Origin of the sequence: Altererythrobacter sp. MTPC7, from assembly GCF_042851395.1 — a bacterium.
Lineage (GTDB): Bacteria > Pseudomonadota > Alphaproteobacteria > Sphingomonadales > Sphingomonadaceae > CAJXSN01.
On record NZ_BTGS01000010.1, the window covers coordinates 1 to 55,896 of the forward strand.

Annotated in this window: 53 protein-coding genes and 1 pseudogene (1 of these 54 only partly in view); 22 read left to right on the forward strand and 32 right to left on the reverse strand. The window is 63.8% G+C overall.

Features of this window, described 5'->3' with window-relative positions; genetic code table 11:
* On the reverse strand, positions 1-682 hold a 682-nt coding region (locus tag ACGHJ7_RS09915; RefSeq protein WP_390476925.1), incomplete at its 3' end, for a PAS domain-containing protein.
* Between the two features lie 218 nt (positions 683-900).
* On the opposite strand from ACGHJ7_RS09915, the gene ACGHJ7_RS09920 reads away from it, so the two are divergent.
* Genes ACGHJ7_RS09920 through ACGHJ7_RS09930 form a run of 3 tightly spaced genes read left to right on the forward strand, consistent with a single transcriptional unit; the run spans position 901 to position 2,992 of the window.
* A complete protein-coding gene (locus ACGHJ7_RS09920) occupies positions 901-1,527 on the forward strand; it encodes an acyl-homoserine-lactone synthase (RefSeq protein ID WP_088712522.1) in 627 nt (208 codons plus the stop codon).
* Positions 1,524-2,390, forward strand: coding sequence for a phytanoyl-CoA dioxygenase family protein (locus ACGHJ7_RS09925; protein WP_088712523.1), 867 nt, complete (start codon positions 1,524-1,526; stop codon positions 2,388-2,390). Before ACGHJ7_RS09920 ends, ACGHJ7_RS09925 begins: the two co-directional genes overlap by 4 nt.
* Positions 2,387-2,992, forward strand: coding sequence for a GntR family transcriptional regulator (locus ACGHJ7_RS09930; protein WP_082134998.1), 606 nt, complete (start codon positions 2,387-2,389; stop codon positions 2,990-2,992). The genes ACGHJ7_RS09925 and ACGHJ7_RS09930 overlap by 4 nt, the downstream gene beginning before the upstream one ends.
* A 14-nt stretch (positions 2,993-3,006) precedes the next feature.
* On the opposite strand, the gene ACGHJ7_RS09935 is transcribed toward ACGHJ7_RS09930, so the two are convergent.
* The 3 genes from ACGHJ7_RS09935 to ACGHJ7_RS09945 all read right to left on the reverse strand — a co-directional run bounded on the left by ACGHJ7_RS09935 (position 3,007) and on the right by ACGHJ7_RS09945 (position 6,076).
* On the reverse strand, positions 3,007-4,221 hold the full coding sequence (locus ACGHJ7_RS09935) for a site-specific integrase (protein ID WP_183309189.1): 1,215 nt from the start codon (positions 4,219-4,221) through the stop codon (positions 3,007-3,009).
* 127 nt (positions 4,222-4,348) lie between these two features.
* A complete protein-coding gene (locus ACGHJ7_RS09940; protein WP_390476930.1) occupies positions 4,349-5,050 on the reverse strand; it encodes a tRNA (guanine(46)-N(7))-methyltransferase TrmB in 702 nt (233 codons plus the stop codon).
* A gap of 60 nt (positions 5,051-5,110) precedes the next feature.
* On the reverse strand, positions 5,111-6,076 hold the full coding sequence (locus tag ACGHJ7_RS09945) for an SLC13 family permease (protein ID WP_390476933.1): 966 nt from the start codon (positions 6,074-6,076) through the stop codon (positions 5,111-5,113).
* A gap of 25 nt (positions 6,077-6,101) precedes the next feature.
* On the opposite strand from ACGHJ7_RS09945, the gene ACGHJ7_RS09950 reads away from it, so the two are divergent.
* The gene (locus ACGHJ7_RS09950; RefSeq protein WP_390476936.1) at positions 6,102-6,320 is read left to right on the forward strand and encodes a hypothetical protein; all 219 of its coding nucleotides are present in this window, start codon (positions 6,102-6,104) and stop codon (positions 6,318-6,320) included.
* A 12-nt stretch (positions 6,321-6,332) separates the two neighbouring features.
* Here the strand turns inward: ACGHJ7_RS09950 and ACGHJ7_RS09955 are convergent.
* From ACGHJ7_RS09955 to ACGHJ7_RS09975, 5 genes and pseudogenes are all read right to left on the reverse strand, one after another.
* A pseudogene (locus ACGHJ7_RS09955) lies at positions 6,333-6,959 on the reverse strand (SLC13 family permease); the annotation flags it as partial.
* Between the two features lie 108 nt (positions 6,960-7,067).
* Complete coding sequence (gene ctrA / locus ACGHJ7_RS09960; protein WP_390476939.1) at positions 7,068-7,763, reverse strand: response regulator transcription factor CtrA; 696 nt, start codon at positions 7,761-7,763, stop codon at positions 7,068-7,070.
* A gap of 198 nt (positions 7,764-7,961) precedes the next feature.
* Positions 7,962-9,464 (reverse strand): RNA polymerase factor sigma-54, encoded by a 1,503-nt coding sequence (gene rpoN, locus ACGHJ7_RS09965; protein ID WP_390476941.1) that lies wholly within the window; start codon positions 9,462-9,464, stop codon positions 7,962-7,964.
* Between the two features lie 26 nt (positions 9,465-9,490).
* Positions 9,491-10,288 carry an LPS export ABC transporter ATP-binding protein gene (lptB, locus tag ACGHJ7_RS09970; RefSeq protein WP_390476944.1) on the reverse strand — a complete coding sequence of 266 codons (798 nt, stop codon included), beginning with the start codon at positions 10,286-10,288 and terminating at the stop codon, positions 9,491-9,493.
* Positions 10,275-10,472, reverse strand: coding sequence for a hypothetical protein (locus tag ACGHJ7_RS09975; protein WP_390476947.1), 198 nt, complete (start codon positions 10,470-10,472; stop codon positions 10,275-10,277). Before ACGHJ7_RS09975 ends, lptB begins: the two co-directional genes overlap by 14 nt.
* 25 nt (positions 10,473-10,497) lie before the next feature.
* Here ACGHJ7_RS09975 and ACGHJ7_RS09980 point away from each other — a divergent pair, with 25 nt between their 5' ends.
* Positions 10,498-10,746 (forward strand): hypothetical protein, encoded by a 249-nt coding sequence (locus ACGHJ7_RS09980; protein WP_390476949.1) that lies wholly within the window; start codon positions 10,498-10,500, stop codon positions 10,744-10,746.
* Positions 10,747-10,804: 58 nt separating this feature from the next.
* Positions 10,805-12,289 carry a mechanosensitive ion channel domain-containing protein gene (locus ACGHJ7_RS09985; RefSeq protein WP_390476951.1) on the forward strand — a complete coding sequence of 495 codons (1,485 nt, stop codon included), beginning with the start codon at positions 10,805-10,807 and terminating at the stop codon, positions 12,287-12,289.
* Positions 12,290-12,322: 33 nt separating this feature from the next.
* Here ACGHJ7_RS09985 and ppa read toward each other — a convergent pair whose 3' ends face one another.
* Complete coding sequence (ppa, locus tag ACGHJ7_RS09990; protein ID WP_390476954.1) at positions 12,323-12,856, reverse strand: inorganic diphosphatase; 534 nt, start codon at positions 12,854-12,856, stop codon at positions 12,323-12,325.
* Positions 12,857-12,988: 132 nt separating this feature from the next.
* Here ppa and hisS point away from each other — a divergent pair, with 132 nt between their 5' ends.
* From hisS to metK, 6 genes are all read left to right on the forward strand, one after another.
* Positions 12,989-14,224, forward strand: coding sequence for a histidine--tRNA ligase (gene hisS / locus ACGHJ7_RS09995; protein WP_390476957.1), 1,236 nt, complete (start codon positions 12,989-12,991; stop codon positions 14,222-14,224).
* A 2-nt stretch (positions 14,225-14,226) separates the two neighbouring features.
* Positions 14,227-15,294, forward strand: coding sequence for a peptide chain release factor 1 (gene prfA, locus ACGHJ7_RS10000; RefSeq protein WP_390476960.1), 1,068 nt, complete (start codon positions 14,227-14,229; stop codon positions 15,292-15,294).
* A 19-nt stretch (positions 15,295-15,313) separates the two neighbouring features.
* A complete protein-coding gene (gene prmC / locus ACGHJ7_RS10005; RefSeq protein WP_390476963.1) occupies positions 15,314-16,165 on the forward strand; it encodes a peptide chain release factor N(5)-glutamine methyltransferase in 852 nt (283 codons plus the stop codon).
* 201 nt (positions 16,166-16,366) lie between these two features.
* Positions 16,367-16,978 (forward strand): DUF4167 domain-containing protein, encoded by a 612-nt coding sequence (locus ACGHJ7_RS10010; RefSeq protein WP_390476966.1) that lies wholly within the window; start codon positions 16,367-16,369, stop codon positions 16,976-16,978.
* 4 nt (positions 16,979-16,982) lie between these two features.
* Positions 16,983-18,608 (forward strand): apolipoprotein N-acyltransferase, encoded by a 1,626-nt coding sequence (lnt, locus tag ACGHJ7_RS10015; protein WP_390476969.1) that lies wholly within the window; start codon positions 16,983-16,985, stop codon positions 18,606-18,608.
* Between the two features lie 48 nt (positions 18,609-18,656).
* Positions 18,657-19,889, forward strand: a complete 1,233-nt coding sequence (gene metK / locus ACGHJ7_RS10020) for a methionine adenosyltransferase (RefSeq protein ID WP_390476971.1) — start codon at positions 18,657-18,659, stop codon at positions 19,887-19,889.
* A gap of 54 nt (positions 19,890-19,943) precedes the next feature.
* Here metK and ACGHJ7_RS10025 read toward each other — a convergent pair whose 3' ends face one another.
* The 6 genes from ACGHJ7_RS10025 to ACGHJ7_RS10050 form a co-directional block, all read right to left on the reverse strand.
* On the reverse strand, positions 19,944-20,351 hold the full coding sequence (locus ACGHJ7_RS10025; protein WP_390476974.1) for a hypothetical protein: 408 nt from the start codon (positions 20,349-20,351) through the stop codon (positions 19,944-19,946).
* Between the two features lie 84 nt (positions 20,352-20,435).
* Positions 20,436-20,984, reverse strand: a complete 549-nt coding sequence (locus ACGHJ7_RS10030) for a GbsR/MarR family transcriptional regulator (RefSeq protein WP_390476976.1) — start codon at positions 20,982-20,984, stop codon at positions 20,436-20,438.
* Between the two features lie 78 nt (positions 20,985-21,062).
* Positions 21,063-22,199 (reverse strand): CaiB/BaiF CoA transferase family protein, encoded by a 1,137-nt coding sequence (locus ACGHJ7_RS10035; RefSeq protein ID WP_390476978.1) that lies wholly within the window; start codon positions 22,197-22,199, stop codon positions 21,063-21,065.
* A gap of 85 nt (positions 22,200-22,284) precedes the next feature.
* A complete protein-coding gene (locus ACGHJ7_RS10040) occupies positions 22,285-22,950 on the reverse strand; it encodes a CoA transferase subunit B (protein ID WP_390476980.1) in 666 nt (221 codons plus the stop codon).
* Positions 22,951-22,963: 13 nt separating this feature from the next.
* Positions 22,964-23,947, reverse strand: coding sequence for a hypothetical protein (locus ACGHJ7_RS10045; protein WP_390476983.1), 984 nt, complete (start codon positions 23,945-23,947; stop codon positions 22,964-22,966).
* A 12-nt stretch (positions 23,948-23,959) separates the two neighbouring features.
* Positions 23,960-24,679, reverse strand: a complete 720-nt coding sequence (locus ACGHJ7_RS10050; protein WP_390476986.1) for a CoA transferase subunit A — start codon at positions 24,677-24,679, stop codon at positions 23,960-23,962.
* 367 nt (positions 24,680-25,046) lie between these two features.
* On the opposite strand from ACGHJ7_RS10050, the gene ACGHJ7_RS10055 reads away from it, so the two are divergent.
* Positions 25,047-27,374: a CDC48 family AAA ATPase gene (locus ACGHJ7_RS10055; RefSeq protein WP_390476988.1), complete on the forward strand. Its 2,328-nt coding sequence runs from the start codon at positions 25,047-25,049 to the stop codon at positions 27,372-27,374.
* Between the two features lie 34 nt (positions 27,375-27,408).
* Here ACGHJ7_RS10055 and ACGHJ7_RS10060 read toward each other — a convergent pair whose 3' ends face one another.
* Together ACGHJ7_RS10060 and polA are read right to left on the reverse strand one after the other, a co-directional pair.
* A complete protein-coding gene (locus ACGHJ7_RS10060; RefSeq protein WP_390476991.1) occupies positions 27,409-28,497 on the reverse strand; it encodes a mechanosensitive ion channel family protein in 1,089 nt (362 codons plus the stop codon).
* Positions 28,498-28,552: 55 nt separating this feature from the next.
* Positions 28,553-31,408, reverse strand: a complete 2,856-nt coding sequence (polA, locus tag ACGHJ7_RS10065) for a DNA polymerase I (RefSeq protein ID WP_390476994.1) — start codon at positions 31,406-31,408, stop codon at positions 28,553-28,555.
* Positions 31,409-31,815: 407 nt separating this feature from the next.
* Here polA and ACGHJ7_RS10070 point away from each other — a divergent pair, with 407 nt between their 5' ends.
* Entirely contained in the window at positions 31,816-31,995 is a 180-nt protein-coding gene (locus ACGHJ7_RS10070; protein ID WP_390476996.1) for a hypothetical protein, read from the forward strand.
* Between the two features lie 109 nt (positions 31,996-32,104).
* On the opposite strand, the gene ACGHJ7_RS10075 is transcribed toward ACGHJ7_RS10070, so the two are convergent.
* A complete protein-coding gene (locus ACGHJ7_RS10075; protein ID WP_390476999.1) occupies positions 32,105-33,118 on the reverse strand; it encodes a serine hydrolase in 1,014 nt (337 codons plus the stop codon).
* Between the two features lie 164 nt (positions 33,119-33,282).
* Positions 33,283-33,693: a host attachment protein gene (locus ACGHJ7_RS10080; protein WP_390477002.1), complete on the reverse strand. Its 411-nt coding sequence runs from the start codon at positions 33,691-33,693 to the stop codon at positions 33,283-33,285.
* Positions 33,694-33,766: 73 nt separating this feature from the next.
* Here ACGHJ7_RS10080 and ACGHJ7_RS10085 point away from each other — a divergent pair, with 73 nt between their 5' ends.
* From ACGHJ7_RS10085 to ACGHJ7_RS10095, 3 genes are all read left to right on the forward strand, one after another.
* Positions 33,767-35,131 carry a phosphotransferase gene (locus ACGHJ7_RS10085; RefSeq protein WP_390477005.1) on the forward strand — a complete coding sequence of 455 codons (1,365 nt, stop codon included), beginning with the start codon at positions 33,767-33,769 and terminating at the stop codon, positions 35,129-35,131.
* Between the two features lie 4 nt (positions 35,132-35,135).
* Positions 35,136-36,428 carry an acyl-CoA dehydrogenase family protein gene (locus tag ACGHJ7_RS10090; protein WP_390477008.1) on the forward strand — a complete coding sequence of 431 codons (1,293 nt, stop codon included), beginning with the start codon at positions 35,136-35,138 and terminating at the stop codon, positions 36,426-36,428.
* Between the two features lie 90 nt (positions 36,429-36,518).
* Complete coding sequence (locus tag ACGHJ7_RS10095) at positions 36,519-38,783, forward strand: DUF305 domain-containing protein (RefSeq protein WP_390477011.1); 2,265 nt, start codon at positions 36,519-36,521, stop codon at positions 38,781-38,783.
* A 1-nt stretch (position 38,784) separates the two neighbouring features.
* On the opposite strand, the gene ACGHJ7_RS10100 is transcribed toward ACGHJ7_RS10095, so the two are convergent.
* A complete protein-coding gene (locus ACGHJ7_RS10100; protein ID WP_390477014.1) occupies positions 38,785-39,948 on the reverse strand; it encodes a copper resistance protein B in 1,164 nt (387 codons plus the stop codon).
* Positions 39,945-41,729, reverse strand: coding sequence for a copper resistance system multicopper oxidase (locus tag ACGHJ7_RS10105; protein ID WP_390477016.1), 1,785 nt, complete (start codon positions 41,727-41,729; stop codon positions 39,945-39,947). Before ACGHJ7_RS10105 ends, ACGHJ7_RS10100 begins: the two co-directional genes overlap by 4 nt.
* Before the next feature lie 107 nt (positions 41,730-41,836).
* On the opposite strand from ACGHJ7_RS10105, the gene ACGHJ7_RS10110 reads away from it, so the two are divergent.
* Positions 41,837-42,400, forward strand: coding sequence for a DUF305 domain-containing protein (locus ACGHJ7_RS10110; protein ID WP_390477018.1), 564 nt, complete (start codon positions 41,837-41,839; stop codon positions 42,398-42,400).
* Positions 42,401-42,496: 96 nt separating this feature from the next.
* Here ACGHJ7_RS10110 and groL read toward each other — a convergent pair whose 3' ends face one another.
* The 3 genes from groL to ACGHJ7_RS10125 all read right to left on the reverse strand — a co-directional run bounded on the left by groL (position 42,497) and on the right by ACGHJ7_RS10125 (position 46,051).
* Positions 42,497-44,149, reverse strand: coding sequence for a chaperonin GroEL (gene groL / locus ACGHJ7_RS10115; RefSeq protein WP_390477021.1), 1,653 nt, complete (start codon positions 44,147-44,149; stop codon positions 42,497-42,499).
* Between the two features lie 55 nt (positions 44,150-44,204).
* The gene (groES, locus tag ACGHJ7_RS10120) at positions 44,205-44,492 is read right to left on the reverse strand and encodes a co-chaperone GroES (protein ID WP_390477024.1); all 288 of its coding nucleotides are present in this window, start codon (positions 44,490-44,492) and stop codon (positions 44,205-44,207) included.
* Between the two features lie 149 nt (positions 44,493-44,641).
* Positions 44,642-46,051, reverse strand: coding sequence for an MATE family efflux transporter (locus ACGHJ7_RS10125; RefSeq protein WP_390477172.1), 1,410 nt, complete (start codon positions 46,049-46,051; stop codon positions 44,642-44,644).
* Between the two features lie 238 nt (positions 46,052-46,289).
* Between ACGHJ7_RS10125 and ACGHJ7_RS10130 the strand changes: the two genes are divergently transcribed.
* A complete protein-coding gene (locus ACGHJ7_RS10130; protein ID WP_390477027.1) occupies positions 46,290-46,838 on the forward strand; it encodes an acyloxyacyl hydrolase in 549 nt (182 codons plus the stop codon).
* Positions 46,839-46,922: 84 nt separating this feature from the next.
* Here ACGHJ7_RS10130 and rplL read toward each other — a convergent pair whose 3' ends face one another.
* The 7 genes from rplL to ACGHJ7_RS10165 form a co-directional block, all read right to left on the reverse strand.
* Complete coding sequence (gene rplL, locus ACGHJ7_RS10135; RefSeq protein WP_390477030.1) at positions 46,923-47,300, reverse strand: 50S ribosomal protein L7/L12; 378 nt, start codon at positions 47,298-47,300, stop codon at positions 46,923-46,925.
* 83 nt (positions 47,301-47,383) lie between these two features.
* A complete protein-coding gene (gene rplJ, locus ACGHJ7_RS10140; protein WP_390477033.1) occupies positions 47,384-47,899 on the reverse strand; it encodes a 50S ribosomal protein L10 in 516 nt (171 codons plus the stop codon).
* Between the two features lie 318 nt (positions 47,900-48,217).
* On the reverse strand, positions 48,218-48,499 hold the full coding sequence (locus ACGHJ7_RS10145; RefSeq protein ID WP_390477036.1) for a hypothetical protein: 282 nt from the start codon (positions 48,497-48,499) through the stop codon (positions 48,218-48,220).
* Between the two features lie 150 nt (positions 48,500-48,649).
* A complete protein-coding gene (locus tag ACGHJ7_RS10150) occupies positions 48,650-48,937 on the reverse strand; it encodes a hypothetical protein (protein ID WP_390477038.1) in 288 nt (95 codons plus the stop codon).
* 71 nt (positions 48,938-49,008) lie between these two features.
* Entirely contained in the window at positions 49,009-49,731 is a 723-nt protein-coding gene (locus ACGHJ7_RS10155) for a hypothetical protein (protein WP_390477040.1), read from the reverse strand.
* Positions 49,728-49,955, reverse strand: coding sequence for a helix-turn-helix domain-containing protein (locus ACGHJ7_RS10160; RefSeq protein WP_390477043.1), 228 nt, complete (start codon positions 49,953-49,955; stop codon positions 49,728-49,730). Before ACGHJ7_RS10160 ends, ACGHJ7_RS10155 begins: the two co-directional genes overlap by 4 nt.
* Positions 49,955-50,458 (reverse strand): DUF2975 domain-containing protein, encoded by a 504-nt coding sequence (locus tag ACGHJ7_RS10165; RefSeq protein ID WP_390477045.1) that lies wholly within the window; start codon positions 50,456-50,458, stop codon positions 49,955-49,957. The genes ACGHJ7_RS10160 and ACGHJ7_RS10165 overlap by 1 nt, the downstream gene beginning before the upstream one ends.
* 376 nt (positions 50,459-50,834) lie before the next feature.
* On the opposite strand from ACGHJ7_RS10165, the gene rpoB reads away from it, so the two are divergent.
* The 3 genes in view from rpoB to rpoC are tightly spaced (at most 26 nt apart) and all read left to right on the forward strand, a layout consistent with a single transcriptional unit that may run on beyond the window.
* Complete coding sequence (rpoB, locus tag ACGHJ7_RS10170; RefSeq protein ID WP_390477047.1) at positions 50,835-55,019, forward strand: DNA-directed RNA polymerase subunit beta; 4,185 nt, start codon at positions 50,835-50,837, stop codon at positions 55,017-55,019.
* 11 nt (positions 55,020-55,030) lie between these two features.
* Positions 55,031-55,237 carry a hypothetical protein gene (locus tag ACGHJ7_RS10175; protein WP_390477050.1) on the forward strand — a complete coding sequence of 69 codons (207 nt, stop codon included), beginning with the start codon at positions 55,031-55,033 and terminating at the stop codon, positions 55,235-55,237.
* Positions 55,238-55,263: 26 nt separating this feature from the next.
* Positions 55,264-55,896, forward strand: partial view of a DNA-directed RNA polymerase subunit beta' gene (gene rpoC / locus ACGHJ7_RS10180; protein ID WP_390477052.1) — the start only. It continues 3,783 nt past the right edge of the window; only the first 633 of its 4,416 coding nucleotides appear in the window; its start codon is at positions 55,264-55,266; the stop codon falls past the right edge of the window.

Sequence of the window (55,896 nt, forward strand, 5' to 3'; positions counted from 1 at the left end):
TGGCGAGGGTCACTTCCTTGCCCTCGGGCTGGGACTTTTCGCTGTGCGGCCGGACGAATTCGTGCGCGCGCCCCAGCGCGGAAATCCGGCCTAGCAAATCGCGCGACGCTTCACCGAACGCTTCATTTGCGCGCGCTGTCAGGCTGATCAAACCGGAAACAATCGCGAAGATGTTCTTGATGCGATGGCTGAGCTCCTGGCTCAGGATGTCGTTTTGGAGAGCGGTGCGCTTCTGCTCGTCGATATCCGTGCAAGTGCCGATCCAGCGCTGGATCTCACCCTGCTCGTTCAGGATCGGCAGCGCACGACCGATCATCCAGCGATAATCACCGCTGTGATGCCGCAGGCGATATTCAACCTCGTACGGTTCGCCGGTAGCGAGGCTGTGGTTCCATTTCTTCCATGCGTCGGCCTGGTCATCCTCATGGAACATCCCGGCCCATCCTTCGCCGTCGGTTGATCCGACAGGGACACCCGTGAATTCATACCAGCGCGCATTGTAATAATCGTGGGAGCCGTCGGGAAGAGTCGACCAAACCATCTGCGGCATGGTGTCGGCGAGCGCATGGAAAGCAGCTCCGGCGGATTGCAGCGCATGCTCTGTAGCCAGGGGCAAGACATCCGGCGCCGAGGAGGATTCGCGGCTGCCAAGCTGGAAATTCGTGATGACTTTTGCATTCATAGCCAGCTTGTGACCTTCTCGGGATGAACAGAATCGGACCGATAGGATACCTGTCGTATCTTGTTGATTTTCAAACGCTGAAGCTCATCGCACAGGTGGGGCGGTCAGTAAACTCGCCCTGTAGAGCGCCAGATGTGGCCCTCCCCAATTCTTGGTATGTCGCTGCCTATCCGGATTTGATGAGATGCGAGCAGTCATCAAGTTCACAGGTAATCTTCATGCAGCAAAGCAGCGGTATAAGTGGTGCAAGCCTGGTCGATCCGGCACTTCGCGCCATGTTCGAGGCGCGCAAGCGCGTGTTCGTGGATCTTCTTGGGTGGGACGTTCCGGTGCTCGACGAGACCTTTGAAATCGACCAGTTCGATACGCCCTCGGCCGCCTATCTCGTCCTCACCGGCGAAAATTGCGAGCATCGTGCATCGGCCCGGCTCCTGCGTTCTGATGGACCTCATATCTTGCGCGATCTCTTTCCACAGCTGTGCACCGGACCGGTTCCGCAGGATGAGACATTTCGCGAGATTACCCGTTTCTGTATCGATCCCACGTTGCCGCGCGCTGATCGCCGGGGTGTCCGCAACCAGCTTGTCTCCGCACTCGCCGATTTTGCGCTATCGGAAGGGATCTCTGGTTATTCGGCGGTCGCCCCGGTGCCCTGGTTCCGGCAGATCGCTCAGTTCGGCTGGCGCTGCCAGCAGCTGGGGCCGAACCTTTTCATCGATAGACAGGAGCTTGTCGCTCTTCGCATCGACATCGACCAGGATACACGCGCGCAACTCGCCAACGCAGGGATCTACTGCCGCAATCCTCAGCCGGAAGCCTATGGTGGTATGGAGCTGGCAGCATGACTGCGCCGAGCGAGGCGTATTGGCTCGATCAGCTGCAAGAGGATGGCTATTGCATCATTCCGCAGCTTGTCGCCGAGCAACAGATCGCCGCACTCGATGCCGACCTGGAAGCTGCGTTTGCGCAGGCGCCACTCGGCAAGGGAGACTTCTATGGGCATCGGACCAAACGGTTTGGAAGCCTCCTTCGCCGCTCGCAGGTCGCGGGCGATCTGGTCCTGCAGCCGCTAGTCCTATCGCTCGCCCGCGCAATTCTCGGCAGCGCCTGCGACCGGATACAGCTCAATGTCGCCCAGGCGATCGCGATCCATCCCGGCGAGATAGAACAGTTTCCGCATTGCGATCAGGATATGTGGGCAGGCCGCAAGGGCGATCACGAATATCTTCTCAACGTCATCTGGCCGCTGACCGAATTTACTCGCCTCAATGGCGCGACACGCATCTACCCCGGGACGCACAGGAAGCCTGTCGACAATCTCGAAAGTCTCGACGATCCCATAGTCGCAGTTTGCAAGCCCGGCGATGCCATCTGCTTTCTTGGCTCCACCGTCCATGGAGCGGGGCCAAACCAGACCGAGGATGTCCGCCGCGGTGTCGTAATCGGCTACAGTCTCGGCTGGCTCAAACCCTACGAGAATCTCTGGCTGGCCTATCCGCCAGCAGTAGCAAAAGAGTTCTCGCCCGAACTCGCCGAACTGGCCGGTTATGTGCAGCACCGCCCGAACCTGGGTAATTTCGAAGGGCAATGCCCGTCGGTTCTGCTGCGTGACGAGGTGCCCGAATTCCCGCAGGCAACCGATAGTCTGCGCCCCGACCAGAAAGAAGCGGTTCGTGAGTTCGCCGAGACGCGCCGCAGCGGGCGATGAGTCCCGCTCACGTCCTCGAGCCTACGTATAGGCGGCTTAAAAATGCATTGCTGGAAGGGCGCTTCCGGGCCGGTGCGAAGCTCGAGGCGATGCGACTGGCTGACGATTTCGGAGTAAGCATGACGCCGGTAAGAGACAGCCTGAACCAGCTTGTCGGCGAAGGGCTGGTCGACCTCACGCCCGGCGAAGGATTTCGCGTACCGCTGCTTACCGAACAGGCCTTGCGCGACATCCTGCAAGTCAACGCGCTGCTTTTGGAGCACACTTCCGACACCGACCGCAAATCACTGGAAATCGACGAAGGATCCAACGTCACTCAGGGTGCTTATGCCGACCGATTGGCGCATGTCTTCAGAGACATCGCGGCAAACTCAGGCAATCGGTTTCGCGTACATTTGGTCGAACGCATTAGCGACAGACTCCACCCGATACGTGAACTCGAGCCGGAGATTTGGCCTGGGGCGTCGCATGCCCTTGAGCAAATTGAGCGAACAGCTCAGCAGGGTTTCGATGGCTCAACCCGGGCGGTACGCGCATATCATCAACACATCGAGGCTCTGGTACCCGCTTTGGTCGGACGTTTGAACCAGCAGACCGCCTAGCCCTCGCCAATGAGTTAGGTGGTCTCTCCACTCTCGGACAGAACCGTCGCGAGGTGATCATTCCAGGCATCGAGTGCCTGGCGCTTCTCGTCCTTCCAATCGTGGCGCTGGTAGATGCCGGCGACTCCGGCACGAGATCCGCCGACGTGGTTGAGAACGGCTTCGGTGACTTCAAACCGAACGCCAAGCCGCTGAAAGTTCGTAGCGAGGGTTCGTCGTAGATCATGAAGGCGCCAGGCGTCGAGCGGCTCTTCGCGACGTTCCTCGATCAGGCTGTCGAGCTTCACCTTCCCCTTGGCGTATCCCGTAAAGCCCGCCCCACTAGCTGTCGCAAAGACGCGGCCTTTGCGTGGCCACTTCTCGCCGCGAGCCTCCCGGTCGAGCTCGGCGATTGCAAGATCGTTGAGCGGAATGGAGTTTGGTTCTCCGTTCTTGGTCCGAGATCCGGGCAGGGTCCACAATCTTTCGCTGCGACTGAGCTCCTGCCATTGCATCCCGGAGACTTCTTCACGGCGCTGTCCGGTCACGATCAGAAGTCTGACAATTGGACCAAAGCATCGATGACATTCCGGTGCCGCGTCCCAGATATGGCGGAGTTCGCCATCCTTGAGCCAGCGCTCTCGTGGCTTGACCGGAGGCGGCGTTTCCATGCCCTCCATCGGACTGCGATCGATATCTCCGCGACTCACGGCCCAGCGAAACAGGCGGCGCATAACGGCAAAGACATTTCGCCGGTTTGCCACCTGCTTGGGCGGCATCTGATCGAGAACCGATACGACGTCGATCTTCGTAATCGCTGGCAGCGCCTTCATTCCGAATGTGGGCTTGAGGTAGAGGCGAATGGATCGTTCCACGAGGCGACGCCATCCCTCGCGTTTGCAGGAGCGGGTGAAGAGGTCAGCGTAATTCGAGAAGGCGAGGTCGACAGCTTCCCGTCGGCGCTGCTTTTCCGCATCAACCGGATCAATGCCCTGCGCAACAATCACCAACAATCGCTCAGCCTCCAAGCGTGCAGTAGTCGGTGTCCAGGGCGATCCATGTGATCCGATCGTGAAACGACGGGTCTTCGCTTCTCGTCCGCCCATTCGGAACTGGATTATGTAACTGATTGATCCAGCAGCTGTAATCTTGACGCCAAAGCCCTTAAGATCGGTGTCCCAAAGATAGTTTTCCTTTGGTCCAACCGGGAGCGAATCGACCGTGCGCTTGCTGATTTTTCCTGTTGCCATGCGATACCTCGTGGCCTTTTTCTGGCAATCACCGGGTAATCACGCAAGCGGAAAAAGGGGCGAATTGGAGGCAATCCTGGCGTAGATGTTTTTGGCCAAGTCGTTGTTTTTACAACATCAGCGTAGTCTAGCGTCGCCTGAATCGAAAGTACCAGACCTCGTGCCCCATCTGTGTGCGGGCCTTGTTCTCGTAACGGGTTTCGCACCAGCCGGAGGGGCGATTCTCGAAGTTGGACCGGTCCTGCGCGACCCATTCGAACTGGTCGGTGAATCGCCGCATGACCATCAGCGCGTGGCGGACATAGACCGGGTGATCCGTGCCGAAACGGAACTCCCCGCCCGGCTTCAGCTTGTCGGCAATCATCTGCACCGGGCCGTCATTCATCATCCGGCGCTTGGCATGGCGCGCCTTGGGCCACGGGTCCGGATGGAGGAGGTAGGCCATGGTCAGCGCGCCATCGGGAATACGTTCCAGCACCTGCAGCGCATCGCCGTGATGCAGCCTGATATTGGCGAGCTTCTCCTGTTCGATATGACCCAGCGCCTGCGCCACCCCGTTGAGATAGGGTTCCGCGCCGATGAGGCCGTGATTGGGCAGCAGGTCGGCGCGGTAGGCAAGGTGCTCCCCGCCGCCGAAGCCGATCTCGAAATGCAGGGGGCAATCCTCGCCAAACAGCCCTTGTGCGGTCACAGGTCCTTCCTCCGGCACGGAAAGGCGCGGCAGCAGGGTGTCGACCAGCTGCTGCTGGTGCTTGCGCAGGGGCTTGCCCTGGCTACGGCCATAAAGACGGTTGAGCGTCGTGGGATCGCCGGACTTGTGCGCTGTCATGGCGCGCGCGTTAGCGTCTGGGACGGGCGCGGTCCAGCGGTGCGCGGCGTGACGGCCTGCTCAGACGAACGTCGCCCAGATGGCAAGCGAGACCGCCAGGCCGACCCCGATATTCATCGGGATGCCGATCTTGACGAAATCGGTGAAGCGGTAATTCGCCGCGCCGTAGACCAGCGTATTGGTCTGGTACCCGATCGGCGTTACGAAGCTGGCACTGGCCCCGAACATGACCGCGACGATCAGCGGGCGGGCATCGATCCCCGCCGCGTCTGCCAGCCCGATGGCGATGGGGGTCATGATGACGGCGATGGCATTGTTCGTGATCGCCTCCGTCATCACGCTGGTGACGCCGTAGACGATCAAGATGAGCAGCAGCGGCGAATTGGCCATCATGAACGGCTGGATGGAGGCCACGATAAGCTCGATCGTCCCGGCATTTTCCAGCCCCTTGCCAAAGGCCAGCATGGCGAAGATCAGGACCAGCGTATTGCCGTCGAGGCTGCCCCAGGCATCGCCCGGCTCGATACACCGCGTCAGCAGCACCAGCGCGACGCCGCAGATGGCCAGCGCCTCTATCGGCAGGCCGAACAGCGCTGCGCCCAGCACCACGGCTGCCAGGCTGGCAATGGCGATGGGCGCCTTGTTCCGGCGGAAGGAACGGGCGGTGCTTTCCGCCACGTCGGTCAATTGCATGTTGCCCTGCAGCGCCTGCGCCGCGTCCTGTCCCGCCGCGATCAGCAGCCGGTCGCCGGCGCGCACGCGAACTTCCGCGAGGACCGGTCCCGCAAGGTGGCGCGGGCGCGAAAGGCCAAGCACGCGGACCTGCAGACGCGAAAGCAGCGGGATTTCCGCAAGTCTCTGGCCGACCACCGGGTGCGAGCCGGAAACCACCGCCTCGATCACGCGCAGGTCGGCGGGCCTGTCCGGCATGGCCGTTGCCACTCCGCCGCCCACGCCCACCAGCCCGGTACGGAAATCGGGCGCCTCGGCGAGCGAGGCAATTTCCTCGGGACTTGCCGCGACCACCAATTGGTCCCCCGCTTGCAGGACGATGTCTTCCAGGTCCCCGGCGCTGAAGTTCGGATCCGCGCTGGATCGCCTGTATCTTCAGTCCCGGACGCCGCGCGACATTGGTATCGCCCAGCCGCCTGCCGCCATAGCGACTGTCTGGATTGAGGATGAGGTGGGTGAGGTAAAGGTCGCTCTCGCGCTCCTCGTCCTCCATCCGCGGGCCGCGGTCGGGCAACAGGAACGGCCCGAGGATCATTAGCACGGCCAGACCCGCCAGCGCCCCGACCAGGCCGACCGTCGTAATCTCGAAAATGCCGAACGGGGCCTGCCCGCGTTCCTGCGCGACCCCGTCGACCAGCAGGTTCGTCGACGTGCCGATCAGCGTCATCGTGCCGCCCAGGATGCAGATATAGGACAGCGGGATCAGCAGCCGCGTCGCACCCGTCTTCAGGACGCCGGCAAGACGCTTGACCACCGGGATCATCACGATGACCACCGGAGTGTTGTTCATGAAGGCGGATGCGGCGAGGGTGCCCAGTCCGATCTCGCCGATGGCGCGGCGCGGGGATTGTGTCGTGCGGTGGACGACCCAGCCCGATACCGCCTCCAGCGCCCCTGTCCGCAGCAGCGCGCCCGACAGGATGAACATGGCCGCAATGGTAATCGGGGCGGAGTTGGAGAACGTGCCCAGCATATCCTTGGGCGACAGGTACCCCAGCACCAGCATCGCGGCACCTGCAACGATTGCGACGACCACGGGCGGACGGCGTTCCATGGCAAATGCGACGAAGGTCAGGAGCAGCAGGCCGAGGCCGATCTGGGCCGCGTAATCGGTAAGCAACGACATGGGTAACGCAGCCGCTATTGTTGACGCGCACAAATCGCAAAAGCGCACCATCTTGCCAAGCGGAATCGCGTGGCGATCTCTTCAGGTGCACCGTGCCCGAACGCAGAAAACCCGGGACGTTTCCGCCCCGGGTCTTCTGTAGATACGAAACCGGAAGACTTACGCCGCTTCGGCAGCCTCGTCCGGATCGCGCAGCACGTAGCCGCGGCCCCAGACCGTCTCGATGTAATTCTCGCCGCCGCAGGCGTGGGACAGCTTCTTGCGTAGCTTGCAGATGAAGACGTCGATGATCTTGAGTTCCGGTTCGTCCATCCCGCCATACAGGTGGTTGAGGAACATTTCCTTCGTCAGGGTCGTGCCCTTGCGCAAGCTGAGCAGTTCGAGCATCGCGTATTCCTTGCCCGTCAGATGGACACGGGCGCCATCGACCTCGACTGTCTTGGCGTCGAGGTTCACGGCCAGCTTGCCCGTGCGGATGACCGACTGGCTGTGGCCCTTGGAGCGGCGCACCACGGCGTGGATGCGGGCGACCAGTTCTTCGCGGTGGAACGGCTTGGTCACGTAATCGTCGGCGCCGAAACCGAAGCTGCGGATCTTGGAATCCATCTCGGCAATGCCGGACAGGATCAGGACCGGCGTCTGCACCTTGGCGACGCGCAGTTTCTTGAGCACGTCGTATCCGTGCATGTCGGGCAGGTTCAGGTCCAGCAGGATGATATCGTAATCATACAGCTTGCCCAGATCGAGGCCCTCTTCGCCCAGATCGGTCGAGTAGACGTTGAAGCCCTCGGTCGTCAGCATCAGCTCGATGGCCTTTGCCGTTGTCGGCTCGTCTTCGATCAACAATACGCGCATCGGGTAGTCCCCCTTGCCCCAGTAAACGTTTCGTTCGTGCCCCGTAAGGCCGCTAACCCCTCGTTCAGAGGTGTTGCCATGGATTAACCACAAAAGGTCTGAACGGAAAAGGTTAATATGGCGTAAACCCGCATGTCTGCGCGAGTCGCGGGGGCACGAAGCGCCGTTAACGACCGGGTTAACCCGCTCTTGCAATAGTCAGAGTCCGGCGAGTTTCTTGGCCCGTCGGCGCTGGACACTGGACCCGATGCCCATCGCTTCGCGGTATTTCGCAACCGTGCGCCGTGCGATGTCAAACCCTTCCGCCTTCAGCAGCTCGACCAGCTTGTCATCGGACAGGATTTTCTTCGGCTCCTCGGCATCGGTCAGCGCCTTGATGCGTGCCTTGACCGCCTGGCTCGACGCGCCTTCGCCCTCTGCGCCCAGCCGGCCGACGCCGCTGGAGAAGAAATATTTGAGCTCGAATGTCCCGCGTTCGGTCGAAATATACTTGTTGCTGGTCACGCGGCTGACCGTGCTTTCGTGCATCTCGATCTCCTCGGCCACTTCCCGCAGGGTGAGCGGCTTAAGCTTCGAGACGCCTTCACGGAAAAAACCGGCCTGTTGTTTCACGATCTCCGCCGACACGGCCAGGATCGTCTTCTGCCGCTGGTCCAGAGCATTGATCAGCCAGCGTGCATCGGCCAGCTTTTCCTTGAGCCACGACTTGCTCGCCCTGTCGGTGCATCCGTCCTGCAATTCCAGGGCATAGTCCCGGTTCACCACCAGCCGGGGCAGGGTGTCCGGGTTGAGCGCGATCTTCCACTCGCCCGCAGGGCTGCGCGACAGCAGGATATCGGGCACCACGGCCGACGCCTCAATGGAACCGAAGGCGAGGCCCGGCTTGGGATCGTATTGCCTCAGCTCGGCCAGCATGTCGGCGAAATCCTCGTCATCGACGTCGCACATCCGTTTCAGCCGGGCGAGATCGCCCTTCGCCACTAGGTCCAGATTGTCGATCAGACGCTGCATGCACGGATCGTAGCGGTCTGCCTCCCTTGCCTGCAGGGCCAGGCATTCGGACAGGCTGCGCGCGCCCACGCCCGTGGGATCGAGCGACTGGACCACGAACAGGGCGTCCTCCACATCGTCCAGCGTCGTGCCCAGCTCGCGCGCCACGGGCCGCAGGTCTGCCGGCAGGTAGCCGGCATCGTCGACCATGGCGATCAGGTGGCGCGCGATGAACTCCTCGCGTGCATTGGCGGCAATGCTGCCGACCTGTTCGAGCAGGTGGTCCGTCAGCGAAAGCTGGCCGCTGGTGCGTTCCTCGAAGGAGCCGGCGTCCTCCGGCGCTGCGGCCGCGCCGCCGCTACCCCATTCGCCGTCGCCCGTATCGCGGTCGCGGTCGATCGCGCTCACGCTGATGTCCAGCGCCTCGTCCCCGGTTCCGCTGTCGCTGCCCCTGTCGCTGCCCCTGTCGCTGACGGTATCGTCGGCGCTTCTTTCCGCGGCCGGGCCGCCGGTCGCTTCCGCATCGCCGTCCCCCTCCTGCTCGCGGCGGACTTCGCCTGCCTCCAGCAGCGGGTTTTCTTCCAGAGCTTCGGAGACGAATGTCTCGATCTCGAGGTTGGACGCTGCCAGCAGGCGGATGGCCTGCTGCAATTGCGGCGTCATCACCAGCGACTGCGATTGCCGCAGATCCAGCCTGGGACCGAGTGCCATGACCTAAACCCCGCCGCGCAGCATCGTCAGAGCGTGAAGTTTTCGCCCAGGTACAGGCGCTTCACATTCTCGTCCGCTACCAGTTCCTGCGGCGTGCCGGCGAACAGGACCTGCCCGCCATAGATGATGCAGGCGCGGTCGACGATTTCCAGGGTTTCGCGCACATTGTGGTCGGTGATCAGCACCCCGATGCCGCGCGTCTTTAGATCGGCGACGAGATCGCGGATATCGCTGATCGAAAGCGGGTCGATCCCGGCGAAGGGTTCGTCGAGCAGCATGATCGACGGCTTCGCCGCCAAAGCGCGGGCAATCTCGCAGCGCCGCCTTTCACCGCCCGACAAGGCCATTGCCGGGGAACCGCGCAGGCGCTGCAGGCCGAATTCGTCGAGCAAACGCTCCAGCTCGGCCCGGCGCGTGGCCTTGTCCGGTTCGTTGAGCTCCAGAACAGAATTGATGTTCTGTTCCACGGTCATGCCGCGAAAGATGCTGGTTTCCTGCGGCAGGTAGCCAAGGCCCAGGATCGCGCGCCGGTACATGGGTAAGGCGGTCACGTCCTCGCCGTCCATCAGGATGCGCCCGGCATCGGGCTTCACCAAACCCATGATGGAATAGAAACAGGTCGTCTTGCCCGCGCCGTTGGGGCCGAGCAGGCCGAGCACCTCGCCCTTGCCCACGGTCAGCGAGATGTCGGTCAGGATCGCGCGCTTGTCATAGCTCTTGGCGATCGAGACGACTTCCAGCCCGCCCTGCGGGATAGGCGGCGCAGCGCCCGCCTCCAGCGCCTGTTCGTCCTGCACGGTCTCGTCGTGATCAAGCATGTCCATGGCCACTGTCTAGCATCGCCTGCCCGGCGCAAAACCCCCATTGGTCGATTTCTGGCAGGCTTTGTGCATGAGGCGTGTGAAGATTGGGTTGTCGAAACCGCGGCATATTCGCGATCCGCGCAAGAATCTTGCGAATTTCGAGGCAGGCTTGATTGCCCGTACCGACTTTGGGATATGTGTTCATCGGAGAGACATAAGGAGAGAGTCGAATGGCAAAAGCTATCGACGACAGGCGTCGCAACGTTTCCGGCTACGATCAGGCGCATGGCGCACTGCGCGACTGGCGCAAATCGATGAGCGACAATGTCGCCTATGCGTTGCTGGTCTATACCGCGCTGCAGATTTTCGTGAGCGTCGCCGCGATGAAGGAAGGCACGTCCTCGATCCTGCCTTGTCCGGCCAATTCCGGCGGGACCAGCTTTTCCTGTGGGTCGTCGCCATCGGGCTGCCGTTCCTGATTACCGGTCTGGCGAAGGCGTTTTTCGCGCTGGTCTGACGACGCCTGACGCTGGCGCCATGCGTGTTCGCGGGAACCGGAATGCATGGCTGTCCGCTCTGTCGGTCATGAAGCCCTCCATATTGTTCGCCGTGCGTACCTTCGCGGCCGCCATTTTTCTTGCGCTTGCCTCGCTTGTCGGTCCGTCCGCGCTGGCATTGCCGCTCGCTGGTACCGAAACCGAGGAACCCGGCACGGCGGAGGCCGCGCCCGGGATCGAGGCTTCTCCCGAGGCCGGGGCCGACGCGGCGATACGCGAACGCATGGGTGCTATCTTCGCGGAAATCTCCAGCCTGGAAAACGTGACCTACGAGGTTCGCTCCGGGGTCGTCACCCTGTCGGGCGAGGCGCCGGATACCGACGCTATAGACCGGGCTGCGGACATTGCAGGCCGGATCGACGGGGTCGTCACGGTCCAGAACGATATCGAACGCTCCGCCAATGTGGATGACGGGATCGGCGTGCTCGACGAGATCGCGCAAAAGGCGAAGCGGTGGTCGGGCATGCTGCCGCTGATCGCGCTTGCCGTGTTCGTCGCGCTGGTCATCGGCGTCGTCGGATACATCATCGCGGGCTTCAGCGCGCTGTGGAACCGGATCGCGCCCAACGGCTTCCTTGCCGAACTGATTGCCAGCGCCATCCGGTTCGTCTTCGTCATTCTCGGCATAGTCGTCGCGCTGGACATCATCGGGGCGGGCGCGCTGCTGGGCGCAGTCCTCGGCGGGGCCGGCGTGGTCGGCATCGCGCTGGGCTTCGCCATGCGCGACACGATCGAGAATTACGTCGCGTCCCTGATGTTGAGCCTCCGCCAGCCCTTCCGCGCCAACGACCACGTGGTGATCGGGGAGCACGAGGGCAGGGTGATCCGGCTGACCAGCCGGGCAACCGTCCTGATGACGCTGGACGGCAACCACCTGCGCATTCCCAATGGCGAGGTGTTTCGTGCCGTCATCCTCAACTACACGCGCAATCCGCAGCGCCGGTTCGAATTCGCGCTGGGGGTCGATGCCGACGACGATGCGCGCGCCGCCCGCCGGCTGGGCCGCGAGACGCTGCAGGCCCTGCCCTTCACCCTCGACGAACCGCCTGCCGAGGCGCGGATCGTGGAGGTGGGGGATTCCAACGTCGTGATCCGCTTCATGGGCTGGATCGACCAGCGCGAGGCAGACTGGAACAAGGCCCAGAGCCGGGCGATCCCGGCGGTCAAGGAAGCGCTGGAGGATGCCGGGTTCGGCCTGCCGGAGCCGATCTATCGCCTCCGCTTCGATCCGCGCACCACGGCCCTGCCGTTCGAAAATATCGGCCAGCCGACAGGGTCGGCTGCCGCGACCGGCGACCCTTCGCCGGCCCCGGCAGCGACGCCCCAGCCAAGAACGACGCGCGTGAGCGATGCCGACCACGAGGATGTTCGCCCGCGGGACGAAATCGCCTCCATGGTCGAGGCGGAGCGCGCTACCGGTGGCAAGGAAAAGGACCTGCTGGACAACAGCCGCCCGGTCGAGTGATCCCCTCCGGGCAGCCTTGCTGCAGGGACGCGATCAGCCGCCGGTCTTGTACCGCTCGATGGCTTCCAGGACGATCTGGCGCGATTCCGCCCGGTCGCCCCACTTGCCGATGCGGACCCACTTTTCCTTCTCCAGGTCCTTGTAGTGGGTGAAGAAGTGCTCGATCTGCTGGAAGATGATCGAGGGCAGATCCTTCGTCTCGCCGACGTCGGAGTAATAGGGGAAGGTCGTGTCGACCGGCACGCAGATCAGTTTCTCGTCCCCGCCATGTTCGTCTTCCAGGTTCAGCACGCCGATGGGCCGGGCGCGCACGACGCAGCCTGCCATGAACGGGCTACGCGCGATGACCAGCGCATCCAGCGGATCGCCATCGGGCGACAGGGTGTGGGGCACGAAACCGTAATTGGCCGGATAGCGCATCGGCGTGTGCAGGATGCGGTCCACGAACAGCGCGCCCGATTCCTTGTCGAATTCGTACTTTACCGGTTCGCCGCCGGTCGGCACTTCGATGATGACGTTGAGATCGTCGGGGGGATTTGTGCCGGTCGGGATCTTGTCGATGCGCATGGTCGAACCTTGTAATCGCGTAGAAGGGATATTGCGCCGCCGCGTCTAGCGCGGTCACGCGTCACTGCAACCGCCAATTGCTGCGCTGCGGCGATATTGCGGCAATCCGCCGCCTCGCCTAAGCGGCTGGTCATGAGCAAGACCCCCCAAGCCATCAGAGGCACGCAGGACATCTTCGGCGCGGATGCGGAAAGCTTCGCCTTCGTCGTCGAAACCTTCGAACGTGTCCGCAAGCTCTACCGCTTTCGCCGCGTCGAGATGCCGGTTTTCGAGAAGACCGAGGTGTTCAGCCGCGCCATCGGCGAAACGACCGACGTGGTGTCGAAGGAAATGTATTCGTTCGAGGATCGGGGCGGCGATTCCCTGACCCTGCGCCCGGAATTCACCGCAGGGATCGCGCGCGCATTCCTGACCAATGGATGGCAGCAGCATGCCCCCCTGAAGGCGGCGACCCATGGCCCGCTGTTCCGGTATGAACGCCCGCAGAAAGGCCGGTATCGCCAGTTCCACCAGCTGGACGCGGAAATCATCGGCGCGGGCGAACCGCAGGCGGATGTGGAACTGCTGGCGATGGCCGACCAGGTGCTGAAGGAGCTGGGCATTGCCGATGTGACCCTGCACCTCAATACGCTAGGCGACGGCGACAGCCGCGAGGCCTGGCGCGGGGCGCTGGTCGACTATTTCCGCGCGGTGAAGGGCGAATTGTCCGAGGATTCGCAGGAACGGCTGGAGAAAAATCCGCTGCGCATCCTCGATTCAAAGGACCGGCGCGACCGCCAATTCGTGGCCGATGCGCCGAAGATCGACCAGTTCCTGTCGGACGATGCACTTGCCTTTTTCGATGCGGTTACCGCGGGCCTGGATGCGGCAGGCGTGAAGTGGGCTCGCGCCGAAAGCCTGGTCCGCGGCCTCGACTATTACCGGCACACCGCGTTCGAGTTCATCCCGGACGAAGGCAGCGCAGCCGCCGCTGCGCTCGGCAGCCAGAGCACCATTCTGGGCGGTGGGCGCTATGACGGCCTGATGGAAAGCCTCGGCGGACCGGCGACACCTGCGGTCGGCTGGGCCGCCGGTATCGAGCGACTGGCGATGCTGGTCGGCGACCGGGGGGAAGCGGCCGCCGATGTCGTGGTGGTGGTAGAGAACGACGATGCGATGAATGCGGCCATCGCTGCCCTGGGTACGCTGCGGGGCGAGGGCCTGTCATGCGATCTGATGGCGAGCGGCAGTCCGCGCAAACGATTCGACAAGGCGGTGAAATCGGGCGCCTCCTCGATCGTGTCCTATGATCTGCGCGATGGAGCGGTATCGCGGCGGATCAAGGCGGCAGAGAATGATGCAGGCCGCCTGGAAGCGCTGCTGGGCTGATCGTGACCGTACCCGCCGAACGCCTGCGACAGATCGCCCAGCGCTTCGCCGAGATCGAGGCGCGCCTTGCTTCCGGCACGCTGGAAGGGGACGCCTTCGTCCAGGCGAGCCGCGACTATGCCGAACTCGAGCCGGTGGCGAAGATCGCCGCCGAGGTCGAGGCTATGCGTGCGGAAACGGTCGAGCTCGAGGAGATGCTGGCCGATCCGGAGATGAAGGCCATGGCGGAGGAAGAACTCGCCGCTATCGCCGCCCGCCTGCCGGAGGCGGAAAAGCAGCTCGCCATCGCGATGCTGCCGCGCGACAGCGCCGATGCGAAGCCTGCCATGCTGGAAATCCGCGCCGGGACGGGCGGTGACGAGGCGGCGCTTTTCGCGGGCGATCTTTTCCGGATGTACGAACGCTTCGCTGCCGAACAGGGCTGGCGCGTCGAACCTGTCAGCATGAGCGCGAGCGAAGTCGGCGGATTCAAGGAAATCGTCGCCAACGTCACCGGCAGCGGGGTTTTCGCCAAGCTGAAGTTCGAAAGCGGTGTCCACCGCGTCCAGCGCGTGCCCGAAACCGAAAGCGGGGGGCGCATTCACACCAGCGCCGCGACGGTCGCGGTCCTGCCGGAACCGGACGACGTCGATGTCCAGATCGATCCTACGGAACTGAAGATCGACACCTACCGTGCAAGCGGGGCGGGCGGACAGCACGTCAACACGACCGACAGCGCCATCCGCATCACCCACCTGCCGACAAACACCGTCGTCACCTGCCAGGACGGCCGCAGCCAGCACAAGAACCGGGAGAAGGCGATGCAGGTCCTGCGCGCCCGACTGTTCGAGCAGCAGCGCGATGCCGTGCAGGGCGCAGAAGCGGAAGCGCGCAAGGCGATGGTCGGCAGCGGGGATCGCTCCGAACGCATCCGGACGTATAATTTCCCGCAAGGCCGCGTGACCGACCACCGGATCGGCCTGACGCTGCACAAATTGCCGGAAATCATCGCCGGGCCCGGCCTTGGCGAACTGATTGGCGCACTGATCGCCGAAGACGAGGCGAAGCGCCTTGCAGCCCTCGCCGAATAGCGGGCCTGTTCGTGTGCCCGTGACCGTTGCCGATGCCATCCGGCAGGCTGCCGGAGGATTGGCCACGGTCAGCGACACGGCCCGGCTCGACGCCGAATGGCTGATGGCAGCGGCGCTCGATGTTTCGCGCAGCAGCATGCTGCTGACCCGCATGCAGGACCCCGCGCCGCAAACTTTCGCCGCGATGGTCCGGCGGCGCATGACGGGCGAGCCGCTGGCCTATGTGACCGGCAGCCAGTCCTTTTACGGGCGCGAATTCATCGTTTCTCCGGCCGTCCTCATTCCCCGGGCCGACAGCGAATCGGTGGTGGAGGCGGCGTTGGAACTGTTGCCGGAGGATGCCCGCATCCTCGATTGCGGGACGGGATCGGGCGCGCTGTTGCTCACCTTGCTGGCGGAGCGGCCCGATGCCTCCGGTCTCGGGATGGACCGTTCGCCGGACGCGCTGGCCATCGCCCGGCGCAATGCAGAAGCGCTGGGCGTCGCAGGCAGGGCGGAGCTTGTCGAAGCCGACTGGACGCAGGCGGACTGGAAGGCCGGATTTGGCCGCTTCGACCTGGTCATCGCCAACCCGCCCTATGTCGAAACAACTGCGACGCTCGACGACAGCGTCAGCCGCTATGAGCCGCATGAGGCGCTGTTTGCCGGGCCCGATGGGCTGGGCGACTACCGCGTCCTGATTCCGCAATTGCCATCGCTCCTGTCGCCCGGCGGGGCTGCGGTCGTCGAAATCGGGTGGCAGCAGGCCGAATCTGTCGGCGCGCTGGCGCGCGAATGCGGAGCCGACGCACAGACGTTCCGCGACCTTGCCCACAGGCCGCGGGGACTGGTTTTGCGCTTTGGGGTTGGCAAAGGCGCAGCGAAGGGCTAAATCGAAGTCAAGACCGGTGATAAGCGTTTATTTGCTGTCGCGGTCTTGATCCAACATTTGCCAGTGAAATGCGGGTCCCGGAGCGGGGCCTTGCGTGCAAGGCAAGTGAGGGGCCGTGACCTGAGCCACAGTGCGGGCACGGCGAGGGGCTTTGCGAGTGCGCCCCGATGAGAGCGCTACGCTACTGAGGAAGAGTATTCCTTGAACAACCAACGCAATAACAACAGGCGTCGCGGTCGCGGCAACCGCAACCAGGGCGGTGGCGGCAATCCCAATGCGATGAACCGCATCGACAGCCGCGCACGCGGCAACGCACCCCAGCTTCTCGACAAGTACAAGAAACTGGCGCAGGACGCGCATCACAATGGCGACCGGGTGCAGCAGGAATACTACCTGCAGTTCGCCGACCATTACTTCCGCGTCATCGCCGACAACAAGGCGCGCCAGGACGAACAGCGGGCCAAGCGGGATGCCGAGCGCGGCAATGATCGGGGGTCGGACGACAATGACGACGATGGCGAGGAAAACCGCCGTCCGCGTCGCAATACGCGCCAGCGCCGCGACGGGAATGAGGAAGGTCGGAACGACAATCGCGACGACAATGCGTCCGATGACCGCGAAGCGGCCGAGGAAAAGCCCAAGGCGAAGCGTACGCGCAAGCCCAAGGCTGCCGAACCCGATGGCGAGATCGACGCAGCGGTCCTGCCGCCCTCGATCTCTGCCGATGACGGCGAGAAGAAGCCCAAGCGCGCACCCCGTGCCCGCAAGCCGAAATCGGATGATGACGATACTGCGCTGAGCGCGGTCGGCTGATCCCGTGCAGGCGCAGGGCGACGCGGTGCTGGATGCGCCGCGCGCACTTCCCGCAATCTTCGTCCGCTATCCGCGCCTGACAGCCATAGCTGCGGGCGCGGTGGGCGCCTTCGGCTACCCGCCTTTCGGCCTGTGGTCCCTGGCGCTGCTTTCGGTTGGCCTGCTGGGCTTTCTCGTGTGGAGCGCGGCAAGCTGGAAGCGGGCCGCCCTGATCGGCTGGCTCTGGGGCTGGTCGCATCTTTCGGTGGCGAACAACTGGATCGCCACGGCGTTTACCCACCAGGGCGAAATGCCCGCTTTCCTGGGCTGGATCGCGGTGCCTCTGCTCTGCGTCTATCTCGCAATCTATCCCGCGCTGGCAGCGCTTGCAGCCTGGCGGGCGACGCGGGGCCGAGGCGCCAGCGTCTTCATCCTTGCCTTCGCCGCTGCGTGGATTGTTACCGAGTGGCTGCGCAGCTGGGTGTTTACCGGCTATCCTTGGCCGCCGCTCGGGCTGGCATTGCTTGGACCGCTCGACCGGCCCGGCTGGGCTTCGCTCCTGCCGTGGCTGGGGACTTACGCCTTGTCCGGGCTGGTTGTCCTGTTCGGCGCGTGGCTCGTGCTCTTCGCCAATCAGCGGCGCTGGGTCTGGCTCGCCGGCGGGTCTGCCCTCCTTGCTGCGGGCATGTACCTGCCAGGTGGGAACCACGCTGCGGAAGGGACCCTGCGCTACACGCTGGTCCAGCCCGATCTCGACCAGGCCGAACTGAACGATCCCAGACAATACGAACCGGCCTTCCTGACCCTGGCCGCGCTTTCCGCGCGGGAGGACGACGCAGAGCCGCGCATCGTTCTGTGGCCGGAATCCGGGCTGCCTGACTACCTGCGACCCGGCTATCCGGCGCGCTATTACGCGGCGACCACCGCGCAGGCCGATCCCGACTACGCCCGCCAGCGGATCGGTAACGTCATCGGCGAAAACAGCCTGCTGCTGACAGGTGCACAGGACCTGCGGATCGAAACGGTGGACGGCGCTCCGAAGGCGACGGGGGCCTACAATGCCGTGACCGCGATCAACAGCGAGGGCGAGCTGGTCGGCAGTTATGCGAAGGCGCATCTCGTGCCTTACGGAGAATATCTCGCTCTCCGCTGGCTGCTGGAGCCGCTTGGCGCTTCCCGGCTCGTCGCAGGCACCATCGATTTCATCCCCGGCCCGGGGCCGGCCACGCAGGATTTCGGCCGTTTTGGCCGCGTCGGGGTGCAGATCTGCTATGAGATCGTATTCAGCGGGCAGGTGACGGAGCGCGGCAATCGGCCGGACTACATCTTCAACCCGTCCAATGACGGCTGGTTCGGCTATTGGGGGCCGCCGCAACACCTTGCACAGGCACGGATGAGGGCGATCGAGGAAGGTCTGCCGGTCCTGCGTTCGACCACCACGGGGATCAGCGCGGTGATCGATGCGGATGGCGTCGTTCGCGACCATCTGGGTCCGGGCGTGCTGGACCGGATGGAAGGGTTCGTGCCGCCGGCGAAGTCGCCCACCCTGTTTTCCCGCATGGGCAATGCGCTTGCCACCCTGTGGGCGCTCGTCCTCATCGGGGCGGCATACGCGGCCTCGTCGGTTGCAAGGCGGCGTGCGCAAAGCTAAGTCGGCAGGGAACACATAAAGCTTTCTTTATATCGAGGCCCTTTTCCCATGCGCAGCAACTACCTTTTTACCTCCGAAAGCGTGTCCGAAGGCCATCCCGACAAGGTTTCGGACCAGATTTCCGATGCCATCGTGGACCTCATGCTGGCGAAGGATCCGGAATCGCGCGTAGCCTGCGAAACGATGACGACGACGCAGCGCGTCATCCTTTCCGGGGAAATCCGCTGCGCCCCCATGTATGATGCCAAGAAGGAAGAATGGCGCGAGAACGGCGGCTGGGCGCCGGGCGCGAAGGAAGAAATCGAGAAGGTCGTTCGCCGCACCGTGCGCGAGATCGGTTACGAGCAGGAAGGTTTCCACTGGGAAACGCTGACCTTCGAGAACCACCTGCACGGCCAGTCGGTCGAAATTGCGCAAGGCGTCGATTCCAGCGGCAACAAGGACGAGGGTGCCGGGGACCAGGGCATCATGTTCGGCTTTGCCTGCGACGAGACGCCGGACCTGATGCCGGCGACGCTCGATTACAGCCACAAGATCCTCGAACATCTCGCCGCCGATCGGAAAAGCGGCGCGGCGCCGTTCCTCGAGCCGGACGCGAAAAGCCAGCTTTCGCTGCGCTACGAAAACGGCAAGCCGGTCGAATGCACCGCGGTCGTCGTCTCGACCCAGCACGCCAAGGGCTATCACGAGGGCGAGAAGGAAGCCGAGCTGAAGAAATACGTGAAGGGCGTGGTTGCCGCGATCCTGCCGGAAGGGTGGCTCAGCGACACGACCGAATGGCACATCAACCCCACCGGTGCCTTCGAAATCGGCGGGCCCGACGGGGATGCCGGGCTGACCGGTCGCAAGATCATCGTCGATACCTATGGCGGTGCGGCCCCGCATGGCGGCGGCGCCTTTTCGGGCAAGGATCCGACCAAGGTCGATCGGTCGGCCGCCTATATCACGCGCTATCTTGCCAAGAACATCGTGGCGGCGGGCCTCGCTACGCGCTGCACCATCCAGCTGGCCTATGCGATCGGCGTTTCGAAGCCGCTCTCGCTCTATGTCGATACGCACGGTACGGGCACGGTTTCGGACGAGGCGCTGGAAAACGCTATTGGGACGATCAAGGCACTTGGAGGCCTGACCCCGCGCGGGATCCGCGAACATCTGGGGCTCAACAAGCCGATCTATCGCAAGAGCGCGGCCTATGGCCATTTCGGCCGGACCTCGGAGGGCGATCATTTCCCGTGGGAACGGACCGATCTGGTCGGCGACCTCAAGGCCGCAGTCGGCTGATGAAAGAAAGGGCGGCCTGATCGGGCCGCCCTTTGCATTCCGGGTCGCAGGACGTCAGCGTAACGCGACGCCGGGTGCCTGCGGGCCTACAGGATTGCCGTAGCTGTCCTCGCGCAGCCATTCGCCCACCTTGCGGCCGAACTTGGCCACGGCATTCATGTTGAAGAAGTGCATGATGCCCAGGACGACCACGACCAGCCCTATCTTGCTGGACAGGAACCGGATGGTCCCCGCGACGCTTTCGGGCGCGTCTCCGAACCGCAGGGTCGGGAGGATCCAGCCGAGATTCACCAGGTAAAAGCCCACGACCAGCAGGTGGTTGGTCGAACGGGCCAGCATGTCGTCATGCCCGAAGCACTCCTTCAGGAAGACGATGCCGTTCTTCGACAGGGTCCGCGCCACCCAGATGGTCAGGCCGACGCTGATAAGCAGGTAGGCGATATAGGCCGGGACGAGATACATAAGTTCCTCCTGTAATTTCTGTAATTTGGGAAATCGACGTTCGTGAATCTGTCGTGGGTGCTCCTTGCTGTCAGGGGTTCGGGACTACGTGCCGCTCTTTCCACCGCCGGGGAGGAGCCTTGCGACCTTGCCCCCCAGCTTCATCAGGGTGATCAGGGTGGACTTGGGCAGGCGGCGCACATCGGCATACCAGTTCGAAAGATTGCCGATGAAATCGTGCATGCGCTCGATCCGTTCGCGCACATGCGGAGCGACATCGTCCCGCTGTGCGAGGCTCTCCGAAAGCTCGCCGAGCAGCTGGATCGTCGGGTCGATTTCGCGGCGCTTTCGCTCCGCAGCGATCTTCATCAGCATGTCCCACAGGTCGGTGTCCGCGACGAAGTGATCGCGTCGATCGCCATCGACATGGACCCGGCGCACGATCTGGTAGGATTGCAGCTCCTTCAGCCCGTTCGAGACATTGGAGCGCGCCAGCCCCAGTGCCTCGCAGATTTCCTGCGCGTGACGCGGGCGGTCCGAAAGATAGAGAAGGGCATGGATCTGGGCGACGGAGCGGTTGACCCCCCACTCGCTGCCCATTTCCCCCCAGTGGAGAATGAAGGCGCGGACTTCGGGAATATCCTGCATCGGCATGGCGACTCGCTCCGTTCGTTGTTTCTGTAATTACCGAAATCACAGGAGCGGTCAAGCAATGGCAGCGCCGTCCCTGTCCTAATCGTGCTGCCCGTGGGCAGGCGATGGGGTGTCCAGCGCCAGTTCGGCGCCCGAAAAGGCGAAGGGACTACGCACGCCCGCAACGCCATCCAGTTCGATCTTCATGCCCCGGTCCATAATTTGCGGATCGCCGAAAACCTGGTCGATGTCATTGATCGGTCCGGCAGGCACGCCTGCCTTCGCGCAGGCGGCAAGGAGGTCGGACCGGGTCCGGGACCGCGTCGCCTCCGCGATGATCCGATCCAGCTGGTCCCTGTTGGCGAGCCTGCCCTCGTTCGTCGTGAACCGGTCGTCCTCCAGCAGGTCCTCGCGCCCCAGGACCTTCAGGGTTTTGCGGAACAGGCCGTCATTCGCCGGGGCGAGGACGATCTGCCCGTCGCTGGCCGGGAAGACGCCGTAGGCGCTGACCTGCGCGTGCTCATTGCCCATGCGCGGCGGATTCTGGCCTGTCGCAAACAGGTGCATGGCCTGGCTCGCCAGCAGCGAAACCGAGCAATCGAGCAGAGCCATGTCCACATGCTGCCCGCGTCCGGTGCGCTCCCGCATCGCGAGCGCCGCCTGGATGCCGATGACCGAATACAGGCCGCAGGTGAGGTCGGAGATGGAGATGCCCATTTTCATCGGCTGCCCGTCCGGTTCGCCGGTCAGCGCCATGAAGCCGCTCATCCCCTGTATCACGAAGTCGTAGCCCGCCTCGTGCGCGCGCGGCCCGGTCTGGCCAAAGCCGGTCACCGAGCAGTAGACGAGCCCGGGATTGGCCGCCGATAGTGACGCGTAGTCGAGCCCGAATTTCGTCAGGCTGCCGGTCTTGAAGTTCTCGACCAGCACGTCGGCCCCGGCGGCCAGGGTACGAACGCGGTCGAGGTCGGCTGCGCCGCGAAAGTCTGCCACGATGGACCGCTTGCCTCGGTTCGCCGCGTGATAATAGGCAGCGGATCGTTCGCCATCGTGCTCGATCCACGGCGGTCCCCACTGGCGCGTTCCGTCGCCCTCCGGGCTTTCGACCTTGATGACGTCGGCCCCCAGGTCGGCCAGCGTCTGCCCCACCCACGGCCCGGCGAGCACGCGTGCGAGTTCGAGGACTTTCAGCCCGGCGAGCGGGGCATTCGGATTGCGCGGTTTATCGAGCCACATGGTCTGGCCGAGTGTGCCACCATCGTCACCGGGTCAAGTGACCGCAGCAGGTGAAACGCGCTGCAGAAAGCCTACAAGCCTGTCGTCAGGCGGCCTCGGCCAGCGCCGTTTCGTAATGCGCCGTCGTCTTTTCCGCCACTTCATCAGCCGTGACACCCGGCGCCAGCTCTATCAGGCGGAAGGGACCGTCATGGCTCTGACGCTGGAAGACGCCGAGGTTCGAGATGATCATGTCGACCACGTTCGTGCCGGTCAGCGGCAGCGTGCATTCGGGAATGAATTTCGGGCTGCCGTCCTTCGCATTGTGATCCATGACCACGATGATCTTCTTCACGCCCGCGACGAGGTCCATCGCGCCGCCCATGCCCTTGATCATCTTGCCCGGGATCATCCAGTTGGCGATATCGCCATTCTCGGCCACCTCCATGGCGCCCAGCACGGTCAGGTCGATATGGCCCCCGCGGATCATCGAAAAGCTGGTTGCGCTGTCGAAATAGGCGCTGTGTTCCAGTTCGCTGATCGTCTGCTTGCCCGCATTGATCAGGTCCGGGTCTTCCTCTCCCTCATAGGGGAAGGGCCCGATGCCGAGCATCCCGTTTTCCGACTGCAGCGTGACCTGCATGCCCTCGGGAATATGGTTGGCGACCAGCGTCGGGATGCCGATGCCCAGATTGACGTAATAGCCGTCCTCGAGCTCCTGCGCCGCGCGGGCTGCCATCTGGTCGCGGGTCCATCCGTGTGTGTCGGCCATATTCTTCCAGTCTTCAGTCTAGGGGTGTGGGGGCAAGGAACCAGCGATCGCCGACCAGCCGTTCCAGCGTGACGGCATCGTCTGGCGATCGCAGATATTGATAGAGTTCGTCGAAATCGGCCTTCTCGTCACCGAGGATGGCGACGACGCAATGCTCTTCGGCAAAGGCGCGCCGGCGGGTCTGCTTGCGGTCCTGGGGGTATCGCATCACGATCAGCGAATCCTCCCCCATCGGGTCGAGATCGGACAGGGCGAGGCGCGTCCGGACTGCTCCGGCGCGGTCTGCCGTGCGTCCTGTTACCCAGAAAATCGAGACGCCCTGCGATCGCAGCGCGGAGGCGACGCGGGCCAGCGGAGCGTTGAGCGAAGGCTCGCCTTCCAGCGGGACGAGGCCGTTCTCGGGATCGATATCGATCATGACCGCCGGAGGCCGAAAACCGCAGGGCAGCGTTTCGGCATCGAGTTGTCCGGGATTGGCCAGCAGGGCGGAATTGCGCTCGCCGCCGGAAAGCGGATCCTGCGACACCTGGCCAAGGACATAGCCGAAGAAGGGGTCGTAAGCGCGGTTTCCAGCAAGGAGCCGGGTCGCAAGCCCGCCTTTGCTCGCATCCGATGGCCGGGGGAGCGAGGTCGCTTTCGCAACTTCGACCTCGGGGGCTTGTGCCGGCGCATTGAGCCGATCGAGAAGCGCCCGGCTGGCCGGCATCTGCAGCGGTGCCGGGCCTTCGTCCGTTGAAGCAATACCGGCAGGGGCGACCCCCGCAGGCTGAGCCTGGGGCAGGGCACCGGCGACGTCCTGCAAGTCCGTCGGGGCCGCCGACCTGACGACGGCGGAGCGCGTGTCCGAAATGAAGGCCGGATTGGCCTGCTTCGTCACCAGCAGTCCGCCTGCAGCCACCGGAACGAGTGCAGCGACGCAGCCCTGCAGGACCAGCGCAGCTAGCGCCGCGAAGCCCAGCCTGAGCGTTGTTGCAGGAGAAGGCACGAGGGCAATCATCCGCGATCCGGCTCAGGCAGTCTCGCGTTCGCGCACCGTGCGGAATTCGATCTTCTTGTCGTAGGGCGCGCCAACGATCATGCGCTGGACGAATACGCCGGGCAGGTGGATGTGATCGGGGTCGAGCGAGCCGGCCGGCACGATCTCTTCGACCTCGACGACACAGACCTTCCCGCAGGTCGCGGCCGGCTGGTTGAAATTGCGCGCCGTCTTGCGAAACACGACGTTCCCCGTTTCGTCCGCCTTCCACGCCTTCACGATGGAAAGGTCGGCAAACAGGCCGTGCTCAAGGATATAATCCTCAGGCCCGTTGCCGGTGTCGAACTGCTTCACTTCCTTGCCTTCGGCCACCTGCGTGCCGACGCCGGTCTTCGTGTAGAAGCCGGGGATGCCTGCCCCGCCTGCGCGCATCCGCTCTGCCAGCGTGCCCTGCGGGCAGAACTCGACTTCCAGTTCGCCTGACAGGAACTGGCGTTCGAATTCCTTGTTCTCGCCGACATAGGAACTGATCATTTTCGCAACCTGCTTCGTGCGCAGCAGCTTGCCGATCCCTTCATTGTCGATCCCGGCATTGTTGCTGGCGAAGGTGAGGCCGGTCACCCCGCTGTCGCGGATCGCGTCCAGCAAGCGTTCCGGGATGCCGCACAGGCCGAAGCCCCCGCTGGCGATCAGCATGTTGTTCTGGAGGACGTCCTCGAGGGCAGCGGCGGCATCGGGATAGAGCTTGTTCATCGGGCCTCGTGCAAGCAGATGGCGTTACGGCATCGGGCAATAGGAGCCGTGCATGATTCTGTCACCCCTTCGGCGCCATGTGCGGATTTCTCGAGCCAAGCTAAGCCGAAGCCCTAGTGTTGCGTATTTTGCAACAGATCATGCCCCTTTCGCACTTGCACAAAATCATGCTGCACTGCACATAGGGCAGGCCTTACAGGCATCCTCTCCCAAACTTTTCAGGCCCGGCCGGTTTATCCAGCCGGGCTTTTTTCTTGCTCGCTCCCGTCGTCGCAGGACCGATTGCGATGTTCGCTCATTTGAAAGCTGGGCGGGGCACTCCTAGCTAGGCGTCTCGCATCATGTTGAGCGAAGCACAGGAGTAAGCATGGCCGACGCGGATACGGCAGTCGAACAGAAGCAGGTGAGACTGCAGGTGGCAGCGGCCAGGCAGGAGGAATCGGGGCAGGGCATCGCCCGCATGCCGCGTTCCGCATTCCAGGCCCTGGGCATCACCGAAGGCGACGTCGTCGAGATCGAGGGCAAGCGTCCTACCGTCGCCATCGCCATGCCCGCCTATGACGAGGATCAGTCGCTGGAAGTGGTCCGGCTCGACGGTCTCCAGCGCGGCAATGCAGAGGCCGGCTCGGGCGAGCATGTTGTCATTCGTGCTGCCGAATCGAAGCCTGCGACCCGGGTCGTCTTCGCGCCCGCCAGCCGCGAAATGCGCCTGCAGGGCCCGACCCAGGCGCTGAAGCGCAACTTCTTCCGCAAGCCGGTACTGGCAGGCGATCTCGTCGCGACGACCGGGCAGCAGCCGGTCCAGAACATGCCGCCCGAAGTGCGCCGCATGTTCAACGCGCCGGCCTATGCGCTGACCCAGATCCGCCTGTCCGTCCATTCCACCTCGCCCAAGGGTATCGTCCATATCGACGAGAATACCGAGGTCGAGCTGCGTGCCGAGTTCGAGGCGCCGCGCGATGCGCGTGCTGTCGTGAATTACGACGATGTCGGCGGCATCGACGATACGATCCAGCAATTGCGCGAAATGGTCGAACTGCCGCTGCGCTATCCCGAGCTGTTCACCCGCCTGGGTGTCGATCCGCCCAAGGGCGTGTTGCTGCATGGCCCGCCCGGAACCGGCAAGACGCGGCTGGCGCAGGCTGTCGCCAATGAAAGCGATGCCGATTTCTCGATCATCAATGGCCCGGAAATCATGGGGTCGGGCTATGGCGAGAGCGAAAAGCGCCTGCGCGAAGTGTTCGAACAGGCGGCGCAAAACGCGCCGGCGATCGTCTTCATCGACGAAATCGACTCCATCGCGCCCAAGCGCAGCCAGGTCAGCGGCGAGGCGGAAAAACGCCTGGTCGCACAGCTCCTGACCCTGATGGACGGCTTGGAAGCGCGGGCCAATGTGGTCGTGATCGCGGCTACAAATCGCCCCGATGCCATCGACGAGGCCTTGCGCCGACCGGGCCGCTTCGACCGGGAAATCGTCATCGGCGTGCCCGACGAAAGCGGCCGCCGCGAAATCCTCGGCATCCACACGCGCGGCATGCCGCTCGGCGACAGGGTCGACCTGAAGGAACTTTCGCGGATGACCTACGGCTTTGTCGGCGCGGATATTGCCGCTCTGGCCCGCGAGGCGGCGATCGACGCCGTGCGCCGTATCATGCCGCGCATCGATCTCGACGAGCGGACCATCCCGCCGGAGGTTCTCGAGGACCTGTGCGTGACCCGCGAGGATTTCCTCTCCGCCCTCAAGCGCATTCAGCCCAGCGCCATGCGCGAGGTGATGGTCCAGGTGCCGCAGGTCGGCTGGGACGATATCGGCGGCGTGGACGAGTCGATCGAGAAGCTGAAGGAAGGCATCGAGCTTCCGCTGAAGAACCAGGAGGCGTTCCGCAGGCTCGGCATCCGTCCGGCCAAGGGCTTTCTCCTCTACGGCCCGCCCGGCACCGGCAAGACCCTGCTGGCGAAGGCGGTCGCGAAGGAGGCGGAGGCGAACTTCATCTCGATGAAGAGCTCCGACCTTCTATCCAAATGGTATGGCGAGAGCGAGCAGCAGATCGCCAAGATGTTCCAGCGCGCCCGCGCCGTCGCTCCGTGCGTCGTTTTCATCGACGAGATCGACAGCCTCGTGCCTGCCCGCGGTTCGTCCGGGATGGAGCCGCAGGTGACGGGCCGCGTGGTCAACACGGTGCTGGCGGAAATGGACGGTCTGGAGGAATTGCAGTCCGTCGTCGTGATCGGTGCGACCAACCGGCCCACGCTGGTCGATCCCGCGCTGCTGCGGCCGGGCCGGTTCGACGAACTGGTCTATGTCGGCACGCCGGACCGCAAGGGGCGCGAGCAGATCCTGGGCATCCACACCTCGGAAATGCCGCTGGCAGCGGATGTCGACCTCGGCGATGTGGCCGCGAAGACGGACCGCTTCACCGGCGCCGACCTCGAAGACGTGGTCCGCCGCGCCGGCCTCAACGCGCTGCACCGGGAAGGTGCGGAGGTGACCGAAGTCTCCGCCGCCGACTTCACCGAGGCGCTGAAGGACAGCCGTGCAACCGTGACCTCCAAGATGGAGGCGGAATACAAGAAAATGCGCGGCGAGCTGAAGAAGCGAGCGGCAGAAGCCATGCCGATCGGCTTCGTGCACGAAGGCATGGTCGAAAGCACCCGTGCGAAGAAGCACGGGGATATGACCGACCAGGCAAGCTAGGCTACGGCTTGCCGGTGCGAATGCGGGCGGGCCCTCAGGGTTCGCCCGGTTCGTTCGCCTTCGCATGGCCGCCCGGAACTTCCAGCCGGTGGCGGATCAGCGCCTCGGGCTGGGTCAGGTTGAGCCACTCGATCATGTACTCGCGCACATCGCAGCGCAGGGCAAACAGGTCGCCGATCGTATTCGCGCTCATGGCGAGGCGCATTTCCTTCGATTCGGGATAGGCTTCCGTCAGCAGCGCGCCTGCGGTCCGCTTGTCCCAAAGCTCGTGCCCTTCGACGAAACGCAGGAATTCGGCCCGGATCGCGGCGACATCGGCAATCGGGTCGAGATGGAGGAAGACCGGGCCGGTGAGCGATTCGTCGCGGCGCGACCAGTTCTCGAAGCTCTTGTCGAGGAACTCGCTGGTCGGCACGACCACCAGTCGCTCGTCCCAGGTGCGCACGGTGACGAAGCTCATCTTGATTTCCTCGACCCGGCCCGTGTGTCCATCGACCACCACCAGGTCGCCGATACGGACCGGCTCGGTAATTGCCATCTGGAGGCCCGCGATGAGCGACTTCAGGGCAGGCTGCGCTGCGGCACCGATGGCCAGGGCGGCCAGACCTGCAGAAGCGAGCAGCGTCGTGCCGATGTCCCGCACACCCGGCACGCCCAGCAGCATCAGGCCGACCGTGATGACGACGATGGCGACCGTCGCCGTGCGCGAGAGAATGGCGATCCGCGTCCGGCGGCTGCGCGTGGCGACCGGGTCGTCGCTCGCCTCCAGCCGCATTTCCAGCGCGGCGGCCATGGCCTTGACCACGGTGTAGGCGATCCAGCCCAGGATCGCGGGCCGCACGAAGCGTGCGACCGGTTCCCAGAAGCTGCCGAGCCAGGCGTTGCCTTCCGCTGCGAGCGTGACGGACATGGCCAGCATCGCCCATTTCACGGGCTTGCGAAGCTTGTCGATGATCACCGCGCTGCTGCCATTGCGGTCGACAGCCACCAGTCGGCCCAGGATCGCGAAAATGACGCGGTAGAGGAGATAGGCGATGGCCAGGGCAAGCACCAGCACCACGCCTGCCTCCAGGGCGGCTTCGGTCGGCACCTGCCAGTTGGCGGGATTGAGCTTTTCGAACATTCCCGTCACTTATGGGACGGGGCAGCGCGGTTCAACGCCTGCGAGCAGCGCGTCGTCAGTGCGCGGCATCCCAGCTTGCCCCGGTCCCGATCTCGATCCCCAGCGGCACGCTGAGTTCGACGGCGGGCAGCGCCGCTTCCGCCATGACCCGCTCGATGACCGGGGAAGCTGCCGCGACATCGCCTTCGGGCAGTTCGAACACCAGTTCATCGTGCACCTGCAGCAGCATGCGGACATCGTTCAGGCCGGCATCCGCCAGGGCAGAAAGCATGCGCGCCATCGCCCGCTTGATGATATCGGCGCTCGTCCCCTGGATCGGCGCATTGACCGCGGCGCGTTCGCTTCCCTGCCTTTCCGTCTGGTTCTTCGACGCGATGCGGGGGAACCACGTCTTGCGGCCGAACAGCGTCTCGGAATAGCCGCGTTCGCGGACCGAGAGCAGCGTTTCGGAGATGTAGTTCTTGATGCCGGGAAAGCGTTCGAAATAGCGGTCGATCATGGCCTGTGCCTCGTCCGCCTCGACCCCCAGCCGCCCGGCGAGGCCCCAGCGCGAGATTCCGTAGAGGATGGCGAAGTTGATCGTCTTCGCCTGCGCACGGGTATCGCGGGTGACGTCGCCGTACATTTCCTGCGCGGTGCGGTTGTGGATGTCCTCGCCCTTCTCGAAAGCGTCCTTCAGCGCGTCGACATCGGCCATGTGCGCTGCCAGCCGCAATTCAATCTGGCTGTAATCGGCGGCCAGCAGGACATTACCGTCCTCGGGCACGAACGCTTCGCGGATCTGGCGGCCGATGGGCGTGCGGATGGGAATGTTCTGAAGGTTCGGATCGGTGCTGGAAAGTCGCCCGGTCTGCGCGCCGACGAGGCTGTAGCTGGTATGCACGCGCCCGGTATCGGGATTGATGGCCGCCTGCAGCGCCTCGGTATAGGTGGAGCGAAGCTTGGTCAGCTGGCGCCATTCCAGCACCTTCTTCGCAATGTCCGCCCCTTGCGCGTCGAGCTTTTCCAGAACGCTCTGGTCGGTCGAATACTGGCCGCTCTTGCCTTTCTTGCCGCCCTTGTAGCCCATCTTGTCGAACAGGATGTCGCCCAGCTGCTTCGGGCTGCCGACGGAAAATTCCTCGCCTGCGATCTCGTGGATGTCCTTTTCCAGGCTCGCAGTCTGGCTGGCGAATTCCTCCGACAGCCTGGCGAGGCGGGAGCGATCGACCTTGATGCCTTCGCGTTCCATCCGCGCGACGACGGGGATCAGCGGGCGATCGACCCGTTCGTATACCTTCGTCCCGCCTTCCATCGGCAGGCGCGGCTTCAGGTGCCGGTGCAGGCGCCAGGTCACCTCGGCATCCTCCGCAGCGTATCGGGTGGCCTTGTCCAGCGGCACGTCGCCGAAGGGTATCTGCTTCTTGCCGGTGCCGCACACCTCCTTGAAGGTCATGCAGGTATGGCCGAGATGGCGCTCGGCCAGTTCGTCCATCCCGTGGCCGCCGCCAATGCCGCTTTCCGCGCGGCCGGCATCCAGCGCGAAGCTGACGATCATCGTGTCGTCGATCGGGGCGACGTGGATGTCGTGGCGCGCCAGGACGTTCAGATCGTACTTGATGTTCTGGCCGATCTTCAGGACCGCGTCGCTTTCCAGCAGCGGCTTGAGCGCGGCCAGCGCCTCGTCCAGCGGCACCTGTTCGGGCCGTTCGGCGAACATGTCGCTGCCGCCGCCATCGACATTGTGATGGGCAAGCGGGATGTAGCACGCCTCGCCCGCCCCGGTGCACAGGCTCACCCCGACAAGGTCCGCCTGCATCGCGTCGAGCGCGCTGGTTTCGGTATCGACGGCGATTTCGCGGGCGGCGAACGCTTTCTCGATCCAGTGATCCAGCCGCTCGCGCGTCTGTACGGTTTCGTAGGCGTCGCGGTCGATCGCGGGCCAGTCGGGCAAAGGCTGCCGATCGCCGGCGGGCGCAGCATCGGCGCCCTTCTTGTCCGCTTTCACGGGATTGAGATCGTTCTTGCGATCGGGACTGCCCGAGCCTGCGTCCAGCCGTCGCAGCAGGCTGGTGAACCCATGGGTTTCGAGGAAATCGGCCAGCGGACCTTCGGGCACCCCGTCGAGCTTCATGTCTTCCAGCGGAACGGGGAGCGGGCAATCTTCCTTCAGCGTCACCAGCACTCGGCTCAGCTCTGCATCGGCACGGTGTTCGAGCAAGCGTTCCTTCAGCTTGCTCTTCTTCATGTCGGCGGCGGCATCCAGAGCGCCGGTCAGCGATCCGTGTTCCTGGATAAGCTTGGTCGCGGTTTTCGGCCCGACCCCGAAAATGCCCGGGATATTGTCGACCGAATCGCCCATCAGCGCCAGCACGTCGCCCACCAGTTCGGGGCCGACACCGAATTTCTCCTCGACTTCCTCCGTCCCGATGCGCGCGCTCTTCATCGTGTCGAGCATGTCGATCGCACCGACGCCGCCGCCGCCGGGACCGACCAGTTGCATCAGGTCCTTGTCCGAACTGACGATAGTGACGTCGAAGCCCTCCGCAGCGGCAGCCCGGGCATAGCTGGCGATCATGTCATCCGCCTCCACATCGGGTTCCTCGATGCAGGGCAGGCTGAAAGCGCGGGTGGCATCGCGGATCAGCGGGAACTGGGGGACCAGATCCTCTGGCGGGTCGGGCCGGTTGGCCTTGTATTCGCTGTAGATCTCGTTGCGGAACGAGTGGCTGGATTTGTCCAGGATGACCGCGAGATGCGTGGGCCCGTCCGCCTTGTCGAGGTCGTCGGCCAGCTTCCACAGCATCGTCGTGTAGCCATAGACCGCACCCACCGGCGTGCCTTCCGGGTTGGTCAGCGGGGGCAGACGGTGATAGGCGCGGAAGATATAGGCGGAACCGTCCACCAGGTAGAGATGCTGTTTATGGGACATGCCGCCCTGCTAGCAGCGCAGGGGAAGAAGGTCAGCCGCATTTCGTATCGCGGGTGGCGCGAACGGACAATGTGTCTTCCCGGGCATGAGATGCTGGCACGCTCAATAATGGCGGAAAAGCGGCGGAAATGGGACATCCGGCCCAGATTAAGGCAAGAATGTGGCGAATTGTGGCAAAAAGGCTTGCGCTGCCACAAAGCCGCCACTATTTAGGGATTCGAAGCCGCCCATGAGGGGGAGGTTTCTCTACCAGGCCCGTCACCGGGCCGGGTGGTCTAACCACTCGACAGAGTAAGGAATTTATTATGCGTAAGATTGCACTCGTCGCCGCTGCTACCGCAGCTCTCAGCCTCGCCGCTTGCTCGGAAGGCACGCAGGACGCTGCAGAAGCAACCGCCGACGGCGCCATGGCTGACACCGAAGCCAACATGGACGCAATGGCTGAAGGCACCGAAGACGCAATGGCTGACGCCGAAGCCGGTGCTGAAGAAATGGCTGCAGACGCCGAAGCCGGCGCTGAAGAAGCTGCTGTCGAAGCAGAAGCTGCCATGGAAGGCGAAACCGAAGCAGAAGCTGCTGCTGAATAAGCGCGCTTCCCTTTCGGGAAAACAAGAAGGGCGGTGCCGCGAGGCGCCGCCCTTTCTTTATGTCCATTTGCCGAGCCGGCGTCGGGGGCCGGCCTGCGTTCGTGTCCGGTCAGCCGCCCGGATAGGTTGCACCGGTCCAGTTGCGACCGGGCCGGGCGACCATGCCGTCATACAGCGCGCGCGCGATCTCCGCGATCTTGCGTTCGCGGTTCAGTTTCGCCCCCTGTCCGGTCACATAGATGGCGACCGCGATGGAGCGGCCATTGGGACCGCGGATGATGCCGACATCACTCGACGTGTTGTTGAGCGAACCGGTCTTGTGCATCACCTCGGCCCCGGCCGGCATCAGCGCCGGAATCCGCCGCTTGCCCGTCCGGGTGCGGCTCATGGAACCGAGGATGACGCTGCGGCTGGCATCCGACAGGACACCGCCATTGTTCAGCGCCGCCAGCATCCGCACGATATCGCGCGGCGTCGCGCTGTCGCGCATGTCGATATAGGTCGCCGGGTCGTACTCGCCGTCGTCCCGCACCAGCGTCGCGATGTCGCGATCGATACTGAAATTGCGGAAGCCGTTGCGATAGGCCCAGGCATTCACGGCCCGCGGGCCGCCCACCACGTCCAGCAGGGCATCCGTGGCGGTATTGGACGACCGCGTGATCATGATTTCGATCAGGTCGCGTGCTGCCATGTAATTGCCCTTGCGCACGGGCGCGGTGGGCGAGCTGTACTTCGCCGAGCGAAGCGGAATGAGAAGCGGGAATTCGCTCGACAGGCTCCACCGCCCCTGTTCCACGCCTTCGAGGAAGGTTGCGGCCACCGCGATCTTGCTGGTCGAGGCCATGGGGAAGCGCTGGTCGGCCAGCACCATGACTTCCTCGCCCGTACTGAGGTCGAGCGCAGCGACCCCGATCCGTCCATCCGAACCATCCGCGATTTGCGCGATGCGGCGTTCCAGCGCGGTATCGTAGACGGCGCTGAAACTCTGTGGCGCACGCACTTCGGTGCCGAACGTATTATCGAAGGCAGCTTCGAGATTGGTGGTCTGGGCAGAGGCCGGTGCGGCGGCAAGGCCGGTAAAGGCGGCGAGGGATGCGGCGAGGGAAAATAGAACGCGTTTCATAGGCTCCGGAAGGTAGCTAAGCCATGGTTGGCAAATGCTTAACAGACTTTCGCGCGCGCTCCTGCAAGCCTGTTTCGGGTCCGGACGGGCTCCTGATGCGATGAACGACTCTGCTTGTGCGACGGATCGAACACGCCGCACATGCAGGACATCGAAATTGCCTTTTAGCTGTTGGCCAGGATCTCGCCGATCTTGTCGAGCGTCTCGCCGGTCACGGTCTTGTCGACTTCTCCGACCAGCCGCTTCTCCAGTTCCGAGTGATAGTGCCGCCGCATTTCGCCCAGCGTCTTGGGGTCGGCGACCACTACCAGTTCGCTGATCTCGCCTGCCACCGCCTTCTCGTTGAGCCATTCGGCAACGGCGGCACCGTGGGCCAGTTCGTCGAGCTGGGTACTGGTGCCCTTGTCCTGGCCGGCATCGTCCTGGTGCTTCACGCCGGCGCTGTAATTGCTCGCCGACAGGCTGGGTTCTTCCAGCTTCTCCAGCTTCGGCTCGAAAATCTGGCCGGTGTTGCGGGTGAAGATGAAGCGTTCGCCATCGGCAATGGCGACATGGGCATTGTGGGGTATTTTCATGAGTGTCGTCTCTCCTTTTCCCTGTCCCAACGAGCGAGGCTGCGAATTGTTGCGTTGATAAAGGTGGCGGGGAATGCGACCACTGCTACCGATGGGAGACAGGGGTAGCGATCTGGCAGAAGGGCTGGCCCGCGTGGCGGCACGGGCCGGACTTGGCACGCCGGGCCCGCTGAAAAGGTTGACGGGCGGGGCCACGATGGAAAGCTGGCGGTTCGACGCCGGTGAAGAAAGCTACGTCCTGCGCCGTTCCCCCAGCGAGGCCTTCATGGCCGATCGCCCCTTCGGACACGATGTGGAGGCCGCAGTCATCCGCGCAGCCCATGCCGGCGGGGTGAGCGCGCCCGAAGTCGTGGCGGAGCTGGAGCCTGCCGACGGGATCGGTTCGGGTTTCGTCATGCGCGCCCTGCCCGGCACGCCCGATCCGAAGGTCATATTGGCTACCGGCGAAGCGGGCCGGCTGCTGTCCGAATGCGCAGCCCAGCTGGCACGTATCCATGCTTTGCCAGCGACCGCCATTCCGGGTGCCGTGCCGACGCTCGACCCGCGCGAGGGCATCGCAGCTTTCCGCGAGCAGTTCGAGGCTGCCGGGGGCGACAGGCCCATCATCGCGCTCGCCATTCGCTGGCTGATGGACAATGTTCCGCCGCCTGTGGAGCCGGTGCTCAATCACGGGGATTATCGTATCGGCAATCTTCTGGTGGAGGATGGCTGGCTGACCGGCGTGCTCGACTGGGAACTGGCGCACTGGAGCGACTGGCACGAGGACCTCGCTTTTGGCTGCATGGCCGTGTGGCGATTCTCGCGCCACGACCGGGAGGCGCTGGGGCTGGGCAGTATCGAGGAGTATTGCGACGCGTACGAAGCGAATGGCGGGCGCGCAGTCGATCCCGGCCGATTTCGATTCTGGCTGATATATCGCACGGTCTGGTGGGCGCTCGGCTGCTTGCGCATGGGCGAAACCTGGCGCAGCGGCGCCGACCGTTCGCTGGAGCGGGCCGTGATTTCGCGGCGGACGAGTGAGCAGGAACTGGACCTGCTGATGCTGCTGGAAAGTGAGGCGGATGAAAGCGAGCGCGCCCACCGAATCGAGCATCCCGGCTACAAACCGCTGCCGGAAGGGGAGGCCGGGTTCGGCGAGCTTGCCGCCGCAATCAGCGAATGGCTCGTTTCGATCAAGGACCGGATGGAAGGGCATGACCGTTTTCAGCTTGCGGTGGCCCGAAACGCACTCGGAATGATCAAGCGGCAGGAGAGCATGGCCGCGCCGCACGATCTCGATCGCGATCTGGCGCAACGGCTGCTGGCAGGAGAGCGGTCGCTCTCCACGCCTTCGCTTCTCTGGCATTTGCGCAGTGTCGCGCTGGCTAAGGCCGAAGTCGATGCGCCCATATACCCCGCCCTTGCCGTGGCGCGCAAACAATGGACCGGAGAGGATTGAGCACATGGACTTCGCCATCCCCCAAGAACTGGAAGACTATTACGCCGAACTCGTCGCCTTCATCGAGGCCGAGATCGAGCCGCTCCAGCACGAAGGCGACAACAACCGCTTCTTCGACCACCGGCGCGAGGATGCGCGGACCGACTGGCACCGCGACGGACTGCCGAACGAGGAATGGGAGGCGCTGCTGCGCGAAGCCACGCGGCGCGCCGATGCGGCGGGGCACTGGCGATTTTCCGCGCCGAAGGAATATGGCGGGAAGGACGGCTCGAACCTGTGGATGGCGGTCATTCGCGACCGCTTCGCCCAGCGCGGGCTGGGGCTGCATAACGACTTGCAGAACGAGCATTCGATCGTCGGCAATTTCCCCTTCGTCGCCATGTTCGACCAGTGGGGGACGCAGGCGCAAAGGCAAGAGTTCATCACCGGCGGCTTCGAGCGTGAGCGCCGCGTCGCTTTCGGCCTGACCGAGCCCGACCATGGCTCCGACGCCACGCACATGGATACAGTCGCCGTGCGCGAAACGCGTGACGGAATCGATGGCTGGCGGATCGACGGGTCCAAGATGTGGATCACCGGCATGCACGTCGCGACCCACGTCGCCCTGTTCGCCCGCACCGGCGGCGAGGATGGCGATGCAAAAGGCATCACCTGCTTCCTCGTCCCCAATCCCAGCGAAGGGCTGGAGATCGACGAATATGTCTGGACCTTCAACATGCCGACCGACCACGCGCGGTTCTTCCTGAAGGGCGTGTGGGTGCCGGACAGCGCGATCCTTGGCGAGGAGGGGCGCGGGCTGTCGCTGGCGCAGAGCTTCGTCCACCAGAACCGTATCCGGCAGGCGGCCAGCAGCCTCGGTGCGGCGCAATATTGTGTGGAGGAGAGCGTGCGCTACGCCCGCCATCGCAAGCCCTTCGGCGAGGCGCTGGCGAAGAACCAGGCGATCCAGTTCCCGCTGGTCGAGCTGGCGACCCAGTGCGAAATGCTCCGCCTGCTGATCTACAAGACCGCGTGGGACATGGACCGGATGGACCACAAGGCGATCGAGAGGGATCTCTCCGACAAGGTCTCCATGTGCAATTACTGGGCGAACCGGCTGGTATGCGAGGCGGCGGACCGGGCGATGCAGGTGCATGGCGGCATCGGCTACAGCCGGGAAAAGCCGTTCGAGCACATCTATCGCCACCACCGCCGCTACCGGATCACCGAAGGCGCGGAGGAGATCCAGATGCGGAAAGTCGCGGCCTACCTGTTCGGCTATCTCGGTCCGCGGCGGGAGACGTTCGCAGACCTTTAAGCGCCCTTCGCAGACAGCGCCCTGCGTCCCGCTTGACCTGAGGGCGCGAATGCCGCTCTTTGCCGCCATATTTTTCGGGGAGCTATTACCATGACATCCTTCACCCGCACGCTGGCCGCCGGCCTGCTGCTTTCGACGTCCACCATCGCCGCAGCGCAGAACGCGCCCATCCTGCTCCCGGGCGCACCCGGGGCCCAGCCGCGCGTCCTGACGGCGGAAGAAGCGACCGCCCTGTCGGACACCAGCTATTCGCCCGCCGATGTCGCCTTCATGCAGGGCATGATCGTGCATCACCGGCAGGCGGTCGAAATGGCGGAACTGGTCCCCGACCGGACGAACAACGATGCGGTGACCAAGATCGCCGCGCGCATCCTCGACACGCAGGCGGACGAAATCTCGTTCATGACCGACTGGTTGACCGACCGGGGCGAGCCGATCGCGATGGCAGGCATGATGACGATGTCCGACATGCAGGGTCACGCGCACCATGCCGGACATGGCGGGATGCACAGGATGCAGGGCATGGCGACGCCTGCACAGATGGCCGCGCTCGGCGCGGCGAACGGGTCCGAATTCGACCGCCAGTTCCTGACCCTGATGATCGAGCATCACAAGGGTGCGCTGGAAATGGTGGAAGACCTGACCGATGCGCCGGGCAGCGCCTACGACCCGGTGATGTTCGAGTTCACCAACGACGTGGTGAAGGACCAGACCGACGAGATCGACCGGATGAACGCGATCCTGGCCGGGTTGTCGAGCGATCCGCGCGCCACGCTGGCGGCCGGTTTTCGCGATGCGGGCGAGGCTATCAGCGGCCTGCGCCTTGTTACCGCCATGTCCAAGCCGGCCGGTTTCTTCGACCCGGCGAACCCCGCGCAGCTCCAGCCCGAAAAGCCCAGAAAGGACGAGGAAGAAGGCAAGGACGTAGCAGAGCCGACCGACAGCGCGGATGCCGAGGATGAGGAAGAAAAGCCCCAGTTCGGGGAGCGCGGATCGCTGCTCAGCTTCGCCAATACCGACATGGCTTTCGCCGGCGACCTGATGGTGGCCGGCAGCTATCACGGCTTCAACATCTACCGCCTCGCCGCGGACGGCGTACCGGCGCTGGTAAGCTCCGTCGTATGCCCCGGCGGGCAGGGCGATGTCTCGGTCGTCGGCGACCTGCTGGTCATGAGCGTGCAGGACAGCCGCGCACGCAAGGATTGCGGGCTGGAAGGCGTGACCGGCAAAGTGAGCGACGAACGCTTCCGCGGGATCCGCATCTTCGACATTGCCGATGCATCGCGCCCGCGCCAGGTCGGACAGGTGCAGACCTGCCGCGGCAGCCACACCCATTCGATCGTGAGTGCCGACGAAGACCGCATCGTGCTCTACAATTCCGGCACGTCCTATGTCCGCGATAACGAGGAACTGGCAGGCTGCTTCGACACGGCGGGCGACGAGACGGCGCTGTTCAGCATCGACGTGATCGAGATCCCCGTGGCCGATCCCGCGTCCGCCCGGCTGGTCGACAGCCCACGCGTCTTTGCCGATGCGGCGACGGGCGACATCGCGGCGCTGTGGCGCGGGGGCGATCACGGGCGCAACCCCGACGGCAGCCCGACGCAGGAGACGAACTCCACCAACCACTGCCACGACATCACCGTGTTCCCGGCGAAGAACATCGCGGCGGGCGCGTGCTCGGGCAATGGCATCGTGATGGACATCAGCGACCCAATGAAGCCGGTGCGCGTGACCGACGTGACGGACAAGGGCTTTGCCTACTGGCATTCCGCCACCTTCAACAATGACGGCACGAAGGTGCTGTTTACCGACGAATGGGGCGGCGGCGGGCGGCCGCGCTGCCAGGCCGGCGACCCGATGACATGGGGCGCGAATGCGATCTACGACCTGGAGGGCAGCAGCCTGCAGTTCCGCAGCACCTACAAGTTGCCGGCCCCGCAGGGCGACAAGGAGAACTGCGTCGCGCATAACGGGTCCATCATCCCGGTGCCGGGGCGCGATATCTTCGTGCAGGCCTGGTATCAGGGCGGCATCAGCGTGATCGATTTCACCGACAGCGCCAACCCGGTCGAGATCGCCTATTTCGACCGCGGCCCGGTGGACGAGGATCAGCTGGTGACTGGCGGGTACTGGAGCGCCTACTGGTATAACGGACGCATCTACGGGACGGAAATCACACGCGGGCTCGACGTATTTGCGCTCGAGCCGAGCGAGTTCCTGACGGCAGAGGAAATCGCCGCTGCCGAGGCTGCCCAGTACGAAGGCGGCGTCTTCAACCCGCAGACCCAGACGCAGGTTACCTGGCCCGACGACATCGCCGCCGCGGCGATCGCCAGCCGCAAGGGCGGCTAGGTCAGAACCAGGCGCGCAGGCCGAGGATCAGGGCGATGCCGTCCGGATCCTCGCCTGCCGCACGGGCAATGTCGGCGGTCTCGCCCAGCTTCGCTTCGTAGCCGACGCCGATATAGGGCGCGAATTCGCGGGCGAATTCGTAGCGCAGGCGCAGGCCAGTCTCGATCTTGCTGAGGCCCGCGCCGATTTCGCGTTCCGGAATGTCCTGCGCGGCGAGCTCGATCTCGGCGCGCGGTTGCAGGATCAGGCGCTGGGTCAGCTTGTAGTCGTATTCGCCTTCCAGCCGCGCGGTCAGGTCGCCCCGGTCAGACAGAAACAGCGCGCCGTCCACGTGCCACATGTAAGGCGCAAGACCCTGCACGCCGAGCACCAGATGACTGCGCGTTTCCGGCTCGACATCGAGCCGCGCTCCGGCTTGCAGGTCGAAGAACGGCCCGATCGCATGGCCCCACAGGGCCTGCAATTCGGCATCCTCGACCCCGTCGGAAAAGCCGCCTTCCCCTTCCGACTTGAAGACGAGCTTGTCGATATCGCCGCCATACCAACCCTGCACGTCCCACAGGAAACCGTCCTCGCCGTCGCGGATGCGGGCTTCGAGGCGTTCGGCCATGAAGGTGCCTACCTTCATGTCGCCATGGGTCGCGTGATTGATGGCGCGGGCCTCAGCCATGGCTTCGGCGCCGAAGAACCGGTCGGCGGCGTGCTGCGGCCCTTCGAAGGCGCGAGCCGGAGGTCCGGAGCGAGGCAGCGCCGCGCCCGTCGAATGTCCCATGGCCGAATGGTCCATCGCGCCATGCTCGTGGCTCGCTGGTGCTTCCATCGCCGGGCACTGCTCCGGGGGAAGATGCCCCATGGCGCAGTGATCCATTTCCGGCGGAGAGACCGGTTCTGGCGCCGAGGTTTCCTCTTCCTTCCCGCATTGCTCGGGCGGCAGATGGCCCATCGCACAGTGGTCTATCGCGTCCGGAGCGGCCGGTTGCGTTTCCTGCGAAGGGCACTGCTCGGGCGGCAGATGCCCCATCTCGCAATGATCCATCTCATCGCTTGGCTGCGCAGCTTGCATCGCGTGCCCGGCATGGCCCGAATGATCCTGCGCGGCCAGAGGCGGGGGGAACGGCGCTGCCGCGATCGCGGCAGCGAGCGGAAGAGCAAGACGCACGATCATGCGGGGAACGGCCGGACCGTCACGGTCTGCATCATGCCGGCATGCATGTGATACAGCAGGTGGCAGTGGAAGGCCCAGTCGCCCGGCTCGTTGGCCGTGACGTCGAAGGTCGCCGTGCTGCCCGGCTGCACCACGACCGTGTGCTTGAGCGGCTGGTTCATCATACCGGCGCCGTTGACCAGCTCGAAGAAGTGGCCGTGCAAATGGATCGGGTGCGCCATCATGGTGTCGTTGACCAGCTTCACCCGCACCCGCTCGTCATAGCCGAAGCGGATCGGATCGTCGGTCACGGCGGAGAACTTCTTCCCGTCGAAGCTCCACATGTAGCGTTCCATATTGCCGGTCAGGTGTATCTCGAGCTCGCGTTCCGGCATGCGGTGGGGGTTGGCGTTGCGTGCCCTGAGCTGGGTGTAGCGCAGGACGCGGTGATCGACATTGTCGAGGCCGAGGCCGGGAAAATCCATCCGGTCCATCGGCATCGGCGCGACCATGTCGATCCCGGGGCCGACCTTTACATCGGGCGGCAGGATCGAGGTGTCGCGCATCGAATGGTCCATCGAACCTCGATCCATCGATCCATGATCCATCGCCGGCTTCGGCTCGGCGGGCATCGCATGTCCCATTGCAGCGTGATCCATCGAGCCATGGTCCATCCCGCCATGCTGCATCGCTCCGCCATGCGCGCTGTCCATCGCGCCCATGCCCATGTCCGCCATCGTCAGCGTCACCGGCTCGCGCAAGGGGGGCGGGGTGGCGCGGTGTCCGGCATGCGAGGTCAGCGAGGCCAGCCCCATGCCGCTGCGGTCCATCGCCTCGGCGACCAGCGCGTGGCTTCCATCGGGCGGGGCCACGATCACGTCGTAGGTCTCGGCGACGCCGATCTGGAATTCATCGACCTCGACCGGATCGACCTCCTGCCCGTCCGCCGCGATCACCGTCATCGGCACGCCGGGCAGCCGCACGTTGAAAAACGTCATCGCGCTGCCGTTGATGACGCGCAGCCGCACCCGCTCGCCCGGGCGGAACAGGTATTCGAGATTGTCCATGGGCCCGTGCCCGTTGACGAGGAAGGTGTAGGTCGACCCCGTCACGTCGGAAATGTCGCGCGGGTTCATCCGCATCCCGCCCCACATCACCCGCTCCGATACGGGCATGTCCCCCTCGGTCGCGGTCTGCATGGTGTAGTTGTAATAATGCTCGCCGACCTTGAGCCGCCTCGCAATTTCGTGCGGGTGTTCGGGCGTAAATTCGCTCAGCAGGACCACGTAGTCCCGGTCGTAGCGCGAATCCGGCTCCGCCGCGTCGATCACCAGCGGGCCGTAATGTCCCGCCTGCTCCTGCAGCCCGGAATGGCTGTGCCACCAATAAGTGCCGTTCTGGCGGATCGGAAATTCGTAGCTGAAAGTCTCGCCCGGCTTGATGCCGGGAAAGCTGACGCCCGGCACCCCGTCGAACTGGAAGGGCAGCAGCAGGCCATGCCAGTGGATCGAACTGTCTTCCGCCAGCCTGTTCGTCACGTCGATGCGGACGTTCTGCCCTTCGCGCAGCCGCAATAGCGGGCCGGGCACCGTACCGTTCACCGCGATTGCATGGCCACTGCGCCCGCCGGTGGTGAAATGGTGGTTGTCGATCGAAAGAGCGATGCGCTCGCCCGACAGCTCGCCAAAGCCGTTCTTCGCATGGGTGAGGCTTGCCCCTCGCGCCCAGGCAGGCATGGCAAGGTTGCCGGCAAGCAGTCCGGCTGATCCGATCATGAAGTGGCGGCGGCTGGGATTTAGCATTGTCACGCGCCTCATATGGCAATTCGACCCTTGGTATTGAAGACGGACCTTAGGCGCTCGCTCATGCATTGGCACGATGAACGCAGCCGATACAGGGAGAATGCAAGATGGATCGCGCAAGCAAGCAAGGGGGAGGCAATTACGGACGCTTCATGGCGATGGTGGGCACGTCCACCGTCATCATGTTCGGCCTGATGTATCTGAACACCTATGCACTCGACCACGTGTTCTGGAGCGAAACGCGCTTCTGGATGATGTTCGTCATGGGCGCGGTAATGGCGGTGGTGATGCTGCTCTTCATGTGGGGCATGTACCGGAACACGGCAAAGAACTGGATCATCATTGGCGTGTCGGTGGCGACCTTCGCCTTGTCCCTTTTCCTTGTCCGCAGCCAGGTGAGCGTGGACGACAGCGAGTGGATGAGCGCGATGATCCCTCATCACTCCATCGCCATCATGACCAGCGAACGGGCGGGAATCGAGGATGCCCGCGTTCGCGTTCTCGCCAACGACATCATCCGCGCCCAGCGCCGGGAGATAGCCGAGATGAAATGGCTGCTAAAGGATATCGAGGCGAACGGGATCGCAGCAACCGAAGACGAAGCCCGCAGGCGTCCCATCCCCGGCTTTGAAGGCGAAGTAAGCGAGGGAACGAGGAAGCCCGCACTGTAACGCTTGAAACAATACCCCCGAGCCAACGAAAAGGCCCCACCGGAGCGATCCGGCGGGGCCTCTTTCCTTTGGTCCGGGTGGGACCGGCGAGGGAGCTTAGAAGCCGCCCATGCCGCCCATTCCGCCCATGCCGCCCATGTCGGGCATGCCGCCACCGGCGGGCTTGTCTTCCGGAATGTCCGAAATGGCCGCTTCGGTGGTGATCAGCAGGCCAGCAACCGAAGCTGCGTCCTGCAGGGCGGTGCGAACGACCTTGGTCGGGTCGATCACGCCGGCATTGACCAGGTTCTCGTAGGTGTCGGTCGCAGCGTTGAAGCCCTGCGTCTCGTCACCTTCGCGAAGGAGGTTGCCCGAGACCACCGCACCGTCGTGACCGGCATTGGTCGCGATCTGGCGGATGGGAGCGAGGATCGCCTTGCGCACGATGTCGATACCGCGGGTCTGGTCGTCGTTCTCGCCCTTCAGGCCGTCGAGAGCCTTGGACGCGTAGAGCAGGGCGGTGCCGCCGCCCGGGACGATGCCTTCTTCGACGGCAGCACGGGTTGCGTGCAGCGCATCGTCGACGCGGTCCTTGCGTTCCTTCACTTCGACTTCCGACGCACCGCCGACCTTGATCACGGCAACACCGCCGGCGAGTTTCGCCAGGCGTTCCTGCAGCTTCTCGCGGTCGTAATCGGACGAGGTGTTGTCGATCTGCGTGCGGATTTCACCGACGCGCGCCTTGATGTCGTCTTCGCTGCCGGCACCGTCGACGATGGTCGTGTTGTCCTTGTCGATGGTGACGCGCTTGGCTTCGCCGAGCATGCCGAGGGTGACATTTTCCAGCTTGATGCCGAGGTCTTCGGAAATCATCTCGCCCTTGGTCAGGATCGCGATGTCCTGCAGCATGGCCTTGCGGCGATCGCCGAAGCCCGGTGCCTTGACCGCTGCAACCTTCAGGCCGCCGCGCAGCTTGTTCACCACGAGGGTGGCCAGCGCTTCGCCTTCGATGTCTTCCGCGATGATCAGCAGCGGACGACCCGACTGCATGGCCGCTTCCAGAAGCGGCAGCATCGCCTGCAGGCTGGAAAGCTTCTTCTCGTGGATGAGGATATAGGGGTTATCCAGTTCCACGGTCATCTTGTCGGGGTTGGTGATGAAGTAGGGCGACAGGTAGCCGCGGTCGAACTGCATGCCTTCGACGACATCGAGTTCGAATTCGAGACCCTTGGCCTCTTCCACGGTGATGACGCCTTCCTTGCCGACCTTTTCCATGGCTTCGGCGATCTTTTCGCCGACTTCACGGTCGCCGTTTGCGGAGATGACGCCGACCTGGGCGATCTCTTCCGAACCGGACACGTCCTTCGAACGGCCCTGCAGGTCGGCCACGACCTTGCCAACGGCCTGGTCGATGCCGCGCTTCAGGTCCATCGGGTTCATGCCCGCTGCGACCGACTTCATGCCTTCGCGCACGATGGCTTGGCCCAGCACGGTTGCCGTGGTGGTGCCGTCACCGGCGAGGTCGTTGGTCTTCGAGGCCACTTCGCGCAGCATCTGTGCGCCCATGTTCTCGTATTTGTCCTTGAGCTCGATTTCCTTGGCGACGGTAACGCCGTCCTTGGTGATGCGCGGTGCGCCGAAGCTCTTGTCGATCACGACGTTGCGACCCTTCGGGCCGAGCGTGACTTTCACTGCGTTGGCGAGGGTGTCGACACCCTTGAGGATGCCTTCGCGAGCGTCGCGGCCGAACTTTACGTCCTTGGCTGCCATGGTGTTTTCTCCTGAGAAATTACGTTGGTGTTGGAAAAGCGTTCGTGTCGGCGGATCAGCCGATGATTCCCATGATGTCGCTTTCCTTCATGATCAGCAGGTCTTCGCCATCGAGTTTGACCTCGGTGCCGGACCACTTGCCGAAAAGGATCTTGTCGCCGGCCTTCACGTCGAGCGGAGTGACCTTGCCGTCTTCTGCCTTGGCGCCCGAACCGACGGCGACGATCTCGCCCTCGCTCGGCTTTTCCTTGGCGCTGTCGGGAATGATGATCCCGCCGGCGGTCTTTTCTTCGGCTTCGATACGGCGGACCAGTACGCGGTCGTGCAACGGACGAAATGCCATAATGTTTGCCTCTTCAGGTTGCTGTTGAATGTTGATTGGCACTCCCACTGCGAGAGTGCCAGCGCGGCGCAAATGGTGCGCCGCCTGCACGGAGTCAACGGGGGCCGGGCTAAAAAAGTTGCGCGCCCTTCGCCGGGCTGTGCAGCAGGTCAGGCAGGGCGGACCTGCGCTGCTTCGCGCGCTGTAAGTTGCAGCCGCTCGCGAGCGGTCCAGCGCCAGGTCAGCAGGATCGCGGCGACGAACAATCCGACCGCCAGCCCGATCCAGACACCGATCCCCTCCAGCGGGGTAGCGAAGCCAAGGGCCAGTGCAGTGCCGATGCCCGGGACCCAGTAGGCGAAGATGGCGAACCACATCGGCACGCGCGTATCCTGCAATCCGCGCAGCGCGCCGGCGGCGACTGCCTGCATCCCGTCGAACAGCTGGAAGGCGGCCGCAATGGCGAGATAGCTGAGGGCAAAGGCGACCAGCTCTGCATTTGCGGGGTCGTATGGATCGATATAGATGGACAGCAGCGGCAATGGCACGAGGATCATGGCAGCGGCGGTCACGACCATGAAGCCCGTGCCCATGCCGATCCCGGTCCATCCGGCGCGGCCCATACCGGCGGCATCGCGCGCGCCATAGAAATAGCCGACCCTGATCGTGGCCGCCTGCCCGATGCCGAAGGGAACCTGGAAGGCGAGCGCGGCAATCTGCAGCGCCACCGTATGAGCGGCAAGCTGGGTCGCGCCGATATTGCCCATCAGGAAAGCGGCGGCCCCGAAAATGCCGGCCTCCGCGGTAATCGTGAGGGCGATGGGCGTTCCGATTCGGACGATCTGCCGGAACCGGGCCCAATCGGCGGCCCACCAACGGCCGAAAATCCGGTAGCGATGCATTCTGCGGTCGAGCCGGATTGCGGCAACATAAGCAGCCAGCGTCGCCAGGGAGGTCAGGGTGGTCGCGACGGCGGCGCCCTTCAGGCCCAGTTCCGGCGCGCCGAAATTACCGAAGATGAAGGCGTAATTGGCCAGCGCGTTCACACCGATGCCGCCCGCCGTGATGGCAGTTGCGAAGATCGGGCGTCCCAGCGCCGACACGAAATTGCGCAGGACGTTGTTGAACAGCATCGGCACCATCGACCAGATCAGCAGCACGTTGTAACTGACGGCCAGCGCGATGATGTCCGGCTGCTGGCCCGTTGCACGCATGATCGGTCCGAGCGCGAGGCATGCGGCCATGCCGGCAACACCGCTGGCCAGCGCCAGCCAGAGCGCCATGCGCGTTGCCCTGCGCACCGGACGAAGGGCCGGGCTGCGCTCGCCGAGTTCGGCGGAAATGACCGGCGCCACCGCCCCGGTCAGACCCGACAATGCCCACAACACCATCCCGAACAGTGCGACCACCAGCGCCGAGGCCGCCAGCGGCTGTTCGCCCAGACGCGCGATGAAGATGACGTCGATCGCATAGGTCAGCATCTGCAGCAGGTTCGCGAGCGCCAGCGGCCAGCTCATGCGGAAGGTCGCGCCGATCTCCTCGCGCCAGCCCGAGGCGGGCACGATGTCTTCATCGGCCATTCCCGTCACCGGCGGGACCGGCACGGGTTCCGGCACCGTGTCCGGGGAGTGATCGGGAGAAGCGCCGCGTGTCATGGGGCGGGCTTGGTAGGCTGCGATGCGTCCGGTCGGCAAACGGAATTGGCGGACCGTGCCCGTAAGCCTTGGCGATGCGGCCTTCGGGGCACACGTTCAGCCCCCGTTGCGGGAGGGCGGGCTAGGCCATGGCACGAGTTTTTGAACAGGGGAGCCTTATTCCATGCCCACCATTCGATCCGCGGGCCTGCTGGCCGGTATCGCCGCTGCTGCCAGCCTCGGCTCTCCTGCAATGGCACAGGAGGTCTATGGCGGCGTCTACGCACATGCGGTCGACACGCCCTTCACCTTCGACACGGGCGAGGGCGGGGTGGACCTGCAGGCGGGCTATCGTTTCGCCCCGATCGAAGGTCTGGCAGCCATCGGGTCGCCGGAGCCGTACATCTTCGGCTCGGTCAACCTGGACGGCGATACCAGCTTCGCCGGCGCGGGCCTCGGCTGGAAGGCGGAGATCGGCCCCGTATATCTTCGTCCGGGGATCGGCCTGGTCGTCCACGATGCCCCGTCCACGCGCGTGGACCCTGTGACCCGCATCCGCACCGATCTTGGCAGCCGCATCCTGTTCGCGCCCGAAATCGCGCTGGGCACACAGCTGTCGGACCGCGTTTCTATCGAGGCGAGCTGGGTTCATATCAGCAACGCCCAGATTTTCGACAGCGAGCAGAATCCCGGCATCGATACGATGGGCCTGCGGATCAATTTCAAACTGTAGGGACGCAAACGAAAAAGGGCGCCACCATTGCTGGTGACGCCCCTTTCGTGATCCGCGAACGGATCGAAGCTGTAAGCGAGAAGCTTACTTGAGTTCGACGGTACCGCCGGCTGCTTCGATCTTGCTCTTGATCTCTTCGGCTTCTGCCTTGGCAACGCCTTCCTTGAGCGGCTTCGGAGCGCCTTCGACCAGAGCCTTGGCTTCGCCCAGACCCAGACCGGTGATCGCACGGACTTCCTTGATGACCTGGATCTTCTTGCCACCGTCGCCGGTGAGAACCACGTCGAATTCGTCCTTTTCTTCAGCAGCGGCTGCATCGCCGCCACCAGCTGCCGGGCCTGCGACGGCGACGGCTGCTGCGGCGCTCACGCCCCACTCTTCTTCCAGTGCCTTGGCCAACTCTGCAGCTTCCAGGACGGTCAGTTTGCTCAGTTCTTCAACCAGCTTGGCAATATCGGCCATGTTGTATCACTCCAAAATAATCGGCGGGGCGCAGCGTCATGCTGCAATCGAACCCCATTGAATGTCTGCTTTTGCGGAACCGCTTATGCCGCTTCCTTGGCGCCATAGGCACCGAAGACGCGAGCAAGCTTGTTGGCGGGCGCGTTGACGACCTGGGCGATTTTCGTCGCCGGGGCGTTGACGAGACCGACAATCGTGCCACGCAGCTCGTCGAGGCTCGGCATCGAGGCGAGTGCCTTGATCCCTGCTTCGTCGAGCACCTGTCCGCCCATGCTGCCGCCGACGATTTCGAGCTTGTCGTTCGTCTTGGCAAAATCGACAGCAGCTTTCGCTGCCGCGACCGGATCTTCGGAATAACCGAGAGCGGTCGGCCCCGACAGCATGTCTTCCATGCCGGCATACGGGGTGTCTTTCAGGGCGAGCTTGGCGAGGCGGTTCTTCGCAACCTTGTAGGACGCACCGGCTTCACGCATCTTCCCGCGCAGATCGGTGGACTGTTCCACCGTCAGGCCGAGATTGCGGGTCACGACGACCACGCCAACCTCGTTGAAGACTGCATTGAGCTGGGCGACCGCGTCGGCTTTCTGCGAACGATCCATGCCATACTCCTTCACAAATGGCCGACCGGAATGGCTCCCGGACGGCCGGCTACGTTTGTCCCGGACGCGAGCGAGGCCGCGCCAGGGGCGAGTCCGTTTGTCGAAGGGAAGGAGGAGGCGGGCAGCAACCCGCCAGAGGCCCCGGACCGGCCGGGGCGAAATCTCTTTTCCCATCTCGGCTGGAGATTAAGAAGGGCCAGGCCCTTCACCAGCTGTCTCGGACGGATGAGCGGCAGACACGAAAAGGCCCCCGTTCGTGGCGGGCCTCTATACGCATGGCGCGGCGAGTCAAGGGCCGCGTCGGATATCCTGCCTGTATCAGGACCCTGCGGTATCGGTCATGGTATCGTTCATCGGCGCGTCTTCCACCATCATGGCATCGCCCGCTGCGCCTTCGTCGGTCATGGTGTCGTCCGGCACGACATCGTTCTGGAGAGGGCCGTCTTCGCCCGGCTCGTAATCGGCGGCGCCTTCCATGCCGGTTTCCCCGGTGGTCACGTCGCTGCCCAGATCGGCAGTATCCCCGCCATCGAGTTCTTCGCCGCAGGCAGCGAGGGCGAGCGACAGGGGCAGGGCGGCAAGCAGTACGGTCTTCTTCATCGGGACATCCTTTCGTGCGGCGGACCATCCGAATGGCCCGGTATATGGGAAGAGGAACGGCCGGCCCGCGGCAATCGTTCCGGACGGCAGACACGAAAACAGCGCGCCTCCCGGGGGAAACGCGCTGCTTTCTTCAGGTTCGGAAACCGATCAGATGCCGTCGGCAGTGTCTTCCAGTTCCTCGGCCTGCTGCTCGAGGTTCTCGGCCGACTGGTCTGCTTCTGCGGCGCCGACATCGTCGCCCTGTGCTTCGGCAACATCGGCACGCTCTTCGGCAAGGTCGGCTTCGGCTTCGACGACGCCGGCTTGTGCGTCCATCACTTCGGCTTCGGCTTCGGCCACGTCGTCTTGCTCTTCGGCGAGTTCTTCACCTGCGCCGTCGCACGCTGCGACGAGGAGGAGGGCGGGAAGCGTGGCGGCAGCAATAATCTTCTTCATGATATGGACCCCTGTCCGGTTGATATCCGAGCTAATACTCCCGCCGTGCGAAGCGGTTCCCGAAAAAATGCCTACGCTGCTGCTGCATGGTTCCCAATGACGGGTCCGGGGCGGATGGCCGCGATCCAGTTCCCCGCGCCGATGACGATCGCAAGGGCGCCGACGACGAAGCTGTCGAGGATGAGCAGCGGCCATTTGAGCGCGTCCGGTGCGAAGATCGCCCCGATCCCCAGTCCGTAATGCACGGCCATCAGCGGGAGCATCACCGTGAAGGTGAAGACGACCGCCCAGGCAAGAGAGGGCAGCATTTCGCGAGCCGAGCGCGCCGGCGCCACCCAGATGCCCAGCGGTGCAGCGACCATCCAGCGCAGGAACAGCGGGGTCAGGACCAGCATCGCGGCGAACACGGCGAGCGAAACCGCGGGCGACCCCTGCATTGCGAACAGGTCCATCGCGGCAATTGCCAGCTGGATGAGCAGGACGACGGCAAACATCGCGGCGGCTCGCGGTTCCAGCGTGCGCGCAGCCGCCGCGTCGCGCCCACCCGCCAGGAAGCGGACCAGGGGATAGCCGATGACCGAGAGGGTGAAGATCTTGATCATCCCGGCCTGCATCCGTGCCGGTGCCGCCTCGGCCGCCTGCGCGCCATCGGTCCCCTCATACATTCCAAGTCCCATCTCGACGTAATGCTGGAAAAGCTCGCCGATGACCGGGATCATCGCAATCAGGGGACATGCGAGCATGAAGGCGAGGGTCTCGCGATGGGCGTGGATGAATGCCTTTCCGAAAGTCATGAATCGTCTCCTTGGTCATAGGTCAGCAGGTCGCCGGGCTGGCAGTCCAGTTCGCGGCAGATGGCTTCGAGCGTGGTGAAACGGATGGCCTTGGCCTTGCCCGTCTTCAGGATGGACAGGTTGGCCAGCGTCAGGTCGATCCGCTGGGCAAGCTCGGTCATGGTCATGCCCCGGTCTTCCAGCAGCTGGTCGAGCCGGACGGATATGGATGTGCCCCCGGCCATCAGACCGTGCCCTCCAGGTCCTCGCGCATGGCGAGCCCCTCTGCGAAGATGCGGGCCAGCACGAGGAGGAGGCCCGATACGAGCCAGATTGAAAGGGAGGGCGACCAGCCGAGATATTCGCCCGTCTGCTCGCTCACGTCGATGGATGTCAGCCCGAAGGCGAGGTCGCCCACGCCAATGCCCAGCATGCACAGCGCAATGGTGCGCAGCGACCCGATGCTGGCGGGCGAGAACGCATCGCCCTGCTCCGCATCGCGGATCATGCGGCGCAGCCTGGTGAAGATGATGTGGGCGAGCGGAACGGTCAGGATGGACACGGCGCAGGCAACCCAGAGCCAGCGGACCAGCGCACCGGTTTCGCGCGGATCGAACTCGGTCGCGATCTGGCTTGGCAATGCGGACGGCTCTATCGTGAGGAATGCGAATAGCAGGACGAACGGGACCCCGAGCGCCCAATTGAGGCCGTTCAGTATGCCGAGGACAAGATGCGCGGTGCGAAGCATTTGGCAAAGCCTTTCGGTGCGAGTTATCGTTTTTCGATAAGCGCAATTCGCCTTATCGTCAATCGATAATATCGAAAAACGATAAGTCGCCGATGTGGCCCGTTTGACAAAAGCGCGCCGCAATCCTATTTGATCTCCCACGCGCGCTTCGAGCACGGCCGATCCAAGCGCGGGGTTCGGCCAAGGATGGAAGCAGCGTACGCCATAATCGCGACGTTTGAAGACGAAAGCTGCAGTCCGCAGGCCCGGTGGGGCGTGCGAATCACTGCGGCCTTTTTCTGCGTCCGGCGATCATGGCCTTTCCCGTGACGAGCGAAATTTCATCGGCCGGCGGGATCCTCCTGCCGCCCGGGACGAGAGAAGGCGAAACTCCTCCATGGCGACCAAAGCGAAGAAACCGGCCCGCAAGCAGACCGGCACCGGCAAGAAGCGCATCCGCAAGATCTTCGGCGACATCCACGAAGTGGTGCAGATGCCGAACCTGATCGAGGTGCAGCGCGAGAGCTACGAACAGTTCCTGCGTTCCAACAAGGAGATCGATTACGTCTCCGGCTTGGAAAAGACCCTGCGCTCGGTCTTCCCGATTCGCGATTTCGCCGGCACGGCGGAGCTGGACTTCGTCGATTACGAGCTCGAGCCGCCGAAATACGACATCGTCGAATGCCGCCAGCGCGGCATCACCTATGCCGCGCCCATGCGCGTGACGCTGCGCCTGATCGTCTTCGAGGTCGACCAGGAAACCGAAACCCGCTCCGTGCTCGATATCAAGGAGCAGGAAGTCTACATGGGCGACATGCCGCTCATGACGGGCAACGGCACCTTCGTCATCAACGGTACCGAGCGCGTGATCGTCTCGCAGATGCACCGTTCGCCCGGTGTGCTGTTCGACCACGACCGCGGCAAGACGCACAGCTCCGGCAAGCTGCTGTTCGCCGCCCGCGTCATTCCCTATCGCGGCAGCTGGCTCGATTTCGAATTCGACGCGAAGGACGTCGTCAACGTCCGCATCGACCGCAAGCGCAAGCTGCCGGTCACCAGCCTGCTGTTCGCGCTCGGCCTCGATAGCGAAGACATCCTGCATCACTTCTACGGCACCATGGAGTGGGAGCGTGCGAAGGACGGGTGGAAGATCCCGTTCGATGCAGAGGCATGGCGCAACCAGAAGCCGGGCTTCGCCTTGGTCGATGCGAAGACCGGCGAGGAAATCTTCCCCGCCGGCCAGAAGATCAGCCCGCGTGCCGCCAACAAGGCTGCCAAGGATGGCCTGGAAACGCTCCTGCTGCCGACCGAGGAAGTCATCGGCCGCTATGCATCGCGCGACATGATCGATGAAAGCACCGGCCGCATCTACATCGAGGCGGGCGACGAAGTGTCGGTCGAGAACCTCGAGGCGCTGGACGGCGCCGGAATCGACCGTCTCGAACTGCTCGACATCGACGAGATCAACACCGGCCCGTGGATCCGCAACACGCTGAAGGTCGACAAGGCCGAGAACCGCGACGAGGGCCTCGAGGCCATCTACAAGGTCATGCGTCCGGGCGAGCCGCCGACCAAGGAAACGGCGGAAGCTCTGTTCGAAGGCCTGTTTTTCGACAGTGAGCGTTACGACCTGTCCGCCGTGGGCCGCGTCAAGCTCAACATGCGTCTCGACCTCGATGCCGAAGACACCGTCACCACGCTGCGCAAGGAAGACATCCTCGCCGTGGTGAAGGAAATGGTCGACCTGAAGGACGGCAAGGGCGAAGTCGACGACATCGACAACCTCGGCAACCGCCGTGTGCGTTCGGTCGGGGAACTGCTGGAGAACCAGTACCGCGTCGGCCTGCTGCGCATGGAACGCGCGGTGAAGGAACGCATGTCGAGCGTCGACGTGTCGACCGTCATGCCGAACGACCTGATCAATGCGAAACCTGCCGTTGCCGCCGTGCGCGAGTTCTTCGGCTCCAGTCAGCTCTCGCAGTTCATGGACCAGACCAACCCGCTGTCGGAAGTCACCCACAAGCGCCGTGTCTCCGCGCTCGGGCCGGGTGGTCTCACCCGTGAGCGTGCAGGCTTCGAAGTGCGCGACGTCCACCCGACGCATTACGGCCGCATCTGCCCGATCGAAACGCCGGAAGGCCCGAACATCGGCCTGATCAACTCGCTCGCCAGCTTCAGCCGGGTGAACAAGTACGGCTTCATCGAAACGCCGTACCGCCAGGTGAAGGACGGCAAGGTCACCTCCGACGTGATCTACCTGTCCGCGATGGAAGAGCAGAAGCACACCGTCGCACAGGCTTCGGCCGAACTGAACGACGACGGCAGCTTCGTGGAAGAACTGATCAGCGCGCGCCAGAACGGCGACAACCTGATGGCTCCGCGCGAGACGATCACGCTGATGGACGTGTCGCCCAAGCAGCTCGTCTCGGTCGGCGCATCGCTCATTCCGTTCCTGGAAAACGATGACGCCAACCGCGCACTGATGGGTGCCAACATGCAGCGTCAGGCCGTGCCGCTGGTGAAGGCGGAAGCGCCCTTCGTCGGTACCGGCATGGAAGAAACCGTGGCCCGCGACAGCGGCGCGGCGATCACCGCGACCCGCGGCGGCATCGTCGACCAGGTCGACGCGACCCGTATCGTCATCCGTGCGCAGGGCGACGTCGAACCCGGCCAGTCGGGCGTCGACATCTACACGCTGCAGAAGTTCCAGCGTTCGAACCAGGACACCTGCATTAACCAGCGTCCGCTGGTGAAGGTGGGCGACCTGATCGAACAGGGCGACATCATCGCCGACGGTCCCTCGACCGATCTCGGCGAGCTGGCGCTGGGCAAGAACAGCCTCGTCGCATTCATGCCCTGGAACGGCTACAACTACGAGGACAGCATCCTCATCTCCGAGCGTATCGTGAAGGACGATGTCTTCACCTCGATCCACATCGAGGAATTCGAGGTCATGGCCCGCGACACGAAGCTGGGGCCGGAAGACATCACCCGCGACATTCCGAACGTCGGCGAGGAAGCCCTGCGCAACCTCGACGAGGCGGGCATCGTCTATATCGGCGCCGAAGTGCATCCGGGCGATATCCTGGCCGGCAAGATCACGCCGAAGGGCGAAAGCCCGATGACGCCGGAAGAAAAGCTGCTGCGCGCCATCTTCGGCGAAAAGGCCAGCGACGTGCGCGACACCTCGCTCCGCCTGCCGCCGGGCGTGGCCGGGACGGTGGTCGAGGTTCGTGTCTTCAACCGCCACGGTATCGAGATCGACGACCGTACGCGTGCCATCCAGAACGAGGAAATCGAACGCCTCAAGAAGGACAGCCAGGACGAACGCGCCATCCTCAACCGTGCGACCTACAACCGCCTGCGCGACATGCTGGTCGGCCAGACCGCTTCGGCAGCGCCCAAGAGCGTGAAGAAGGGCACGGAGATCGACGAGGACCTGCTCGAAGGCATCGACCGCCACGAGTGGTTCAAGTTCGCAGTGGCCGACGACAATCGCCAGCAGCAGATCGAAGCGGTGAAGACCCAGTACGACGATGCGGTCAAGCTGATCGACGACAAGTTCGAAGACCGTAAGGAAAAGCTGGAGCGCGGCGACGAGCTGGCACCGGGCGTCCTGAAGATGGTCAAGGTCTTCGTCGCCGTGAAGCGCAAGCTGCAGCCGGGCGACAAGATGGCCGGCCGTCACGGGAACAAGGGTGTGATTTCGCGCATCCTGCCGGAAGAAGACATGCCGTTCCTGGAAGATGGTACGCCGGTCGATATCGTGCTGAACCCGCTGGGCGTGCCTTCGCGCATGAATGTCGGGCAGATCTTCGAGACCCATCTGGGCATGGCCGCACGCGGTCTCGGCCAGCAGGTCACGCAGGCACTGGAAGAGTGGAAGCTCGCCAACCCGAATGTGAAGGAAGACTACGCCAAGGCAGCACCGCCCAGCGCCGTCGTCGATCGCCTGAAGGAAGCCTACGGCGAGGACTATCACGACGAGATCGAAGCCCGTTCGACGGCAGAGATCGTGGAACTGGCCGGTCACCTCAAGATGGGTGTCCCGATGGGTACGCCGGTCTTCGACGGTGCCCGCGAAGGCGACGTGACGACCTATCTGGAAAAGGCGAACCTGCCGGGCAGCGGACAGGTCACCCTGTTCGATGGCCGCACGGGCGATGCCTTCGACCGCCAAGTGACCGTGGGCTACATCTACATGCTGAAGCTGCACCACCTGGTCGACGACAAGATCCACGCGCGTTCGATCGGACCGTACAGCCTCGTCACCCAGCAGCCGCTGGGCGGTAAGGCGCAGTTCGGCGGACAGCGCTTCGGCGAGATGGAGGTCTGGGCGCTCCAGGCCTACGGTGCGGCCTACACGCTGCAGGAAATGCTGACGGTGAAGTCCGACGACGTGATCGGCCGGACGAAGGTCTACGAAGCGATCGTCAAGGGCGACGACACCTTCGAGGCCGGCATTCCGGAAAGCTTCAACGTGCTCGTCAAGGAAATGCGCAGCCTCGGCCTCAACGTCGAACTCACCAGCCTGGGTGATGGCGACGAGGACGACGACGGCATGCAGATCGCGGCGGAGTAAGAGACGGCGATATGAAGAAAAACGGGCAGCAAGATATCTGGTGGGAGCGTTCCCTTGCTTTGCTCACCATTTTGCTTGGCGGTCTTTTGGCGATTTACATATTTGAGCCAAGAGTTTCGACCAAGGCCTGGGCCGCCGGAGGCACTGCGGTGTTAGCCCTGATCGCTGCTTGGGATTTCTATCGTTACCGCAGATCGACGACTGTCCGAGAAATTTGAGCTTCACCCCTCACAGGGAACTGAAAATGAACGAACTGACCAAATTCACCAACCAGCTCGCGAAGCCGGAAACCTTCGACCAGATCCAGATCGGTCTGGCGAGCCCCGAGCGTATCCGCAGCTGGTCCTTCGGCGAGATCAAGAAGCCGGAAACGATCAACTACCGCACGTTCAAGCCCGAGCGTGACGGCCTGTTCTGCGCGCGCATCTTCGGTCCGGTGAAGGACTACGAATGCCTGTGCGGCAAGTACAAGCGCATGAAGTACAAGGGCGTCGTGTGCGAAAAGTGCGGCGTCGAAGTCACCGTGACCAAGGTCCGCCGCGAGCGGATGGGCCACATCGAACTGGCTGCGCCTGTCGCGCATATCTGGTTCCTGAAGTCGCTGCCTTCGCGCATCGGCCTGTTGCTCGACATGCAGCTCAAGCAGCTGGAGCGCGTGCTCTACTTCGAGAGCTACATCGTGGTCGAGCCGGGTCTGACGCCGCTGGAGAAATTCCAGCTGCTGACGGAAGACGAGCTGCTCGACGCGCAGGACGAATATGGCGAAGACGCCTTCAGTGCCGGTATCGGTGCCGAAGCGGTCAAGATCATGCTCATGGAGCTCGACCTCGAGCAGGAGCGTGACGATCTGATGGAAGAGCTTGCGACGACCAAGTCC

What these genes read in the sequence shown, in the direction of transcription:
- ACGHJ7_RS09920 (WP_088712522.1), top strand. Translation starts at nt 901, where the DNA reads ATGCAGCAAAGCAGCGGTATAAGTGGTGCAAGCCTGGTCGATCCGGCA.
- ACGHJ7_RS09925 (WP_088712523.1), top strand. Translation starts at nt 1,524, where the DNA reads ATGACTGCGCCGAGCGAGGCGTATTGGCTCGATCAGCTGCAAGAGGAT.
- ACGHJ7_RS09930 (WP_082134998.1), top strand. Translation starts at nt 2,387, where the DNA reads ATGAGTCCCGCTCACGTCCTCGAGCCTACGTATAGGCGGCTTAAAAAT.
- ACGHJ7_RS09935 (WP_183309189.1), bottom strand. Translation starts at nt 4,221, where the DNA reads ATGGCAACAGGAAAAATCAGCAAGCGCACGGTCGATTCGCTCCCGGTT.
- ACGHJ7_RS09940 (WP_390476930.1), bottom strand. Translation starts at nt 5,050, where the DNA reads ATGACAGCGCACAAGTCCGGCGATCCCACGACGCTCAACCGTCTTTAT.
- ACGHJ7_RS09950 (WP_390476936.1), top strand. Translation starts at nt 6,102, where the DNA reads ATGTCTTCCAGGTCCCCGGCGCTGAAGTTCGGATCCGCGCTGGATCGC.
- ctrA (WP_390476939.1), bottom strand. Translation starts at nt 7,763, where the DNA reads ATGCGCGTATTGTTGATCGAAGACGAGCCGACAACGGCAAAGGCCATC.
- rpoN (WP_390476941.1), bottom strand. Translation starts at nt 9,464, where the DNA reads ATGGCACTCGGTCCCAGGCTGGATCTGCGGCAATCGCAGTCGCTGGTG.
- lptB (WP_390476944.1), bottom strand. Translation starts at nt 10,288, where the DNA reads ATGGACATGCTTGATCACGACGAGACCGTGCAGGACGAACAGGCGCTG.
- ACGHJ7_RS09975 (WP_390476947.1), bottom strand. Translation starts at nt 10,472, where the DNA reads ATGAACACATATCCCAAAGTCGGTACGGGCAATCAAGCCTGCCTCGAA.
- ACGHJ7_RS09980 (WP_390476949.1), top strand. Translation starts at nt 10,498, where the DNA reads ATGGCAAAAGCTATCGACGACAGGCGTCGCAACGTTTCCGGCTACGAT.
- ACGHJ7_RS09985 (WP_390476951.1), top strand. Translation starts at nt 10,805, where the DNA reads ATGCGTGTTCGCGGGAACCGGAATGCATGGCTGTCCGCTCTGTCGGTC.
- ppa (WP_390476954.1), bottom strand. Translation starts at nt 12,856, where the DNA reads ATGCGCATCGACAAGATCCCGACCGGCACAAATCCCCCCGACGATCTC.
- hisS (WP_390476957.1), top strand. Translation starts at nt 12,989, where the DNA reads ATGAGCAAGACCCCCCAAGCCATCAGAGGCACGCAGGACATCTTCGGC.
- metK (WP_390476971.1), top strand. Translation starts at nt 18,657, where the DNA reads ATGCGCAGCAACTACCTTTTTACCTCCGAAAGCGTGTCCGAAGGCCAT.
- ACGHJ7_RS10025 (WP_390476974.1), bottom strand. Translation starts at nt 20,351, where the DNA reads ATGTATCTCGTCCCGGCCTATATCGCCTACCTGCTTATCAGCGTCGGC.
- ACGHJ7_RS10030 (WP_390476976.1), bottom strand. Translation starts at nt 20,984, where the DNA reads ATGCCGATGCAGGATATTCCCGAAGTCCGCGCCTTCATTCTCCACTGG.
- ACGHJ7_RS10035 (WP_390476978.1), bottom strand. Translation starts at nt 22,199, where the DNA reads ATGTGGCTCGATAAACCGCGCAATCCGAATGCCCCGCTCGCCGGGCTG.
- ACGHJ7_RS10040 (WP_390476980.1), bottom strand. Translation starts at nt 22,950, where the DNA reads ATGGCCGACACACACGGATGGACCCGCGACCAGATGGCAGCCCGCGCG.
- ACGHJ7_RS10045 (WP_390476983.1), bottom strand. Translation starts at nt 23,947, where the DNA reads ATGATTGCCCTCGTGCCTTCTCCTGCAACAACGCTCAGGCTGGGCTTC.
- ACGHJ7_RS10050 (WP_390476986.1), bottom strand. Translation starts at nt 24,679, where the DNA reads ATGAACAAGCTCTATCCCGATGCCGCCGCTGCCCTCGAGGACGTCCTC.
- ACGHJ7_RS10055 (WP_390476988.1), top strand. Translation starts at nt 25,047, where the DNA reads ATGGCCGACGCGGATACGGCAGTCGAACAGAAGCAGGTGAGACTGCAG.
- ACGHJ7_RS10060 (WP_390476991.1), bottom strand. Translation starts at nt 28,497, where the DNA reads ATGTTCGAAAAGCTCAATCCCGCCAACTGGCAGGTGCCGACCGAAGCC.
- polA (WP_390476994.1), bottom strand. Translation starts at nt 31,408, where the DNA reads ATGTCCCATAAACAGCATCTCTACCTGGTGGACGGTTCCGCCTATATC.
- ACGHJ7_RS10070 (WP_390476996.1), top strand. Translation starts at nt 31,816, where the DNA reads ATGGCTGACACCGAAGCCAACATGGACGCAATGGCTGAAGGCACCGAA.
- ACGHJ7_RS10075 (WP_390476999.1), bottom strand. Translation starts at nt 33,118, where the DNA reads ATGAAACGCGTTCTATTTTCCCTCGCCGCATCCCTCGCCGCCTTTACC.
- ACGHJ7_RS10080 (WP_390477002.1), bottom strand. Translation starts at nt 33,693, where the DNA reads ATGAAAATACCCCACAATGCCCATGTCGCCATTGCCGATGGCGAACGC.
- ACGHJ7_RS10085 (WP_390477005.1), top strand. Translation starts at nt 33,767, where the DNA reads ATGCGACCACTGCTACCGATGGGAGACAGGGGTAGCGATCTGGCAGAA.
- ACGHJ7_RS10090 (WP_390477008.1), top strand. Translation starts at nt 35,136, where the DNA reads ATGGACTTCGCCATCCCCCAAGAACTGGAAGACTATTACGCCGAACTC.
- ACGHJ7_RS10095 (WP_390477011.1), top strand. Translation starts at nt 36,519, where the DNA reads ATGACATCCTTCACCCGCACGCTGGCCGCCGGCCTGCTGCTTTCGACG.
- ACGHJ7_RS10100 (WP_390477014.1), bottom strand. Translation starts at nt 39,948, where the DNA reads ATGATCGTGCGTCTTGCTCTTCCGCTCGCTGCCGCGATCGCGGCAGCG.
- ACGHJ7_RS10105 (WP_390477016.1), bottom strand. Translation starts at nt 41,729, where the DNA reads ATGCTAAATCCCAGCCGCCGCCACTTCATGATCGGATCAGCCGGACTG.
- ACGHJ7_RS10110 (WP_390477018.1), top strand. Translation starts at nt 41,837, where the DNA reads ATGGATCGCGCAAGCAAGCAAGGGGGAGGCAATTACGGACGCTTCATG.
- groL (WP_390477021.1), bottom strand. Translation starts at nt 44,149, where the DNA reads ATGGCAGCCAAGGACGTAAAGTTCGGCCGCGACGCTCGCGAAGGCATC.
- groES (WP_390477024.1), bottom strand. Translation starts at nt 44,492, where the DNA reads ATGGCATTTCGTCCGTTGCACGACCGCGTACTGGTCCGCCGTATCGAA.
- ACGHJ7_RS10125 (WP_390477172.1), bottom strand. Translation starts at nt 46,051, where the DNA reads ATGGCCGATGAAGACATCGTGCCCGCCTCGGGCTGGCGCGAGGAGATC.
- ACGHJ7_RS10130 (WP_390477027.1), top strand. Translation starts at nt 46,290, where the DNA reads ATGCCCACCATTCGATCCGCGGGCCTGCTGGCCGGTATCGCCGCTGCT.
- rplL (WP_390477030.1), bottom strand. Translation starts at nt 47,300, where the DNA reads ATGGCCGATATTGCCAAGCTGGTTGAAGAACTGAGCAAACTGACCGTC.
- rplJ (WP_390477033.1), bottom strand. Translation starts at nt 47,899, where the DNA reads ATGGATCGTTCGCAGAAAGCCGACGCGGTCGCCCAGCTCAATGCAGTC.
- ACGHJ7_RS10145 (WP_390477036.1), bottom strand. Translation starts at nt 48,499, where the DNA reads ATGAAGAAGACCGTACTGCTTGCCGCCCTGCCCCTGTCGCTCGCCCTC.
- ACGHJ7_RS10150 (WP_390477038.1), bottom strand. Translation starts at nt 48,937, where the DNA reads ATGAAGAAGATTATTGCTGCCGCCACGCTTCCCGCCCTCCTCCTCGTC.
- ACGHJ7_RS10155 (WP_390477040.1), bottom strand. Translation starts at nt 49,731, where the DNA reads ATGACTTTCGGAAAGGCATTCATCCACGCCCATCGCGAGACCCTCGCC.
- ACGHJ7_RS10160 (WP_390477043.1), bottom strand. Translation starts at nt 49,955, where the DNA reads ATGGCCGGGGGCACATCCATATCCGTCCGGCTCGACCAGCTGCTGGAA.
- ACGHJ7_RS10165 (WP_390477045.1), bottom strand. Translation starts at nt 50,458, where the DNA reads ATGCTTCGCACCGCGCATCTTGTCCTCGGCATACTGAACGGCCTCAAT.
- rpoB (WP_390477047.1), top strand. Translation starts at nt 50,835, where the DNA reads ATGGCGACCAAAGCGAAGAAACCGGCCCGCAAGCAGACCGGCACCGGC.
- ACGHJ7_RS10175 (WP_390477050.1), top strand. Translation starts at nt 55,031, where the DNA reads ATGAAGAAAAACGGGCAGCAAGATATCTGGTGGGAGCGTTCCCTTGCT.